Origin of the sequence: Edaphosphingomonas fennica (assembly GCF_003034225.1) — a bacterium.
Classification (GTDB): domain Bacteria; phylum Pseudomonadota; class Alphaproteobacteria; order Sphingomonadales; family Sphingomonadaceae; genus Sphingomonas_E; species Sphingomonas_E fennica.
The window spans coordinates 113103-165193 of sequence record NZ_PHHF01000054.1 but is presented as its reverse complement, the minus strand read 5'-3'; the positions used below and the strand labels follow the sequence as shown (position 1 = coordinate 165193).

The following is a 52091-nucleotide window of genomic DNA, read 5'->3' as shown; positions in this document are numbered from 1 at the left end:
TCCATCGTCAATACCGAATGCCACGTTCCCAAAACGTTCTCCGACTTGGCCAAAATCGCAGCTTGGGGCCGACTGGGCCAACCAGCTTGAAGGCGCCTTGCTGAACCTCGCCATCAACGGGCGGGATGCGATGCCCGATGGCGGCACGCTGACCATCGCCACGGCCAACCTTGCCGCCGGCACGGCCGCGCAATCGCTGCCGCCGGATCTCGCCCCAGGCGATTATGTGCGCATCGCCGTAAGCGATACCGGCACCGGCATGGCGCCGGATGTGATCGCGCGGGCGTTCGAACCCTTCTTCACCACCAAGCCGATCGGCCAGGGAACGGGGCTGGGCCTCGCCAGCATCTATGGTTTCGCGCGCCAGTCCAAAGGCGAGGTCGCGATCGAGAGCGAACTTGGCAGGGGCACGACGGTGGCCCTCTATTTGCCCCGTCACATGGGTGCGGACGACGCCGCTTCGGACACCGCATCCGGCGACATGGCGATCACCGGGCGGGGCGAGACGATCCTGGTGATCGAGGACGAGCCCGTCGTCCGGGCGCTCATCGTCGAGCTGCTCGACGATCTCGGCTATTGCACGCTCGCGGCCGACGATGCCGAGCCGGGGCTGGAACTGCTCCGTTCCGGCGCCCCGATCGACCTGATGATCACCGATATCGGCCTGCCGGGCATGGACGGCCGCGATCTCGGCCGCATCGCGCGCGAAATGCGCCCCGGCCTGCCCATCCTCTACATGACCGGTTACGCCGACACCGCAACCGATGCGGACGATATCGCGGAGGAAGGCACCGCCCTCATCACCAAGCCGTTCGGCGGGCCGCTGCTGGCCGATCGGGTGGCGGCGATGCTGCGCCGCGCCTGAAGATCATGTTCCGACGGAGGATATATCTGGCGGCGGGCCTGCTTGCCTTGGGCGCGGGAACGGCCGGCATCTTCCTGCCGCTGCTGCCCACCGTGCCCTTTTACATCCTCGCCGCCTTCTGCTTCGGCCGCAGCAATCCGGCCTGGGAGGCGCGGCTGCTCGATCATCCCCGCTTCGGCCCGCATATCCGCGCCTGGCGGGAACATGGGGCGATCAGCATCAGGGCCAAGGCGTGGGCGCTGACCATGCTCACCGTCAGCGCCGTGATCGGGCTCACCTTCCTCAAATGGCCATGGTCCTTATTCCCGGCGGCCGCCGCCTTATGCAGCGGCGCCTGGATATGGACCCGTCCATCCCGCAGCTAGAAAGCACCCCGCCGCTCATTCGGCGGCGATGCAGGCTTCTTCCGGTTCGGCGCGCCCGTAAAGCGTCGTCCGCCGTATCGGCGTCCGCCCCAGCGACGCCGCCATCGCCCGCATGTCCGCCGCCGTCATCTCCTGGCCGTGGGTGGCGCCGGCGGCGCGGGTGATGCTTTCGTTCATCAGAGTCCCGCCCAGATCGTTGGCGCCGGCCCGCAGCGCCGCGCGCATGCCTTCGCGGCCCATCTTCACCCAGGAAGCCTGGATATTGTCGAATCCCAGCACCAGCCGCGAAACCGCATGCATCAGCACCGCCTCGCGCGCGGTCGGTCCCGGCCGCGCGGCGCCCCTGCGGTAGATCGGCGCCTCGTGCGCCACGAAGGCCAGCGGCACGAATTCGGTGAAGCCCCCCGTGCGCAGCTGAAGGTCGCGGATCGCGGCGAGATGGATCGCCCAGTCGCGATAATCGTCGACATGGCCGAACATGATGGTCGCGGTCGTCCGGATGCCCTGGAGATGGGCGGTCTCGATCACTTCCAGCCATTCCCCGGTGGAAAGCTTGTCCGGGCACAGGATGGCGCGGACGGGATCGTGCAGGATTTCCGCCGCCGTTCCCGGCAGGCTGCCCAGCCCCTCGTCGCGCAGCATGGCCAGATAGTCCGGCAGCTTCATGCCCAGCGTCGATGCGCCATGGCTGATCTCCAGCGGGGAGAAGGCGTGGACGTGCATGGCCGGATCGACGCGCTTCACCGTGCGGACGATCTCCAGATAGGTCTCGCCCGTGAAGCTCGGGTGGATGCCGCCCTGCAGGCACACCTCGGTGCCGCCGCGATCGCGCGCCTCGGTCACGCGTGCAGCAATCTCCGCCATGTCCAGCAGATAGGCCGCCTCATTGCCCGCAGCCTTGCGATTGCCCTTTGAAAAGGCGCAGAAATTACAGCGATAGCTGCAGATGTTCGTATAGTTGATGTTGCGGTTGACCACATAGGTGGCGGCATCGCCCACCGCCCTCGCCCGCAGATGATCCGCAGCCTCGCAAACGCGGTGATAGTCATTTCCCCGCGCCGCGAACAAGGCGGCGATATCGTCGGCTGCGAACGACGCCCATTCGCCGCCCAGCGCCTCATCCACGATTTCCGCGATCCGGGTGCGGCCGCTTCCCGCGCGCGGGACGGACGCCATCGTTTCCGACCGGCCGGCCCGCCAGCCGCTTTCGCGGCCCAGCCCGGCGGCGTCGCTATGCTCCAGAACGGGACGCCGCATCGCGGGATCGAGCCAGCGTTCGGCATCGCGGGCATAGGCCGGATAGATGGTGAGCCGTTCGGCCAGCACCTTGCCGCCGGCGGCCGTCGCCGCGCGCAGCCGCTCGATCTCGGGCCAAGGCGCCTCGGGGTTCACATGGTCCGGGGTCAGCGGCGAAACGCCGCCCCAGTCGTTGATCCCCGCCTCGATCAGCCGGGGCAGATCGGTGGGCGCAAGATTGGGCGGCGCCTGGATGCTCATGTCCGGCCCCAGCATCAGCCGGGCGACGGCGATGGTCCAGAGCAGCTCGTCCGCCTCGGCGGCGGGCGCATTCGCCATCTTCGTGCCCGGCTTGGGCAGGAAGTTCTGGACGATCACTTCCTGAAGATGCCCGTGACGCACGTGCAGCGCACGCAACGCCGCAATCGCCTCGATCCTTTCGGCGCGCGTCTCGCCGATGCCGATCAATATGCCCGAGGTGAAGGGCACGGCCTGCCGTCCGGCCGCCTCGATCGTCGCCAGCCGCAGGGCCGGCACCTTGTCCGGCGATCCATGGTGCGGCCCGCCCGGTTCGCCCAGACGATCGGCGATCGTCTCCAGCATCAGCCCCATGGAGGCGGAGACGGGGCGCAGCGCGGCAATCTCCTCGTCGGTCATGCAGCCGGCATTGATGTGCGGCAACAGCCCGGTCTGGTCGCGCACCGCCGCCGCGACATGGGCGACATAATCTAGCGTGCTGGAAAATCCGTTGGCATCCAGCCACTCGCGCGCGGCGGCGTAGCGAAGCTCCGGCTTCTCGCCCAGCGTGAACAGCGCCTCCCGACAGCCCATGGCGGCGCCGCGCTTCGCGATCTCCACCGCTTCCGTCACCGCCATATAGGGGCTTTCCAGCCGGCGCGGCGTCTTGGCGAAGGTGCAGTAATGGCACACGTCGCGGCACAGCATCGTCAGCGGCAGGAACACCTTGGGCGAATAGGTGACGATATCGCCATGGCCCTGGTCGCGGAGCTTGCCCGCCGCCGCCGCCAGCTCGCCGGGGTCGGCCGCCAGCAACGCCGCCGCCTCATACTGGGCCAGCAGGGGCGCCAGCGGATGATCGCGCCCCGCCAGCGCACCCGCTGCGACCGCAAGGTCGATGGCGCGATCGACATCGAGCCCGATCGCATCATCGACGAACGCCGTCGCATCGGGCGCGGCATCGCGATGGCGGGCGAAGCTGTCCGGCCCGAAGGCGGGAGGAACCATCCGATCCGCGGGCATCAGCAGCAGGTTGGTCCCGTCACCCGCCGCGCACGGCGCGATCAGCGGCCCCTGCCCCGTGCGATAACGGCCGACGATGCGATCGATGGCGGCATCGTCGATCAGGGCAAGATCGGCGGGAACCAGCGCGATATGCCGCGCGCCCAGCGCAAGCGCCCGATCGATGCCGGCCGCCATCGCCGCATTCAGGCCTTCGCCCGCATCGGCCACCGCCACCGCACCGGCTGCCTGCGCCGCCTCGGCCATCCGCGCATCGCCGGTGACGGCGATCACCCCAGCGAAATGCCGGCTGCGTGCAAGCGTCGCGATCACATGGCTCGCCATGGCGAGGACGAAATCCGCCCTGTCGCCACCCAGCACCTCCGCCAGCCGGCTCTTGGCCTCCGCCAGTCGCTTGACGGGCACGACCGCCCAGATTCCGCCTTCGCCCAGCAACGCCATGTCCCGTTCCAGATCGTCCTACCGGGGTAGATGCCCGTCCGGGGAACGCCTATTTCATAAGCACCAGTTCTTCGGACATAGAAGGATGAAGGGCCACAGTTTCGTCGAACGCCTGCTTGGTCAGCCCCGCCTTCACCGCCACGGCGGCCGCCTGCAATATCTCCGGCGCATCCGGCCCGATCATGTGGAGGCCCAGCACCTTCCCGTTTTCGGGGTGCACGATCATCTTGTAGAGCGCGCGTTCGTTGCGGTTGGCCAGCACATTCTTCATCGGCCGGAAATCCGACGTGTAGATCTTGGCATTGCCGAACTTGTTGCGCGCCTGCGCCTCGGTGAGGCCGACGCCGGCCAGCGGCGGGTGGCTGAACACGGCTGATGGAATGCACCCATAGTCCACCGTGGTCGGCTTGCCGCCGAACTGGGTGTCGGCGAAGGCCTGCCCTTCGCGGATCGCCACGGGGGTGAGCTGCACCCGATCGGTGACGTCGCCGACGGCGAAGATGCTGTCGCAGGAGGAACGGCTATGCTCGTCCACCTTCACCGCGCCGCGCTCGTTCAATTCGACGCCGGCATTCTCCAGGCCGAGCCCGCTGGTATGGGGCGTCCGGCCTATGGCATAGAGCAGCACGTCGCACGGGATGGGATCGCAACCGGTGACATGCACCAGCAATGATCCATCCGCCGCCTTCTCCACCTTTTGGAACGCGGCGTTGAACCGGAACTCGATCCCCTTCGCCATCGATATCTGCAGCAGGCGATCGCGGATCTGCTCGTCATAGCCACGCAGGATCTGGTCCGAACGGTTGATCAGCGTCACCTGCGATCCGAATTCGTGGAAGATGCCGGCGAATTCGTTGGCGATATAGCCCGCGCCCGCGATCACGATGCGGCGGGGCAGCGCTTCCAGGTGGAAGACCTCGTTGGAAGTGATGCCCAGTTCCGCACCGGGACAATCGGGAATGGTAGGCCATGCGCCCGTGGCGATCAGTATCTTGTCCGCCGTCACCGTGCGGCCGGATGCCAGCAGCACCTCGTGGGGGCCGGCCACGGTCGCTCGCTCGCGGACGATCTCGACATTATTGTTGTTCAGCGTGTTTTCGTAGAGGCCGTTCAGCCGGTCGACTTCGGAAAGCACGTTATCGCGCAAGGTCGGCCAGTCGAACCGGCAATCGGGCACCTCCCAGCCGAAACGCCGGGCGTCCTGGAGGTCCTCGGCGAAATGCGCGCCGTAGACGAGCAGCTTCTTGGGCACGCATCCGCGGATCACGCAGGTGCCGCCCACCCGATATTCCTCCGCCACCGCCACCCTGGCGCCGTGCGCCGCCGCCACGCGCGAAGCCCGAACGCCGCCCGAACCGGCGCCGATGACGAAAAGGTCATAATCGTAACTGGCCATATATGCTCCGCAGGATCGCTTTCCGACAGGAGATAGGCAGCCGCCGGCCCGAAGGCCAACGGCTTGTCCCTATCGCTCTGATCGCCTTAGCCGAATGCGCGGGCGATCAGCGCCCGGGTCGAAGGATCGAAACGGTCGGTCCCTTCGGTTTCGATCGATTTGGCGATCTCCTTGCCCAACTCCACGCCGAACTGGTCGAAGGGGTTGATGCCCAGCAGGGCCGCGTTGGCGAACACGCGATGCTCGTAGAAGGCGATCAGCGCGCCAAGCCGGGCGGGATCGACGCTGTCCAGCAATATGGTGGTGGACGGCCGGTCGCCCGGATAGGCGCGGGCGGGATCCTCGCTCGCCTTGCCCGCCATCAGCGCGGCCCCTTGCGCGAAGGCGTTGGTCAGCAACGCGCGGTGATGGGCCTCGTCCAGCGCATCCCCCGGCTCGATCGAGGCGATGAATTCCACCGGCACCAGATGCGTGCCCTGATGGAGAAGCTGGAACACCGCGTGCTGGGCGTCGGTGCCCACGCCGCCCCAGGTGATCGGTGCGGTGGGATGGTCCACCGGCTTGCCGTCGGCGCGGACCCGCTTGCCGTTCGATTCCATTTCCAGCTGCTGGAGGTAGGACGGCAGCAGCCGCAGCCGCTCGTCATAAGCGAACACGGCCCGCGTCTCCGCCTGCCGGACGGCGGCGTAATAAAGGTCCACGAATGCGGCCAGCAGCGGCGCATTGCGCTCCGGCGGGGCCAGGCGGAAGTGCCGGTCCATGGCGGCGGCGCCTTCCAGCAGCGTCTCGAACGCATCCCAGCCGAGGGCCAGCGCCGCCGGAAAGCCGATCGAGGACCAGAGCGAATAGCGCCCGCCGACGCTTTCGGCGAAGGGCAGCACGCGTGTCTCGTCCACGCCCCATTCCACCGCGCGCTCGGGCGCGGCGGTCAGCGCCACAACCTGGCCATAGGGGTCCTCCACGCCCGCTTCCGCCAGCCAGGCCAGCGCGCTGGCCGCGTTCAGCATCGTCTCGGTGGTCGTGAAGGTCTTGGAGGCGATCACCACCAGCGTCGCCGCCGGATCGAAGCGGCGGAACACGGCTTCCAGCGCCGCTCCGTCGACATTGGATACGATGGCGACGTCATAGCGCCCCGAATCCCGGCCCAGCGCATCGACCAGCAGGTCCGGCCCCAGCGCCGATCCGCCGATGCCGATGTGCAGCACATGCCGGATCGGTCCCAGCGCGTCCGCCTCGATCGCATCGATCAGCGCCCGCATCCGGGCGTGGAAATGCCGGGCGCGGGCCACGCTTTCCGGGGCGCCCTGCCCCCGTTCGGCCGGATGCTCCGCCGCCCGTCCCTCGGTGACGTTGACGGCCGCGCCGCTGAACAGCGCCTCGCGGGCCTTGGCGAAGCCGGCGGCATCCGCCAGCGCGACGAAGCGATCGATCAGCCCGGCATCGAGATGCGTCTTGGAAAAATCGAAATGCAGGCCGCCTTCATCGATCGTCAGCCGCGAAAGGCGATCGGGCTCGGCCTGGAACAGCTCCGTCAGGCTGGGCCGCGCCGCTTCCTGAATTGCCTGCCACGCCTTTACCGTATCGACCATAGGGATCATCTCCTTGCGAGCGCCGGATCGATACAGGCTGCGGCACCGCGCCGCCACCGCTTTCGGCGCCCACGGCCGCCGATCGACGGCGAGATTGACCGCTTGACCGGAAGCCTGCCGCGCAGCACACCCGCGACATGCCAGACAGCGCTTCCGACTCCAGCCCCCGAGCATCCAAGCAAAAGTCGCCGGGCGGGATCATGGAGAATATCCGTTTTCTCCTCACCCTGCTGATCCTGGCTGTACTGTTGCGAAGCCTGGTGGTGGCGCCGTTCAACATTCCATCGGAATCGATGCTGCCCAGGTTGCTGGTGGGCGACTATCTGTTCGTCGCCAAATGGCCCTACGGCTATTCGCGCTACAGCTTCCCGTTCGGCCTGGCGCCGATCGACGGGCGTATCCCGTCCGGCGCGCCCGATCGCGGCGACGTGGTCGTCTTCAAGACGCCGTCGGACAACAGCACCGATTATATCAAGCGCGTGATCGGCCTGCCGGGCGACATCATCCAGATCAGGGGCGGGCAGATCATCCTGAACGGCACGCCGGTGCCGCGGGTTCGCGTCGCCGACTTCATCGATCCGGTCACGCCCAACAGCCCCTGCCGCCCCGAACCGGGCCTCAACATCGTCGAGGAAACGGCGACCGACGGCAGTCGCATCTGCCGCTACCAGCGCTATCGCGAAACGCTGCCCAACGGCCGCAGCTATGACGTGCTCGATCTCGGCAACGTGCCCTTTGCGGACGATACGCCCACCTATGTCGTGCCCCAGGGCCATTATTTCCTGATGGGCGACAATCGCGATCGTTCGGCGGACAGCCGCTATCCCGCGCAGGTGGATGGCGCGATCGGCATGGTTCCCAGCGAAAATATCGTCGGCCGGGCGCTGGTGATGTTCTTTTCCACGGATGGCAGCGCCGAATGGCTGAAGCCGTGGACATGGCCGGGCGCCGTGCGCTGGTCCCGCCTCGGCGGAGGCTTCTGAAAGGATGGCGGCCCGGCCCTTGCGGTTAAGCAGGCGCTAACCTCGCCGGGCTAGCGTAGGCGGAATCCAAAGGGAGTATTCCGTCGCCATGGCTGGCGAGGAACAAAGGGAAGTGGACGAAACCGGCGCAGCCAAGACGGGCATGATCGGCCATGCCGATGCCCTTCGGCGCGTCAGCGGCGAGTTTGCGGATACGGCGCTCGAAACGGATTTCGCGCAGGAACGGCTGCCCGAAACGCTGCGCTATGCCCGGCTGCTGATGCTGGGCTCCATGGTGCTCAACACCCTGTTCCTGGCCAGCGACTGGCGCTTCCACGGCACCGCGCATTTCTGGGTGGCGGTGCCGGCCAGGCTCGTCACCATCCTGCTCGCCATCGCCTGCTTCCTCGCGTTGCGCCGGGTTTCCAGGCCGCGCGGGGCCACACTGGTCATGGTCGCCTGGATGGTGGCGAACGCGCTGGCGGTGATGCTGCTGGTCACTTCGCACAGCCGGATCGCGCTGTTCGTCGTCATCATGCTGCCGCTCATCTACTATCTCGTCGTGCCCGGCCGCTTCTGGGCCGTCGCGGCCTGCGGCATCGCCTGCAGCCTGCTGATGTATCTGGGCTATGGTGAATATCGCGCCTCGCCCACCACGGCGGGCGGCCTCGCGCTGGCCCTGTTGATGCTCAACAGCGCGCTCATCATCGTCATATCGCGATCCAACCGGCTGGAACGGCTGCAATGGATCGCCATGCGTTCGGAACGGCGCATCGCCGCCGAGCTCGATCTCAGCCGCGAGACGCTTGCCCGCATGTTCGCGGCCAGCCCCATCCCGATGGTCATCACCGATCGGGAAACCGGCAAGGTGGTGGATGCCAACGACAGCTATCGCGAGCTTCTGGGCACCGATCCCATGGCCGGCCCCGGAACGCTCGAGCCTTTCTACGTTACGCCGGGGGATCGCCAGCGCCTGCTGGCGATGATCGACCGGGACGACAAGTTCGGCGATACCGAAATGCAGATCAGGACGGCGGATGGATCGCTGCGCACGGTGATCGTGAAGGCCAATGCGGTATCCACCCCGCACGGCCGCCGGATCATGGCGGGCATCATCGACATTTCCGATCGCAAGGCCGTGGAGCTAAGCCTGGAATGGCTGGCCTCCACCGATACGCTGACCGGCCTGCCCAACCGCCACAGCTTCCTCGCTACCGCCCGCGCGGCGATTGCCGCCGCCGAACAGACGGGCGTTCCCCTTGCGCTGCTGATGGTCGATCTCGACCATTTCAAGCGGATCAACGATGGCTGGGGGCATCAGATGGGCGACTGCGCCCTCCGGGCCTTCGCGGCATTGTGTCTGGAGCATCTGCGGGACGACGACATCATCGGCCGCCTCGGCGGCGAGGAATTCGGCATATTGCTGCCCGGCTGCGATGCGGAGGCCGCCCTCGCCGCCGCCGGGCGCCTGCGGCAGGCGATCGCCGGGATCATCGTCGATCCGCTGATCAGCGACGGGCCGCGCCTGTCCGCCAGCATCGGCGTGACGATCGTCGCCCAAGGCGAAAGCGATCTGGAAAAGGCCATCGGCCGTGCGGACAAGGCGCTCTATGAAGCGAAGCGGATGGGCCGCAACTATGTCGTCCTCGATCCGCTTTTGGAAATCCCGTCCGCAAGACCGCACTGACGCGGGCTCAAAGCCCGGGGCGCTGGCTTTCGATCGCCTCGCGGATCATCGCGCGGGTGCGTTCTATCCGGGGATTGGCGCTGCGCCGCCGGACGATCTCGATCGCGGCCTCCAGCGCGGGTTCCACGATGCGGCGCGCCTTGGCCGCCGGCAGGTAGATATTTTCGCCGCGGGCGGCATCGCTCAGGGCGGCGGCGGCTGCGTGCAGAACTTCGTCACTGATTGCCACGAAACCCTCCTTCGCCCAATCAGCCGCCCATCGCGGAAAGTGGGGCCTGCGCTACAGGATCGCAAGCCCCTTCCGTCGGTTAGCAGCCCAATGCCGCGTGCAGCGGCCCTCAGCGCCCGCCCGTCTTGCGGACGGCGCCGGCATGGCGGCCGACGCTGCCCGAACGGCGCGGCGGGAAGCGGCGCTGCCGCTCGCCGGTGGCCGGGCGCTCGCCGTCATGACGGCGCGGCTGGCGATCGCCCCGCCCGTCGGAAGGCTGCGACGCCGCCGGCTTGGGCAGCTTCGCCTTCTCGGCGATGAAGTTTTCCGGCAGCGGCTGGATTTCCATCTTCACTCGCGTCAGCTTCTCGATGGCCCGCTGATAGGGCCGCTCGTCGTCGGCGATGAAGGCGATGGCGATGCCCGCCGCGCCGGCGCGCGCGGTGCGGCCGATGCGGTGGACATATTGTTCCGGCACGTTCGGCAGCTCGAAGTTGAAGACGTGGCTCACGCCGCCGACGTCGATGCCGCGCGCGGCGATATCCGTCGCCACCAGGATCTTGATCTCGCCCTTGCGGAAGGCGCCCAGCGCACGTTCGCGCTGGGGCTGGCTCTTATTGCCGTGGATCGCCTCGCAGCCGATGCCGGCGGCCTTCAGATGCTTCACCACCCGGTCCGCGCCATGCTTGGTGCGGGTGAAGACCAGCGCGCGATCGATCGGCTCGCTGCGGATGCGCAGGGTAAGCAGCGCTTGCTTCTCCGCCTGGTTGACGAAGGTGGCGAACTGCTCGACCCGCTCGGCGGTGGTCGATTGCGGCGCCACCGAAACCTTCACCGGATCGCTCAGGAAACGATCGCCCAGCTCGGCGATCGCCTTGGGCATGGTGGCGGAGAAGAACAGGCTCTGGCGCTTCTTGGGCAGGAGCTGGTCGATGCGCTTCAGCGCGTGGATGAAGCCCAGGTCCAGCATCTGATCGGCCTCGTCGAGCACGAAGATCTCGACATTCTTCAGGCTCAGCGCGCGCTGGTCGATCAGGTCGAGCAGCCGGCCCGGCGTGGCGACGAGGATGTCGACGCCCGCCTGAAGCTGGCGGATCTGCCGGTTGATCGGCACGCCGCCGAACACGGTCGCCACCGAAAGGCGCAGGAACTTGCCATAGGCGACGAAGCTGTCGGCGATCTGGCTCGCCAGCTCTCGGGTCGGCGAAAGCACCAGCATCCGGCAGCCCTGCGGCGGGCGGTGCTTGGGGTTGCTGGCAAGGATGGCGAGCGACGGCAGGGCGAACGCGGCGGTCTTGCCGGTGCCGGTCTGGGCGATGCCGCACAGGTCGCGCCCGTCCAGCAGCGGCGGGATCGCCTTCAGCTGGATCGGCGTGGGATTGGAATAATTCTTGGCGGCGAGCGCCTTCAGGATCGGCTCGGGAAGGCCAAGATCGGTGAACTGGGTCAAGTATATAACTTTCGAATGCGGCCAGCGCCCACGACGCTTCATGGCGTGCGGACGGCAAGCGGGTTCGGATGACGACCCGCGTGAAAAGGGAAGCCTCAGGCTAGGGCGTCTCGAGGGAAGGAACCGGCCTGCCATTTGGAAGCGGCAGGAGATCACGCTGCTCCGATCCAGGCATGCGGGCTTGCCGCCTGCCGACGCTGCGTGCCACATAAGGCAGCCGGCGGCTTAAAGCAAGCGCCGGGCGCAGGCCCCCCCCTACTCCGCCGCCGCCTGCTTCGCCCCGTGACGCCTTTGTTCGGACCATTGGGTGATGCCGCGCCGGGCCTCCTGCACGAAGCGCGATCGCCGCACCCCTTCCAGGAACAGCCCGCCCACTATCTTGCCGATCAACCCCACCGGCCGGCGGAACTGCACGAGCAGGACGATGCGCGTCTCATCCGTATCGTTCTGGACCTCATGTTCGAACACGTCGTCGAACACCAAAGCCTTGCCTTCCTCCCAGCTCAGCCACTGGTCCACCACGCGCATCCGGCACTTGTCCTTCTCGCGCGGCACCTGGATGCCGAGGTGGCAGGTAAGGAAAGCCTTGGTCACCCCGGTATGGGTGGGAATGCGGGTGTTGGGCACGAGGATCGAGAAGAAGGCCGAATTCAGCCCCGGCACCTTCGACACCAGCTCGGTCGTGCGCGGGCAGGCCCGGCAATTATTCTCCTCGCGATAGCCGTAGCCGATCAGGAAGAAGGATCGCCAGCGCCCGGCGGGGGCGATGCGGCGGTGATCGGGTGAAACCGAAGCCAGCGGCGGCACCTCCTCAAGGTCCTGAAGCGCGGCTGCGGCCTCCGCCCGGATCTCCTCCCAATGCGCCTCCAGCATCTCGACCCAGGCGAACTCGCTGCGATCGAAAACCGGCCTGTCGCCGATCTTCGAGGATCGCGCGATCCAGCGGTTGGTGATCGGCTGCATGCGCTTGCCGAAGCGCATGATAAGGGGTTTCTTGGGAACCAGCGCCGAACTGGGCGCCAGGCGCGCATTGATATCGTCGGGAATGTCGGTCCGGATATCGTCGGGAATGTCGGCCCGGCCGGTTGCCGCTTGCTCTTTCCCGTTGCTGATCGAATTCACAAATGCCCTCGACGGTTGTGAAATATTGCCCCTCGCCCATCGCTTGGTTAGCCGCGATCGCCGCCCTTCGCCAGCCCGTCCTGCCTCTCCATTTGCTCGGCGCGCCTGTCGCTGTATGTCTGGACGATCCTATCCGGGGGAATCGCAGATGCCTTCCAATTCCTTGATTTACGTGTCGCTTCTGGTGTCCGCCATGCTGCCGCACGCGGCGCAGGCGCGGCTGTCGCCGGCGGAATCGAGGATGGTGGAGACGGTCCGTTCGGAACAGGACCGGTCGATCGCGCTTCTGGAACGGCTGGTGAACGTCAACTCCGGCACCATGAACCTCGCCGGCGTCGAAAAGGTCGGGCAGATGATGCGGGCCGAGCTTGAGCCGCTGGGCTTCGACGTCCGGTGGGTGCCGATGGCGGCTGTCGGTCGCGCGGGCCATATCGTCGCCACCCACAAGGGAGACGGCAAGGGCAAGCGCCTCCTCCTCATCGGCCATCTCGATACGGTTTTCGAACAGCATTCCCCATTCCAGACGTTCGTCCGCAAGGGCGACAAGGCCGAAGGCCCCGGCGCGGGGGACGACAAAGGCGGCATGGTGGTGATGCTCGCCGCGCTCCGGGCGATGCAGGCGGCCGGCACGCTCAAGGCCGCCGATATCGAGATCGTCCTTACCGGCGACGAGGAAGATGCCGGCAGCCCCGTGGAAACGGCGCGCGCCGCCCTCGTCGAAGCGGGCAAGCGCGCCGACGTGGCGCTCGATTTCGAAGGGCTGGTGCGCGACGGCGGGCGCGACATGGGCTCTATCGCGCGCCGCTCCTCCTACAGCTGGACGATCACCGCCACCGGCAGGACCGGCCATTCCAGCCTGATCTTCACGCCCCAATATGGCGATGGCGCCGCCAATGAGCTGGCCCGGATCGTCACCGCCTTCCGCCAGGAGCTGCCCGAACCCAACCTCACCTTCAATGTGGGCCTGATCGCGGCCGGGGCCAATGCCTCGATCGAAGCGGATGGCGCGCGGGCCAGCGCATCGGGCAAGACCAACATCATCCCGGCCATCGCCCTCGCCAGGGGCGATTTCCGCACCCTGACCAACGACCAGACGCTCCGTGTCCGCCAGAAGATGGAGGCGATCGTCGCGCGGCATGCCCCGGGCACGGATGCGAAGATCGAGTTCGAGGAAGGTTACCCCTCGATGGCCCCCACCGCCGGCAACCGCGCCGTGCTGGCGAGCCTCAACGGCGTCAACCGCGATCTCGGCCTGCCGGAAATGCCGGAGCTCGATCCCCTCAAGCGCGGCGCGGGGGACATCTCCTTCGTCGCCGGCGATGTCGATGGGCTGGCGGGCCTCGGCCCCTACAGCACTGGCGATCATGCGCCGGGCGAAACCGTCGATCTGCCCAGCATTTCCACCCAGGCGCAGCGCGCGGCGATATTGATGTCCCGGCTCAGCCGCGAACCGCGCAAGTAAAGCCGCCTTTCGCCCTTGATCGGCGGCGCCATCCGCCCCAAATGCGAACCATGCTGATCGAAACCGAAACGACGCCGAATCCCGCCACGCTCAAGTTCCTGCCCGGACAGGCGGTGATGACGGCGGGCACCCGCGATTTCGCCGATGCGGATGAAGCCGCGGCGTCGCCGCTGGCGTCCGCGCTGTTCAGCCTCGGCGATGTCACCGGCGTCTTCTTCGGCCGCGATTTCGTGTCCGTCACGGCGGCGCCCGGCGTCGACTGGCGCGATCTCAAGCCGCAGGTCCTTTCCGTCCTGCTCGATCACTTCTCCAGCGGATCGCCGCTGTTCGCGGCCGGCTCCGCGGCCGAAATCCTCGTGCCGGCGGACGAAAGCTTCGCCGAAAACCCGGAGGACGCTGATATCGTCGCCCAGATCAAGGATCTGATCGATACGCGCGTCCGCCCCGCCGTTGCGCGCGACGGCGGCGACATCGCCTATCGCGGCTTCGATCGCGGCGTCGTCTATCTCGCCATGCACGGCGCCTGCTCCGGCTGCCCGTCCTCGACGGCCACGCTCAAGCAGGGCATCGAAACGCTGCTGAAGCATTATGTGCCGGAAGTGACCGAAGTCCGCGCCGCCTGATTTTCCGCGTCCACGTTCAACATTCAAAGGGGTTCATATGGCTGAGAAGCTTTCGGAGGAGGGCCTCGACCTCCTCTTTCGCAAGGCGCGTTCCTACAATGGCTATCTGGATCGTCCCGTCAGCGAAGATCAGCTTCACGCCATCTGGGATCTGGTGAAATGGGGGCCGACCTCGGCCAACATGCTTCCCGCCCGCATCGTCTGGTGCGTCAGCCAGGAATCGAAGGACAAGCTTGCCGCGCTGGCCAGCGGCACCAACGGCCCGAAAATCCAGAGCGCGCCCGTCACCGCGATCATCGGCATGGACATGGAATTTTACGAACATCTCCCCCGGCTTTTCCCGCACGCCGATGCGCGTAGCTGGTTCGCCGGCAATGACGCCCTGATCGAGGCTTCCGCCTTCCGCAACTCCTCGCTCCAGGGCGGCTATTTCATCATGGCGGCGCGCGCGCTGGGGCTGGATACCGGCCCGATGTCTGGTTTCGACAATGCCGCCGTGGACGCCGCGTTCTTCGCCGGCACCAAGGTGAAGTCCAACTTCATCTCCACGCTGGGCTATGGCGATCCCGCGACGATCTTCGATCGATCGCCGCGCCCTGATTTCAAGGATTTCAACAAGATCGTCTGATTCGATGGCACGGCCCGGCAGGGAATTGGTGATCGAGACCGCGACGGCCGCCTGCTCGGTCGCGCTGGTCGAGGATGGCGTCGTCATCGCCGCGCTTCACGAAACGGTGGGGCGCGGCCATGCTGAACGGCTGATCCCGATGATCGCCGAGCTTCCCGGAGCGGGCCGTGCGGATGTGATTCGCGTCGATTGCGGTCCCGGCAGCTTCACCGGCATCCGGGTGGGCCTGGCCGCCGCTCGCGCGCTCGGCCTCGGCTGGGGCGTGCCGGTGTCGGGCTTCTCCTCGCTTTCCCTCATCGCCGCGGCCGTTGCCGATCCGCCCGCAACGCTGGCCGTCGCCATCGGCGGCGGGCATGGCGAATTGTTCGTCCAGCGTTTCCGCACCACCCCCCTGCAACCGATCGAGCCCGTCTTTTCGGCCCGGCCGGAGGCTGCGGCCCGGATCGGCGAGGCGCTGGTGGTCGGGGGTGGCGCGGATGCGCTCGTTTCAGCCCGGGGATCGGGCGAGGCGCGCGATGCCGAGGCGAATGCCGCGAACATCGCCCGCCTGCCGGACGAGCTGGTCGCCTTGCCGCCCCGCCCCATCTATGTCCGCGCCCCCGATGCGCGGCCGCCGGATTGACGGGCCTGTCCACCAGGGCCGAGGGCGTGCTGCTCCGCGAGGGCGGTGCGCAGGATATCGCCGCGGTCATGACCGTCATGGACGCGGCCTTCGACAAGCAGTTCGGCGAGGCATGGAACGCCCAGCAATGCCTGGGCATCCTCGGGCTTCCCGGCGTGTGGCTGACGATCGCTTCGATCGGCGAGGATGCTGTCGGCTTTGCGCTGTCCCGCGTCATATTGGACGAGGCGGAACTGCTGCTGCTCGGCGTCTCGCCCCGCTTCCGCCGCCGAGGTATCGGCCAGGCACTGCTTGACGCCACGATGGAAAATGCGCGCCATCGCGGAGTGAACCATCTTCACCTTGAAGTCCGCCAGGGCAATCCCGCAATTTCTCTCTACGAACGCAACGGATTTTCAGAGGTAGGAAGGCGTGCTGATTATTATCGCGGCGCAGACGGCAGCCTATTCGACGCGTTCAGCCTGACGCGATCATTACGGCGAGATTGATTACAAAGGAATTTCGTCGAAAACGAGTTGCATTTCCGTTTCAGGCAATTCAATGCGATCCCATGGCCGGCACGAACGGATCGGCCGAATAATCATTGCCAAGGGTTCGCGAAATGAACGAAGACGCCGGTCTCACCGAGACCCTCATCACGCTCACCGCCGATATCGTGTCCGCACATGTGAGCAACAACAGCGTTGCGGTGTCGGATCTTCCGGCGCTCATCCAGAACGTCCACAATGCGCTGGCCAATCTTGGCGGTGAAGCGGCCGAACCCGAAGTGAAGCAGGAACCGGCGGTTTCGGTGCGCGCATCGGTGAAGCCCGACTACATCGTCTGCCTCGAGGACGGCAAGAAGCTGAAGATGCTGAAGCGCCACCTGATGACCCACTATCAGATGACGCCGGAACAGTATCGCGCCAAGTGGAACCTCCCGGCCGACTATCCGATGGTCGCCCCCAATTATGCCGAACAGCGCCGCACCCTGGCGAAGAAGATCGGTCTGGGCACCAAGCGCCGCAAGCGCTGATCCCGGCGATCCGCATGGCAAGGGGCCGGAGCGGGCGACGAGCCTCCTCCGGCCTTTTTGTTGGTGCCGAAGGGTGTTGCCCGCCCTTCCCCCTCGCGCCAAAAATGTCTAGAGCGGATATGCTTTACGAGGGCCGATCGGTTTCGTCCCGCGCCGGACGTTCGGTGCGCGGCGATATGCCCGGCCCGCCCATCATCGCCCGCGCGGCGATATGCAGTGTCCAAGAGGAATCATGACGCGGAAGATCGATGTTGAAGCGCTCTGCGCCGAAAAAGGGCTTCGCATCACCGAGCAGCGCCGCGTGATCGCGCGCGTTCTTTCCGAGGCGGAGGATCATCCCGATGTCGAGGCGCTGCACGCGCGCGCTTCGGCGATCGATCCCGGCATTTCGATCGCCACCGTTTATCGGACGGTGCGCCTGTTCGAGGAAGCCGGCATTCTCGAGCGGCACGATTTCGGCGACGGGCGCGCGCGCTACGAGGCCGCGGCCGAAACCCATCACGATCACTTGATCGATGTCGAAACCGGCAAGGTGATCGAATTCGTCGATCCGGAGCTGGAGGAGCTTCAGCGCAAGATCGCGACCAAGCTCGGCTTCCGGCTGGTCGATCACCGGATGGAACTTTACGGCGTATCGCTGGATCGTCCGCACTGACGGCATCCGCCCGCCGCGCATGACGTTCCGGCTGCAGCGCCGCCTCGCCCTTGCGGCTGGGAGCCTTATCCTCAGCCTGCCCGGCCATGCGGTGCATCGCATCGTTGGCCATCCTTCGCCCTGGGTCCGGCGCTTCCTGTGGCTGGCGGGTCGATCCTTCGGGCTAAGGACCCGGATCGCCGGCACGCCCGTCCGCGATCATGTGCTCTACGTCGCCAATCACGTCTCCTGGCTGGATATTCTGGCGCTGGGCGGGACGACCGGCGCCGCCTTCGTTTCGAAGGATGATGTCGCCGGCTGGCCGGTCGTCGGCTGGCTGGCGCGCGAAGGCGGCACCATCTTCATCAGCCGCGCCGATCGCGCCGGGGTGAAGGGACAGGCCGATGCGCTCGGCGCCGCGCTTGCCACCGGCAGGCCGGCGGCGCTGTTTCCGGAAGGGACGACCGGGAACGGCCGCGAGCTTCTGCCTTTCCGCGCCTCCTTGCTCGCCTCGCTCGATCGCGCGCCGCCCCATGTCGTGGTGCAGCCCGTGGCGATCGATTACGGCCCGGCGGCCGCCCGGCTCGCCTGGACGGATGGAGAGGCCGCAGGCGCCAACGCCCGGCGCGTCCTCGGCACGGCGGGTTCGCTTGGCGTCACCTTGCGCTTCCTCGATCCGATCGATCCCCGGCTGGGCCGGAAGGCCGTGGCGCAGGCCGCGCAGGCCGCGATCCAGGCGGCGCTTTTGGAAAGCGGCGCCTTGGTCTATAGCGCCGCGCCATGAACAAGCCCGCCCCCAAGACCTTCCACGTCAAGTCGTTCGGATGCCAGATGAACGTCTATGACGGCGCGCGCATGGCCGAACTGCTCGAGGCCGAGGGCCTGAGCGCGGCCACCGGCGCGGACGAGGCCGATCTCGTCGTCCTCAACACCTGCCATATCCGTGAAAAGGCGGCGGAAAAGGTCTATTCCGATATCGGCCGCCTGCGTCGTGACGACGGCAGCAGCCCGATGATCGCGGTCGCCGGCTGTGTCGCCCAGGCCGAGGGCGCGGAAATTCCCCGCCGCGCGCCCACAGTCGATATCGTCGTCGGCCCCCAGGCCTATCACCGCCTGCCCGATCTCGTGCGCGAGGCGCAGAAGGGCGGCCGCGGCGCGCGCGCCGTCGATACGGACATGCCCACCGAATCCAAGTTCGATGCCCTTCCCGCGCGGCGCAGGCAGGGGCCGACGGCCTTCCTCACCGTGCAGGAGGGTTGCGACAAGTTCTGCACCTATTGCGTGGTCCCTTATACGCGTGGCGGCGAGGTATCCCGCCCGTGGCAGGCCGTGGTCGACGAGGCGAAGGCTCTGGTCGATGCCGGCGCGCGGGAGATCACCCTGCTCGGCCAGAATGTGAACGCCTGGGAAGGCGAGGATGAGGCCGGTCGTGTCCAGGGCCTCGGCGGGCTGATCCGCGCGCTGGATCGCCTGCCCGGCCTCGATCGCATCCGCTATACCACCAGCCATCCCAATGACATGCGGGACGATCTTGTGAACGCACATAAGGATGTGGCGTCGCTGATGCCTTTCCTTCACCTGCCCGTGCAGGCCGGCAGCGATCGCATCCTGAAGGCGATGAACCGCAGCCATACGGTGGAAAGCTATCTGCGCCAGATCGATCGCGTGCGCGCGGCGCGGCCCGACATCGCCATCTCGGGTGATTTCATTGTCGGCTTTCCCGGCGAGACGGAGGAGGATTTCGCGGCCACGCTCGCGCTTGTCGCGCGGGTCGAGCATGCCCAGGCCTTCTCCTTCAAATATTCCCCCCGCCCCGGCACGCCCGCCGCGACGATGGAAGATCAGGTCGCGGCAGAAGTGATGGACGAACGGCTGCAGCGGCTCCAGGCCCTGCTCAACAAGCAGCAGCATGATTTCAACCAGGCCAAACTGGGTATTCGGACCCAGGTGCTGATCGAGCGTGACGGCAAGAAATCCGGCCAGCGGATCGGCAAGTCGCCCTGGCTACAATCGGTGATCGTCGAAGATGGCCCCGCGATCGGCTCGCTCGTCGATGTCGACATAATTGCTGCGGGGCCGAACAGCCTCACGGGTGCTATTGCATCCTAATTGCAATCAAGCGGATAAAACTTCCGCTCTGCAGCATCGGTCTCGGCATGGATTGATCGATCTCGTGATTTAGAGATATCGATGAGTCCGCATTGACAAGCGATCGAACTAAGTATTTCTTCTGTTCCAGTACCTCGTGTCTATAACAGGGAGAGACACGCATGGGCCGGAAATCCAAGCGCCTTCTTTCGGTGGCCGCGCTCCTTGCCGGGGCGGGGCTGATGATTGCTGCCACCAACGAAAGCTTCTCCGATCTCGTCAACAGGCTCCAGCGCGAAAAGCCGACCTTCGCCAAGCGACAGTCGGACCTGCTGGCCGCGCGTTACGATCTTTCCAATCGCCCGGCGCCCGGCGTCGCCATGTCGAAAGGCAAGGCGATCCAGGCCGGCGTGCGCGTCCGCCTGCCTGCGGGCGTGAGCTGGGATCAGCTGGCGAGCCTTTCGCCGGAGGAGATACGCGACCGCGATCTGTGGCCGGCGGGCTTCTATCCCCTGCCCCACCCGCACCACGAAGCGGGCGGCATGATCTTCCCGCAGCCCACGATCGACGAGACCAAGCGGCAGACGCAGCGCGATCTGACCCGTTTCGATCTGGATTATGATCTGCCGCAGCACATGCTGCCGGAATTTCCGGCACCCATTTACCTCACGACGCGGCCCGATCTTGGCGACGTATCGAAGGGCCAGTTGGTAACGCTGGCCAATTATTACGGCATCTTCAAGGACGTGCTCAACCCGAAGCAATTGGAAGGCCTGCGCCTGCTGGTCACGCCCTTCCCGCAACAGCAGTTCAACCAGACGGAAGATCGCCGCGCGCTGACCGCCAATCAGGGCGTCGCCTGCTTCGATTGCCACACCAACGGCCACACCAACGCCGCCACCCACACCGTGGGCGACATCCGCCCGAACGAGCATCGCCATCGCATCGACACGCCGTCGCTGCGCGGCGTCAACGTCCAGCGCCTCTTCGGCTCGCAGCGCGCGCTCAAGACGGTCGAGGACTTCACCGAGTTCGAGCAGCGCGCCGCTTATTTCGACGGCGATCAGGTTACGGCGGCCATGAAGGGCGTGAACCCGCTGGAACGCGGCAGCCAGGTCCACTTCATGAGCGAATTCCAGTCGATCCTGGATTTCCCGCCGGCGCCCAAGCTCGACGTGTTCGGCAAGCTCATCCCCGCCAAGGCGACGGAGAGCGAGCTGCGCGGCGAGGCGGTGTTCAATGGCAAGGGCAAGTGCGCCGTTTGCCATAGCGGCCCCTATTTCACCGATAATCTGATGCACAATCTCCAGGTCGAACGCTTCTTCAAGCCGAAGATGATCAACGGCCGCCTCGCTTCGGCCGACGGGCCGATCAAGACCTTCACCCTGCGCGGCATCAAGGATTCGCCGCCCTATCTCCACGATGATCGGCTGATGACGCTCGATGATACGGTGGAATTCTTCAACATCGTGCTGGGGACCAGGCTGACGACGGAAGAAAAGAAGGATCTGGTCGCCTATCTTTACACCCTCTGAACCCCCGGAGGGTTTCGCGGGTCGCAAAGGTGATGCGCCGCTGCATCGGTCGGGATGCAGCGGCGCATCGTCTTAACAGGCCCATTGCCGATCCGCCCGGAAAGCGCCACCTTGGCATTCGCGAGTCCCGCCTGGCCGGCGCGGCTGCACAGGGAGATTTATGTCGCGTAAGCCCGTACAAGCGCAGGCCGGCGATCGCGCCCGCCTGGAAATCCTGTTCGACAAACCCCAGCTGCTGGGCCGCCTGTTCGGCGAATATGACCAGAATCTCGTAGCGATAGAAAACCGGCTCGGCGTCTATATCGCCGCCCGGGGCAATCGGCTGCAGATCGAGGGCGAGGCCCAGGCCGCCGCGCGCGCTCGCGAGGTGCTGACCGGCCTCTACAACCGCATCGTCCAGGGGCAGGACATCGATGCCGGCGCCGTCGACGCGGTGATCGCCATGTCGGCCGAACCGACGCTGGACGGCATCATCCGCACCGACGTCAGCCAGCCGCCTGCCGTGCTGATCCGCACGCGCAAGAAAACCATCGTTCCGCGCTCCACCACCCAGATCCGCTACATGGAGGCGCTGGGCACGTCGGACATCATCTTCGCCCTTGGCCCCGCCGGAACGGGCAAGACCTATCTCGCCGTCGCGCAGGCCGTGCAGCAGCTCATCGCCGGCTCGGTGGACCGGCTGATCCTTTCGCGCCCGGCGGTGGAGGCCGGCGAACGCCTCGGCTTCCTGCCCGGCGACATGAAGGAGAAGGTCGATCCCTATCTCCGCCCGCTCTATGACGCGCTCTACGACATGCTCCCCGCCGAGCAGGTGGAACGCCGCATCGCCAGCGGGGAGATCGAGATCGCGCCGCTGGCCTTCATGCGCGGCCGCACGCTTTCGGATGCCTTCATCATCCTCGACGAGGCGCAGAACACCACGCCGGCGCAGATGAAGATGTTCCTCACCCGCTTCGGCATGAACAGCCGGATGGTGATTTGCGGCGATCCCCGTCAGGTCGATCTTCCGGTGCCCGGCAATTCGGGCCTTGCCGATGCGGTGGCGCGGCTCGAAGGCGTGCAGGGCATCGCCACGGTGCGCTTCGGCGCCGGCGATGTCGTGCGCCATCCGATCGTCGGCCGCATCGTCGAAGCCTATGAGGGCAAGGATGACGAAGCGTGATCGAAACCGCCGTTCAGGTCGAGCCGGCATGGGGTGATGCCGTGGATTGGGAGGCGCTGGCCGAGCGCGCGGTGCTGGCCGCCTTCCGTCACAGTCCGCACGGCTCCCTGGTGGACGATTCCGTCGCGATCGAGGTCTCGGTCCGCTATGCCGAGGATGACGAGGTGCGCGAGCTGAACGCCACCTATCGCGGCAAGGACAAGCCCACCAACGTCCTGTCCTTCCCCATGGTCCAGCCCGATCTTCTGGAAGGGCTGTCGAACAGCGACGATGGCGAGGTGCTACTGGGCGACATCATCCTCGCCCATGGCGTCTGCGTGCGCGAAGCCGAGGAAAAGGGCGTGGCGCCGGCCACCCACGCCACCCATCTCGTCGTCCACGGCACGCTCCACCTGCTTGGCTTCGACCATATCGACGAAGGCGAGGCGGAGGCGATGGAAGCGATCGAGCGCGCCGCCCTCGCCTCGCTCGGCATCGGCGATCCCTATGCGATCGAGGATGATTGAGCGGCCCGGCCGGCGCGATCGACGGGTGGGATATAGCGTCTCGACTCAGGCGGGATAGGACGGCTATTCTGTCCTTCCTGACAAAGGGGACTGAAACACCAATATCATGCCCGACGATTCCAGTAGCGGCGACAGTAGCGGCCGATTGTGGCGGGGCCTGCGCGCCCTTCTCTTCGGTGAGGAAAACGAGCCGACCCTTCGCGACCAGATCGAGGAAGCGATAGAGGAGCATGAAGGGGAGGCCCCCACCAAGGGCGATCTCTCCCCGATCGAACGGCAGATGCTGCGCAACCTCCTCCATTTCGGAGAGCGCACCGCCGGCGATATCGGCGTGCCGCGGGCGGACATCATCGCCGTGCCGGAAACGATCAGCTTCGCCGATCTCGTCGCCACCCTCGTCGATGCCGGCCACAGCCGGCTGCCCGTCTATCGCGAAAGCCTGGATGAGGTGATCGGCATGGTCCATGTGAAGGATGTCTTCACCATCCTTGCCTCGGGCGGGCCGCATCCGGCCACGCTGGAAGGCTTGATCCGCCAGCCGCGCTATGTGCCGGAATCGATGGGCGTGCTCGATCTGCTTGCCGAGATGCGGGCCACGCGCACCCACCTCGCCATCGTGCTCGATGAATATTCCGGCACCGAGGGGCTGGTGACGATCGAGGATCTCGTCGAGGAGATCGTCGGCGAGATCGATGACGAGCATGACGAGGAGACGCAGGCGCTGCTCGTGCCGCTGGAAGACGGCATCTGGGAAGCCGATGCCCGTGCGGAGCTGGAGGACGTGGCCGAGATCATCGATCCACGCCTTGCCGAGGTGGACGAGGATATCGACACGATCGGCGGCCTGGCCTCGGTCCTGTCCGGCCATGTGCCGCAGATCGGCGAGGTCGTGACGCACAAGAGCGGCTGGCAGCTCGAGATCACCGATGGCGACGCCAAGCGCGTCTCCCGGCTCCGCCTGCATCCGCCGCGCGACCTGCCGGCCGAGGAGGAGTAGCGCGGCGACGGCGAATGCCATAGACTAGGCCCATGAAAATCCGCACGATCCTGATCCCTGTCCTCCTCGCCGGCGCCGCCTATGGCGGCTGGCGCATGCTCAACAACGAACATGCCGATCTCAGCGTCGATGCGGTGACGGGGGCGAACCCCACCATCGCCGAACCGAAGAAGCGGCTGCTGCCGACCGTGAAGGTGGCGGACGTTGTCGGATGGAAAGCGGGGGAAACGCCGGTCGCGGCACAAGGGCTGCGCGTCAACGCCTTCGCCACCGGGCTCGAACATCCGCGCTGGCTGCTGCCGCTTTCGAATGGCGACGTGCTGGTGGCGGAAAGCAACAGCCCGCCGCGCGACGGCGGCGGCGTGCGCGGCTGGGCCATGCGCTACATCATGGGCCGGGCCGGGGCGGGAGTCCCCTCCCCCAACCGCATCACCCTGCTGCGCGATGCCGATGGCGACGGCGTGGCCGAACAGCGCAGCGTGCTTCTTTCCGGGCTGAATTCGCCCTTCGGCATGGCGCTGGTCGGCGATCACCTCTACGTCGGCAACGCCGATGCCCTGGTCCGCTTCCCCTTCAAGCCGGGCCAGACGAAGATCGATGCGCCCGCCGAGAAGATCGTCGATCTTCCCGCCAATCCGCCGGGGCATTGGGCGCGCAACGTCGTCGCCAATGCCGACGGCTCGAAGCTCTATGTGGCGGTCGGATCGGCCACCAACATCGCCGATAACGGCATGGACGTGGAAAAGGACCGCGCCGCCATCTGGGAAGTCGATCCCAAGACCAAGGCGCACCGCATCTATGCCTATGGCCTGCGCAATCCCACCGGCATGGCGTGGGAGCCGACGACGGGCGCGTTGTGGACGGTCGTCAACGAACGCGACATGCTGGGCTCCGATCTCGCGCCCGACTATCTCACGCATGTCGAGTTGGGCGGCTTCTACGGCTGGCCCTATTATTACTGGCACGGCTACATCGACAATCGGGTCGAGCAGCCGGACGAGGATCAGCGCCAATATCTGGTCCGGCCGGATTACGCGCTCGGGCCGCATACGGCCTCGCTGGGCCTCAGCTTCGCCAAGGACGTGAAGCTCGGTTCGCGCTTCGCCAACGGCGCCTTCATCGGCCAGCACGGTTCATGGAACCGGCGGCCTTTCTCGGGCTATAAGGTGATCTTCGTCCCCTTCGCCAACGGCAAGCCTGCGGGCAAGCCGATCGATGTGCTCACCGGCTTCCTTGACGACAAGGATCGCGCACGCGGCCGCCCCGTCGGCGTTATCGCGGATCGCACGGGCGCGCTGCTCGTCGCCGACGATGCCGGCAATGCCGTCTGGCGGGTCAGCGCCGCTGCGCCCAGGCCCGCACCGGAACCCGCAAACTAAAAACGCTTCAACCGATAGAGCACGTGCCGGCGCAGCGGATGCGCCGCGTCCAGTGCCGGATGGTCGAAATCGGCAGCGGGATCGCGGCGGAACCCCAGCCGGTCCATCACCGCCTGCGATCGGATGTTCGGCACGGACGTGATGGCGATGATCTCCTCGCCCTGGAGGCGCTCCGCCGCATCCGCCAGCACGGCCCGCATCGGCCCGGTCACGTAGCCGCGCCCCCAATGCGCGCGACGGAGCCGCCAGGCGACCTCGATGGCGGGCGCGCAGGCGAGGTCCTCGCGCACGGGCTGCAGCCCCGCCGCGCCCACGGGCACGCCCTCATCGTCCACGATCGCCCACATGCCCCAGCCGCGCTCCCGCAGGCCGCCGAGCATGCGGGCGAAGGCGGCCTCCACCTGCTCGTCGGTCCAGGGGCCGGCCAGCCAATGCACGATATCGGGATCGGTTTGGATCAGGCGAAAGGCGGGCAGGTCCCCCTCCCGCCACGGCCGCAGGCGCGGGTGCAGCGTTTCCAACGGATCAGGCCCTGGCGAAAAGCTGGCCGAGATCGGCGAAGGCCTTGAACTCCAGCGCATTACCGGAAGGATCGCGGAAGAACATCGTCGCCTGCTCTCCCGGCTGGCCGGCAAAGCGGATATGGGGCGCGATCCCGAACGGAATGCCGGCCGCTTCCACCCGCGCCGCCAGCGCCTTCCAGTCCTCCATAGTCAGCACCACCCCGAAATGCGGCACGGGCACATCATGCCCGTCAACCGCGTTGCTTGCCCCGGCATGGCTGTTGCCCGGCCGCATATCGGGATCGAGGTGGGCGACGATCTGATGGCCGAAAAGATCGAAATCCACCCATTCCGGCGCGCTGCGTCCTTCCGGGCATCCCAGCACCCCGCCGTAAAAGGCGCGGGCGGCCTCAAGATCATGAACGGGAAAGGCGATATGAAAAGGACGAAGGCTGGTCATCGACCCAGCATAATATAAGTTCACGCCGTTGCGAAGCACAGACATGCACCAGAAACGATTCGCATATTATAAGCAACGCCCGGCTAATCATCGCGCTATTTGACGTGATTGACCAAAGAACCCGCGTTAAATTGCGAATTCAGCTTGGCGGCCCGCTTCACCGCGCAATAGCGCCCACGGGCATAATATCGGCTTGCGGGGGATGCCCTGGAATCCCCGCCGGCCATCAGGCCGCCATTCCGGCCGATCCCCCCGAACAATCGGCCGGATTGCTCCAGGCCTGCCGCCGCCGTTCCCTTAACCTGCCCAACGGCGGCGGCAGTGTGGCCCTTATTCGGCGGCCTGGGCGGCGGCCGGTTCCTTCCAGACAAGTATCGGCTTGCGCGCGGCCAGCGTCTCGTCCAGCCGCCGGCGCGGGGCCAGATGCGGCGCGGATTTCAGTGCCGGATCGCCCGCCTTGGCCCGTTCGCCGACGCTGCGCAGCGCGCCGATGAACTGGTCCAGCGCGGCCTTGCTCTCGGTCTCCGTGGGCTCGACCAGCATCGCCCCGTGGATCACCAGCGGGAAATAGACCGTCATCGGGTGGAAACCCTCGTCGATCAGCCCCTTGGCGATATCCAGCGTCGAAAAGCCCTCCGGCAGATTGTCGTCGGAGAACAACGCCTCGTGCATGCACGGGCCCGACGCCGCGAATGGCGCGTCCAGCACGCTTTCCAGCGAGCGCAGGATATAGTTGGCGTTCAGCACGGCATCTTCCGAAACCTGCTTCAGCCCGTCCGCGCCGTGGCTCAGCATATAGGCCGCCGCGCGAACGAACATGCCCATCTGGCCGTGGAAGGCGACCATGCGGCCGAACGATCCGGCATGATGCTCGCCCGCCGTCTCCTCCTCGACCAGGGCATAATGATCGCCCTGCTTCTCCACGAAAGGCAGCGGCGCATAGGGCGCCAGCGATTCGGAGAACACCACCGGCCCGGAACCGGGCCCGCCGCCACCATGGGGGGTGGAGAAGGTCTTGTGCAGGTTGATGTGCATGGCGTCCACGCCCAGGTCGCCGGGCCGCACCCGGCCGACGATGGCGTTGAAATTGGCGCCGTCGCAATAGACGAGCGCGCCCGCCGCATGCACCGCGTCGGAAATCGCCTTCATGTCCGGCTCGAACAGGCCGCACGTATTGGGGTTGGTTATCATCACCGCCGCCACGTCCGGCCCCAGCCGCGCCTTCAGCGCCTCCAGGTCCACGCGCCCCGCCGCCGTGGCCGGGATATTCTCCACGGCATAGCCGCAGAAGGCGGCCGTCGCCGGATTGGTGCCATGGGCGCTTTCCGGCACCAGGATCACCTTGCGCGCGTCGCCCCGCGCTTCCAGCGCCGAGCGGATCGCCAGCAGGCCGCAAAGCTCGCCATGGGCACCGGCCTTGGGGCTCATCGCCACGGCGGCCATGCCGGTCAGCTTCACCAGCCATTCGCCGACGAGGTGGATCAGCGCCAGCGCACCCTGCACCGAATCCACGGGCTGGAGCGGGTGGATGTCGGCAAAGCCGGGCAGCCGCGCCATCCGCTCGTTCAGGCGCGGATTATGCTTCATCGTGCAGCTTCCCAGCGGGAAGAGGCCGAGGTCGATCGCATAATTCTGGCGGCTGAGGCGGGTATAATGGCGCACCGCCTCCGGTTCCGAAAGGCCGGGCAGGCCGATCGCGGCCGCCCGCTCCAGCCCGCCGAGCCGGCTCGCGACCTTGGGGGCTTCCGGCAGGTCCACGCCCGTCCGCTCGCTGTCGCCGATCTCGAAGATCAGCGCCTCTTCCAGCATCAAGCCCTTGTTGCCGGTGAAGGTCTTGACCGGTGCCGCCTCGCCCCCGGCCATTTCCGGGCGCCATCCGCTCTGGTTGATGCTCATCGCAGCGCCTCCTCCAGCGCATCGGCCAATTCGTCGACATCGTCCTCGGTGGTGGTTTCGGTCACGGCCACCACCAGCCCCTTCTCCAGCGCTTCCACGCCCGGATAGAGCCGCCCCAGCGAAACGCCGCCGAGAATGCCGTCATCCGCCAGCGCGCGGACCACGGGCCGGGCCTCGCGCGAAAGCCGCAGGGTGAATTCGTTGAAGAAGGCACCGTTCACCAGGTCCACGCCCGGCACCTTCGCCAGCCTTTCGGCAGCCGCCACGGCCTTGGCGTGGTTCAGCACCGCCAGGTCACGCAGGCCGCGCTCGCCCAGCAGGGTCAGGTGGATCGAGAAAGCCAGCGCACACAGGCCGGAATTGGTGCAGATGTTCGACGTCGCCTTTTCGCGGCGGATATGCTGCTCGCGCGTCGAAAGGGTCAGCACGAAGCCGCGCTTGCCCTCGGCATCCACCGTCTCGCCGCACAGCCGGCCCGGCATCTGGCGCACATATTTCTCGCGCGTGGCGAACAGGCCGACATAAGGCCCGCCGAACTGCAGGCCGACGCCCAGCGCCTGCCCCTCGCCCACCACGATGTCCGCGCCCATCTCGCCCGGCGAGCGGATCGCGCCCAGCGCCACCGGCTCGGTCACGACCGCGATCAGCAGCGCGCCCATTTCCTGGCAACGCGCCGCCAGCTCGGAAAGATCGGCGACATGGCCCAGGATGTTGGGATTCTGCACGACCACGCAGCTCGTATCGCGATCCACCGCCGCGATCAGGCGGGCCAGATCGTCGCCCGGCGCGCCGTCGGTCAGTTCGGGAATGGCGGTTTCCAGCACGTCGCCGGTGAACTTCGCCATCGTCGTGCAGACGGACACATAATGCGGATGCACCCCGGCCGAGATCAGCGCCTTGGCCCGCTTGGTGATCCGCCGCGCCATCACGATCGCCTCCCAGCACGCGGTCGACCCGTCATACATGGAGGCATTGGCGACGTCGCAGCCCAGCAGGCGCGCGACCTGCGTCTGGAATTCGAACAGCACCTGCAGCGTGCCCTGCGCGATTTCCGGCTGATAGGGCGTGTAGGCGGTCAGGAACTCGCCGCGCTGGATCAGATGGTCCACGCTTGCCGGCACATGGTGCCGGTAGGCGCCGCAGCCCAGGAAGAAGGGGCTGTCGCCGGCGGCAAGGTTGCGATCGGCCAGCGCCTTGAGCTGGCGCTCCACCGCCATTTCGGGCGCATGCAGCGGCAGGCCGGCAATGGGGCCGGAAAGCCGGGCGGCCTCCGGCACATCGACGAACAGGTCGTCGATCGATTGCGCGCCGATGGTCTGGAGCATCGCGCTCCGATCGGCATCGGAAAGGGGTAGATAGCGCATGTTAAGAGGGTTTCCTCATGCTGAATCTCAAGCGGACATAATCGGCAATCCACGTGCCGTCGGGTTGCAGCAGCTGCGGTTTCAGCCTCTCCTGCGTGGCGATCGCCACCTCGGCCTGCTCGGCCTCGGGCACGCCGACGGTGGTCATGAAACCGCCGCGAAAAGTCCTGATCCATCCGGCGGCACCGGCCGGAAGCGGCGTGGGGCGCGGGATCAGATCGGCCTCGATGGCGACAAAGCCGGCCTTGGCATAGACCGCCGCGAAGGCATCCGGCGTCGGATACCATTGCGGGTCGTCAGCCGGCAGTGCGTAGCCGCGTGCCGCAAGCTCGGCATAAAGCGCCTCGCGCAGCCGGGCGACATTGCCGTCCCCGCCCATTTCCCCCACGAACCGCCCGCCGGGCTTCAGCGCCCGGAACACGCCCGCCGCAACGGCATCGCCATCCAGCATCCAGTGCAGCGCGGCATTGGAAAAGGCCGCATCGAATTCCGGCCCGAAATCCAGCGCCTGTCCGTCCGCCACGCGCGCATCGATGCCGCGTGCCCGCGCGGCCGCGACCATCGCCTCGGATGCGTCCACGCCGATCACCTCGGCGCCGGCGTCCGCGATCTTCCCGGTCAGCACGCCGTCGCCGCAGCCAAGGTCCAGGATATGCTCCCCGGGCTGCGGATCGAGCAGGGCCAGCACCGGCGCGCCAAGGGCGGGGACGAAGGCGGCATTGGCCGCATAGTCCCGCGCTTCCCAGCGGCTGGTGGGGTTTACGCTCACAGCGTGTCCACGAACGCCTTGTATCCGGCTTTGTCGAGCAGGCCGTCCAGCTCCGCGGCATTGGCCAGCTTCAGCTTGAAGAACCAGCCCTCGCCCTCGGGCGCGCTGTTCACCAGCGAAGGATCGGCCTCCAGCGCCGCATTGCCTTCGATCACCTCGCCCGAAACCGGGGCATAGACGTCGGACGCGGCCTTCACCGATTCGACGACGGCGGCTTCCCCGCCCTTCGTCACGGCGGTGCCGGCGGCCGGGACCTCCACGAACACCACGTCGCCGAGCTGCGACTGGGCATAATCGGTGATGCCGACGGTCGCCGTATCGCCGTCGACGGAAATCCACTCATGATCCTTGGTGAAATAGAGCGTCATGGCTCAGGCTCCCTTGCGCACATAATTATGGGGGACGAAGGGCATGGCCGTGACCTTCGCCTGGAAAAGCTTGCCGCGCTGCTGCAGCGTCACCGCATTGCCCGCGGCCGCCAGCGGCGCCGGCACATAGGCCATGGCGATCGGCTGCTGCAGGCTGGGCGAAAAGCCGCCGGAGGTGACGCGGCCGACTTCGCTGCCCTCGGCATCCAGCACCACCGCGCCCTCGCGCACCGGCTGGCGGCCCTCGACGATCAGGCCCACCCGCTTCGCCGCCGGCCCTTCGGCGCGCTCGATGGCGATGCGGTCGGCGCCGGGATAGCCGCCTTCCTCGCGCCGCCGCTTGGGGATGGCGAAGCCGAGGTCCGCCGAAATCGGCGTGGTATCGGGATCGAGATCGTGGCCATAGAGCGGCAGCCCGGCCTCCAGCCGCAGCGAATCACGCGCGCCGAGGCCCACCGGCTTCACTTCGGGCTGTTCGCAGATCAGCGTGGCGATCGTCTCGGCGGCGGATGCCGGCAGCGAGATTTCGAAACCGTCCTCGCCGGTATAGCCTGAGCGGCTGATCCAGCAGGAGACGCCGCCCAGGCGGAAGGCCCCGGCGGTCATGAACACCAGCTTCTCGACGCCCGGCGCCAGCCGCGACAGCGCGTCCACCGCCTTCGGCCCCTGCAGCGCCAGCAGCGCCTGCTCGTCCATGTGGTTCAGCGTCACATGCTCGGGCAGATGCTCGTGCATATGGGCGATGTCGTCATATTTGGTGGCACCGTTGACGACGATATAGAGATCGCCGCGCGTGCGGGTGACCATCAGATCGTCCAGGATGCCGCCGCTGTCGTTCAGCAGCAGCGAATAACGCATCCTGCCTTCGGTCAGGCCCTTGATGTCGCCGGGCAGCAGCGCTTCCAGCGCATCGTCCACGCCATCGCCGGAAACCAGCAGCTGGCCCATATGGCTGACGTCGAACAGTCCGGCGGACGATCGCGTCCACAGATGCTCGGCCATGATGCCTTCATACTGCACGGGCATCCAATAGCCGGCAAAGGGCACCATCCGCCCGTCCCGCGCGCGATGCCAGGCATCCAGCGGCAGGGTCTGCGGGGTTTCGTCGATGGATTCGTCGCTCATCGGGCTCTCCGTGCTCGTGGTCGGCGGAGATCGGCCGGGCATGATCGTCCCGCCGTTCCGCCGCCCCCTCTGTCACGGAACCTGAGAGCTTTCGCAGGAACGCCAGCCGGCGCCCATGCTTACCCCTTCGGTGGGGCGGTGTCCCGCCCGCTTTCCAGAGTGCCGGTCGATCGGCCGCGGTCCTTTGGCCTGAGAGATTCCGGGGCGGTTGCTCCTTCGGCGGCGCCTGCCCGGCAAATCACCCGATGGCGATTCGCGATGGGCCGGCGCGCTCTCCCGCGCGATCGTCCGGGAATCTCTCCCCGGCGGCAAAGCCAGCCTTGGCGCGGGCGGCGGCCCGAGTCAACGCCGCCCGCTTCACCCGCCCCTTCTTTTCCGCCGCGGCTCAGCGCGTGGCGTTGTAGGAAAGCTGTTCCTGCGTGAGCTGGAAGCCGATCAGCAGCTCGAAGCTCGCCTTGCGCACCGCCGCGCGCACCGCCGGATCGGTGAAGGGATCGACGGCCGCATCCGCGTCCCCCGGCTTGCGCCGGCGCGTCACCTGCGCCTCGATCTCGGGCGGCAGCGTCGCGGCCGAGGCGGCGATGTCGGCACGGCCGCCGCCGGTCGCCGTCGCGGTGGCCTGCCCGTCGGCGAAACGCAGCGCCACGCGGCTCACCTGCTTCGATACGACCTGGGTGCCGCCGCGCGTCACCGTCGCGAAATAGGGCAGAACCACCTCGCGATCGCCCTTGGTGTCGCTGCGCCGGGCCTGCACCTCGAACGTCGCATCGGTGACGATGCGTTCGCCCTGCTGCACGCAATTGTTGCGGAGCTTGGTGATGGTGGCGACCACGTCGATGGCGCGCGCATCGCGGCTGGCGGGCGGGTTGAACAGGGTCACGTCGCCGGTGTCGACCGGAATCGCCACCGCCGGGCAGGACGAGCGGACGGACTTGATGCCCCCCGTCTGGTCGAATTCGGTGCCGCTGGCGCAGCCGGCCAGGCCCAGCGCGACAAGGCTGATGGCGATCGTCTTGGGGTGGAACAAAGGGGCAATCCTCTAAAATCTGTGGGCCGGCGGCGGATGGCCGCGAGCGGGCCGGCGCGGATCATAGGAAGCGCCTTCCGCACAGGCAAGCAATCGCGTAGAGCCCCCAGCCATGCCAGACGTTTCCGTTGCCAGACCTTCGCTCCACCTGCTGATCGCGGCGCCCCGCGGCTTCTGTGCCGGCGTCGACCGCGCGATCCGCATCGTGGAGCTGGCGATCCAGCGCTACGGCGCGCCCGTCTACGTGCGGCACGAGATCGTTCACAACCGCTATGTGGTGGATGGGTTGAAGGCGCGCGGCGCGATCTTCGTCGAAGATCTGGACGAGGTGCCCGATGGCGTGCCCGTCGTCTTTTCCGCCCATGGCGTGCCCAAGGCGGTGCCGCACAAGGCGGAGGAACGCGGCCTCGAATATGTCGATGCCACCTGCCCGCTCGTCTCCAAGGTCCATCGCCAGGCCGAACGGCTGGTGGCGGATGGCCGGCATATCCTGTTCATCGGCCATCGCGGCCACCCGGAGGTGATCGGCACCTTCGGCCAGGTGCCGGAAGGGCGGATGACGCTGGTCGAAACGGTGGCCGATGCCGAGGCGGTCGAGCCCGCCGATGCCGCGAACCTCGCCTTCCTCACCCAGACGACGCTTTCGGTGGACGATACCGCCGCCACCATCGCCGTGCTCAAGCGCCGTTTCCCGGCGATCCTGGCGCCGCGCGGCGAGGATATCTGCTATGCCACCTCCAACCGGCAGGCGGCGGTGAAGGCCATCGCCGAGCAGTGCGATGCGATGCTGGTGATCGGCGCGCCCAATTCCTCCAACTCGCTGCGCCTCGTCGAGGTCGCGGAGCGGGGCGGCATCCGCGCCCGGCTGATCCAGCGCGCGGCGGACATCGATTTCGGCTGGCTGGAAGGCGTATCGGTGCTCGGCCTCACCGCCGGGGCCTCCGCGCCGGAGATATTGGTGCGCGAGGTGGTCGATCATCTCGCCGCCCGTTTCGCGATCACCGAAGAGGAGGTCGCCACCGCCAGCGAAAGCATGGTCTTCAAGCTGCCCCGCGCGCTCGAAGCGGCCTGATACCGCTTGCCATCCGTTGCCCGGGCCGGGCCGGCGCGGGATAACATCGCCAATCATGATCCGGGGGAATGGATTTGGCCGTCTATACGCATGTGCCCGCCGAGGAGATGGAAGCCCTTCTCGCGCGTTACGATGCCGGCACGCTGGTTTCGGCGAAGGGCATCGCCGAAGGCGTGGAAAACAGCAATTATCTGGTCGATACCAGCAGCCACCGCTTCATCCTGACCCTGTATGAAAAGCGGGTGGACGTGGCCGATCTGCCCTTCTTCCTGTCGCTGCTCGATCATCTCGCCGACAAGGGCCTGCCCGTGCCCCGCGCGTTGCGCGATCGGCAGGGCGTGCAGTTGCAGACCGTATCCGGCCGGCCCGCCTGCCTGATCGAATTCCTGAACGGCGTCTCCGTCACCCATCCCACGCCCGCGCAGGCGCATGCCACCGGCGTGGCGCTCGGCCGGATGCACGCCGCGCTCGCCGATTTCGGCGGACAGCGCGCCAATGCGCTGGGGCCGGACGGCTGGGTTGCGCTCGCGGCGCGCTGCGGCGACGATCTCGATGCCATCGCCCCCAGCCTGAAGGCACGGGTGTCCGAAGAGCTTGCCTACCTCGCCGATAACTGGCCGGGGGAACTGCCGCACAGCGTGGTCCATGCCGATCTCTTCCCCGATAACGTGCTGATGCTGGGGGATGAGGTTTCGGGCGTCATCGATTTCTACTTCGCCGCGCGGGAAGTCCGGGCCTGGGACGTTGCCGTCACCCATACCGCCTGGTGCTTCGAAAACGACGGCACCGGCTTCGATCACAATCGCGCCGCCGCCCTCATCGCCGGCTATGATGCGGCGTTCGGCCTCTCCTCGGCGGAGCGGGCCGCCTTTCCCGCGCTCGCGCGCGGCGCTTCGCTGCGCTTCCTCCTCACCCGCGCCTGGGATTGGCTCAACACGCCCGCCGATGCGCTGGTGACGCGGAAGGACCCCCTCGCCTTCCTCCGCCGTCTCGATTTCTATCGCGATGCCGTGCCGGGGGCGCTGGGCCTGTGAATGATCTGCCGCATGTGGAAATCGCCACCGACGGCGCCTGCAAGGGCAATCCCGGCCCCGGCGGCTGGGGCGCCGTGCTGCGCTTCGGCGATCGCGAACGCGATCTTTCCGGCGGGGAACCGCTCACCACCAACAACCGCATGGAATTGATGGCGGCGATCCAGGCCCTGGAAACCCTGAAGCGCCCCTGCCGCGTCACCCTCAGCACCGACAGCCGCTATGTGATGGATGGCCTCACCAAGTGGATCAAGGGCTGGCTTCGGAACGGCTGGAAGACATCCGACCGCAAGGACGTGAAGAATGCCGATCTCTGGCAGCGCCTGCTGGCGGCCGCGGAACCGCATCGGGTGGAATGGGTTTGGGTGAAAGGGCATGCCGGCCACCCGGACAATGAACGGGCCGACAAGCTCGCCAGCGATGCCGCCATCGCGGCGGGGAGGATGAGCGGGGGCAAATGAGGTTTCGCAAGCGCGACGTTCTCCAGTTCGGCGCATCCCTGCTCATCGGTTCCGGCGCGGCATTCGCCTTCCAATATTTCCGGCCGATCGGCGAGCGGGTGGGCGGATCGCCCACGATCGAAGGCATATTGGCCGATCCGGATGCCCCCCGCATCGGCCCGGCCGCCCCCGCGCTCACCATCGTCGTCTTTAGCGATTATGACTGCCCCGTCTGCCGCCAGTCCTACGATGCGATGCGCGAGGCGCTGGCCGGGCGGCGGGACGTCAGGATCATGTTCAAGGAATGGCCGGTGCTCGGCCCCAATTCCGAACGCGCGGCCCGCGTCGCGCTCGCCGCCGATCGCCAGGGCATCTATGCCGCCTTCCATGAACGGCTGATGCGCCGCCAGGGCCGGATCGACGACGATCTGCTCCGCATGGCGGTGGAAGGCGCGGGCGGGGACTGGGCCAGGATCGAATCCGATCTCGCCGCAAACGCACCTGCCATCGATCGCGCGCTTGCCCGCAACGCCACCGAAGCCTTCGCGCTCGGCCTGTCGGGCACCCCCGCCTACCTCATCGGCCCGCTGCTCGTGCGCGGCGGCCTGAACGAGGCCGGCTTCCGCCAAGCGTTCCGCGACGCGAAGCGCTGAACATGTTGGCGGCGCTGGCGGAATTTCCGCCCGCAGCCCCTTGTGAGGCAGCCGGAAATCGGGCCATTGTCCGCCGCCACAAGGCCCGCCCACGGGTCGATGAAAAGGGATGATCGATGCGCTTCGGATTTTTCGCCACCGCCCTCCTGCTCGCCTCCGTGGCGCTGCCCGCTCATGCGGCCGCGCCGGCAAAGGGTGATCCGGCGCAGGAAAAGGCCGCGCTCGATCTGCTGGTGAAGTCGATGGGCTTCCGCACCGTCCAGGGCCAGGGGCAGGTTCCGGCCTATGCCGAATATCTGTCCGGCGTGCTGAAGGCCGCCGGCTTCCCGGCCGAGGACGTCGTCGTCACGCCGCGCGGCGAAACCGCCACCCTCGTCGCCCGCTATCGCGGCACCGGCAAGGGCAAGCCGATCCTCCTTTCCGGCCATATGGACGTGGTGGAGGCCAAGCGCGAGGATTGGGAACGCGATCCCTTCGTCGCCGTCGTCGAGAACGGCTATGTGTATGGCCGTGGATCGGCGGACAACAAGGCCGGCGTCACCGTCATGGTGGAAACGCTGGCCCGGCTGAAGCGCGAAGGCTTCCGCCCCGGCCGCGATCTCATCCTCGCGCTTTCGGGTGACGAGGAAACCGATATGGCCACCACCGCCGCCCTCGCCCAGGAACTGAAGGGCGCGGAGCTGCTGCTCAACAGCGATGCCGGCGGTGCGCTGCTGGATGAGGAAACCGGCAAACCCACCGTCTACGGCCTCCAGGCCGGCGAGAAGAGCTATGCCGATTTCCGCATCGCCTTCACCAATCCCGGCGGCCATTCCAGCCGCCCGTCCAGCGACAATGCGATCTACGATGTCGCCCGCGCGATCGATGCCGTTGCCGGCTATCAGTTCCCCGCGCAGATCAACGAACTGACCCGCGCCACCCTGAAGGCGGCCGCCGTCGATGCCCCCGCCCGCACGGCCGATGCGATGAAGCGTTTCCTCGCCAACCAGGCCGATGCCGATGCCGTCGCCACCCTGTCCGCCGATCCCGAATGGATCGGCACCATCCGCACCACCTGCGTGCCGACCATGCTGGAAGGCGGCCACGCCCTGAACGCGCTGCCGCAATCGGCGGCGGTGATGGTCAATTGCCGGATCTTCCCCGGCGTCTCGATCGATACGGTCAAGGCGAAGCTTGCCGAGCTTGCCGGCCCCAAGGCGAAGATCACCGTGCTCGGCGACCCTGTCGCCAGCGATGCCTCGCCGCTGCGGCCGGATGTGATGGCCGCCGTCCGCAAGGCGATAGACGCCCGCTCGCCCGGCCTGCCGATTGTGCCGCAAATGTCGTCGGGCGCCACCGACAGCGTATATTTCCGCGCGCTCGGCATCCCGAGCTATGGTGTCGGCGTCACCTACATGAAGGCCAGCGATGATTTCGCCCACGGCCTCAACGAACGGGTCACGGTGGAATCGATCAACGGCGGCCTCAAGCAATGGTATGTCCTGCTCAAGGAACTGGCGAAATAAGCCGCATTCTTCCTGACAGGGCCATCGCGCGATGAGCCGCCGCCACGATGCGCTCGTCATCGGCGGCGGCCATAACGGGCTGGTCTGCGCCTTCTACCTCGCCCGCGCGGGATTGAAGGTGCGGGTGCTGGAACGGCGCGGCATCGTCGGCGGGGCCGCCGTCACCGAGGAATTTCATCCCGGCTTCCGCAATTCCACCGCCAGCTACACGGTCAGCCTGCTCCAGCCGCAGGTGATCGCGGACATGCGGCTCGCCGATCACGGCTATCGCGTGATCGAACGGCCGATCAGCAATTTCCTGCCGCATGACGGCGGCTATCTGAAGCTGGGTGGCGGCGCCGATCGCACCCGCGCGGAATTCGCCCGTTTCTCCACCCATGATGCGGATGCGCTTCCGGCCTATGAAGCCGCGCTGGAAGACGTCGCCACGCTACTGCGCAAGCTCGCCCTCCGCGCCCCGCCCAATGCCGGCGGGGGCTTGCGCGCGCTGCTTGCCGCGGCGGCACAGGGCCGCCTCGCCGCCGCCCTGCCGCTCGACCGCCAGCGCGACATGCTCGACCTGTTCGTGAAGAGCGCGCGCGACTTCCTCGATGGCTGGTTCGAGAACCCCTATGTGCAGGCCGCCTTCGGCTTCGATGCCGTGGTCGGCAACTATGCCAGCCCAGATACGCCGGGCTCCGCCTATGTCCTGCTCCACCACGTCTTCGGCGAGGTGAACGGCAGGAAGGGCGCCTGGGGTCATCCGGTCGGGGGCATGGGCGCGATCACGCAGGCGATGGCCGCCGCCTGCGCCCGGCACGGCGTGGAGATCAGCCTCGACGCCCCCGTCGCCCGCCTGCTCGTCGATGGCGGGCGCGTCGCCGGCGTCCGGCTGGAAAGCGGGGAGGAAATCACAGCCCCGATCGTCGCCGCCAATGTCGGCCCGGCTCTTCTCTACCGCCGCCTCGTCGACCGGTCCGACCTCCCGGCCGATTTCGCCCGCCGGATCGATCGCTACAAGACGGGATCGGGCACCTTCCGCATGAACGTGGCGCTGTCGGATCTGCCCGATTTCACCGTTCTGCCGGGCCGGGAGGCCGCCGATCACCACCGCTCCGGGATCATCATCGCGCCCACGCTCGATTATATGGACCGCGCCTACGCCGACGCGCGGGCGCACGGCTGGTCCCGCCAGCCGATCGTGGAGATCACCATCCCCTCTACCGTGGACGACAGCCTCGCCCCGCCCGGCTGCCATGTCGCCAGCCTGTTCTGCCAGCAATTCGCCCCCACCCTGCCCGATGGGCGCGATTGGGACGGCGAGCGGGAGGCGGCGGCCGATCGCATCATCGCCACCGTCGATGCGCATGCCCCCAATTTCAAGGCTTCAGTGATCGCCCGGCAGATCCATTCCCCGCTCGATCTCGAACGGAAGTTCGGGCTGGTCGGCGGCGATATCATGCACGGCCACATGTCGCTGGACCAGCTATGGGCCGCGCGGCCGATGCTGGGCCATGGCGACTATCGGGGGCCGATACGGGGGCTCTACATGTGCGGCGCGGGCACGCATCCGGGCGGCGGCGTCACCGGCGCCCCCGGCCACAATGCCGCCCACGCCATCCTCGCCGATCGATCGTTCCCCGCCCGCCTGCTGGGGCGGCGGTCAGGGTAGCCGCGCCTTGGGGAAGCCCTGCCAGCAATCGTCGTAATCGGGCTGCAGCTCGGCCAGCTCCAGCGCCTGCGTCGTCGGCGCGAACGGCCATCGGCTCTCGAACATGAAGGCCATCGTGCCTTCGATATGATGGGGCTGGAGCACCGCCTCGCTCGCCTTCACCCATGTCGCAAGGTCCGGCCCGTGGCTCGCCATCAGATTGTGGATGCTGAGCGCGCCGGGCGCGAAGCCGTCCGCCTTGGCGTCATAGGCGCCGTGGATCAGCCCCATGCACTCGCTCATCACATTGCGATGGAACCAGGGCGGCCGGAACGTATCCTCCGCCACCATCCAGCGCGGCGGGAAGATCACGAAATCGCAATTGGCGGTGCCCGGCGTGTCCGAAGGCGCGGTCACGACCGTGAAGATGGAAGGATCGGGATGGTCGAAGCTCACCGTGCCGATCGTGTTGAACCGCGCCAGATCATATTTCCAAGGCGCGAGGTTGCCGTGCCAGGCCACCACGTCGATCGGGCTGTGGTCCAGCGCGACCGCCCACAATGCGCCCCGGAACTTCTGGATCAGCTCGAACGGCTCGTCCCGATCCTCGAACCGGGCGACGGGCGTCAGGAAATCGCGTGGATTGGCAAGGCCGTTGGACCCGATCGGCCCCAGTTCCGGCAGGCGGAAGGCATGGCCATGATTTTCGCCGACATAGCCCCGGCCCGCGCCATCGGGCAGTTCGGCGCGGAAGCGCACGCCGCGCGGCACCAGCCCGATCTCGCCGGGCGCAAGCTCCAGCAAGCCCAGTTCGGTCAGCAACCGCAATCGCCCCTGCTGGGGCACGAACAGCATTTCGGCATCGGCATTGAAGAAGGCGCGCGCCTTCATGTCGCGATCGGCGCGATAGATGTGCACCGTCACCCCGTCCATGCCGGCGGGGTCGCGGTTCGACGCCATGGTCGTCATGCCGTCGATCAGGTCCACGCCTTCCTTGACGGAACTAAGCGGAGACCAGCGCATCCGATTGGGCGGCAGCGGCCGATCCCACCCGGTCGGCGCGAAGGCCGGCGCACCGGCATAGGGCCGGTAGGCGCCGTGCATCCCGCTCGGCCGCAGCCGATAGAGCCAGCTCCGCCGGTTCTCCCCGCGCGGCGCGGTGAAGGCGGTGCCGGAAAGCTGCTCGGCATAAAGGCCGAAGGCCGGCCGCTGCGGGGAATTCCGCCCCTCGGGCAGCGCGCCGGGCACCGCCTCCGTCGCGAAATGGTTGCCGAAGCCGCTCAGATAATCGGGCATTGCCGCCTCCCCGGCCTGAACGCTCAGGCCTCCGCCTTCACCGGGATCACGCCGCGGCGGATCTGGTCCAGCTCCAGGCTTTCGAACAGCGCCTTGAAATTGCCCTCGCCGAAGCCTTCGTTGCCCTTGCGCTGGATGATCTCGAAGAAGATCGGTCCCACCATATTCTCGGTGAAGATCTGGAGGAGGATACCGCCGCCTGTTTCCGGCGCGCCATCGATCAGGATGCGCCGCTTGCGCATCTCCTCCACGTCATGGCCATGGCCGGGCAGCCGCTTGTCGATCATGTCGAAATAGGTGTCCGGGCTGTCCTGGAAGCGCACGCCGTTGGCGCGCAGCCTGTCCACCGTGGCGAAGATGTCGTCGGTGGCCAGCGCCAGGTGCTGGATGCCCTCGCCCTTATATTCCTTCAGGAATTCCTCGATCTGGCTGTGCTCGTCCTGGCTTTCGTTCAGCGGGATGCGGATCTTGTCGTCCGGTGCCGTCATCGCCTTGGAAAACAGGCCGGTCGCCTTGCCCTCGATGTCGAAATAGCGGATCTCGCGGAAGTTGAAGATCCGTTCGTAGAATTCCGCCCAATGGGCCATCCGCCCGCGATTGACATTGTGGGTCAGGTGGTCGAGCGTGTGCAGCCCCACCGATCGCGCATCGCGCACGGCACCCGGCACCGGCTTGAAATCCACGTCGTAGATTTCCTGCGCACCGTAGCGATCGACCAGATAGAGGTTCGATCCGCCGATCCCCTCTATCGCCGGGATGTTCAATTCCATCGGCCCCACCGGCCCTTCCACCGGCTTGGCGCCCCGCTTCACCGCTTCCTCGAACGCCCTGGCGGCATCCTTGACGCGGAAGGCCATGGCGTTGGCGGATGGGCCGTGCGCCGCGCGGAAATCGGCGACCTGGCCCGAAGGCTCCATGTTGAGCAGGAAATTGATGTCGCCCTGGGCGTAGCGGCGGACATTCTTGGATCGGTGGTCGGCCAGATGGGTGAAGCCCATCGCCTCGAACAGCCCGGCCAGCGCCTGCGGGTCCGGCCCGGTGAATTCCACGAACTCGAACCCGTCGAGCCCGAGCGGATTGTCATGCGCCTCGGTCATCACTCTCACTCCTGAAACAGACCGATATCGTATCAATGGAAACTATATGTCGCAAGCCTCGGCGGCGGCCTGCACCCGCCGCAACAAGCTGTCCAACGCACCGCGTTCCCATTCGGCCAGATCGGCCAGCAAGCGGGCCTCCATCGCCAGCGCCTCGGGCGCCACGGTCTCGTAGAGCGCGCGGCCCTCCGCCGTCAGCGCCAGCCGGTGCGATCGCTGGTCGGCCGCATCGGCCGCCCGCGCCACGAAACCGCGCGTTTCCAGCGCCTTTGCCGCCCGGCTCACCGTAACCTTATCCAGCTTCGTCCGCTCGACGATACCGCGCGGGGCCAGCGGCTCGCTTTCCCCCAGGATCGCGATCACCCGCCATTCGGCGATGCTGATGGCGAAGCGCCGCTGGTAGAGCGTGGCGATCACCGCGCTTACCGCATTGGTGGCGACGGACAGTCGATAGGGAATGAAACTATCGAGATGGAGCGCGCGATCGGTCATGGGCCTTATCATGCCCGATCCGAAATCATGTTTCAAACGAAACGATATTGCTGGCAATCGGCGCGCCACGCCATATCACGGCCTTCGACAGCCACCGGCCGTTTCGGTATCGTATCGCGATTCGCCGGAACGAAAGCCGGCCGGGTGACGGGGTCGCAACCGCATCGAAAGGATTTGCCTCCATATCCGGGCCGGCGAATCCGCATCAACAAGGGGCGTCGGGGACGGGGCATGGCCAGCGCCATAGCCCGCCACGACGGGGTGGGAGACGAAGTTGCGCGATTTTTACCGGGTCCGCTCGGCCTTTGCCGTGGGTGTGGCGCTCGCCTCGCTGATATCGCCGGCCCTCCTGTCGCCCGCCATGGCCGCGCCGGCCGATCGGCCCAGCCTTCAGGACAGCTTCCGGCTCGGCAGCGGACAAGGCGTGCTCTGCCAGGTCCAGTCCGCCACGCTCGACCCGGCGGTCAAGGGGATGTTCGACCGCGCCTACGCCATCGTCTGCCGCGATGCCGCCACGCCGGTCGGCCGCCTCTACGCGCTGCGCACCCAGGGCGATGATCCCGCCGCCCGCCTGCAGGCCATCCGCCAGGATCGCGTCGCCTGCCCCGCCCCGGCCACCGTGCGCAAGGCCGACCTTGCCGATGTCGGCGCGGTCGACGTCACCGATTGCAGCCTTGCCGGCAGCGATGTCGGCTACCGCATCTATGCGGCGCCGCGCGGCCGCACGCTCTATGTCGCCGAAGGGCTGGCGGGCTATGACAGCGCGCTCGCGCTCGGCCTGCGCACCATCGTCGCCGATCGCATGATCGAGGGAACGGTCGACGTCGCCACCACGGCCGTGTCCGATCCCGCCGCCTTCGCCCGCGTCCAGGCCGGCGCGCTCGATCTCGATAGCGCGCTGGCGGAGGGGTATCGCCGCAACAACAGCGGCTCCTATGCCGAGGCGGCCGAATTCTTCGATGCCCTGTTCCAGCGCGCCGAAGGCGGCCGCATCAGCCAGGCCGCGCTGGGCGAATATGTCGTCAACCGCGCGCTCCAGAAATCGAACCTGGGCGAATTCGCGGAGGCCGACGCTCTCTTCGTCCAGGCGGGGATGATCCCCACGTCCGATCCGGTCCAGCTCCGCCTGCGCCGCAATTTCCAGGCGATGCACCTCATCAACCAGCGCAAGCTGGCCGAGGCGTCGGCCGTGCTCGATCGCCCGCTCGCCCCGGTCGGCGCGACCAACGCCGCCGCCACCGTCGCCGGCCAGATCGACGCCGAGGCCGCGGCCGAGCTGAACGGCGGCGCGCCGCTCGTGCGCCAGATCGGCGGCGGCCAGGCGGCGGCGCTCACGCCCGTGGAAAAGGCCGCGATCCTCGATGCGCAGGCCCTCCAGCTTCACGGCACGATCCTCCGGCTCGATGGCAAGCCCGATCCCGCGCGCGGCGCCTTCACCGAAACCCTGGCGCGGCTGACGGCCATTCGCGGCGGCCGCGTCAGCTCGATCACCCGCCTGCGCACGCAGACGATGGCGGAGCTTTCCGCCGTCGCCGAGGCCGAGGGCAATCAGGGGGAGGCGGAAACCCTGCTGCGCGACGGCCTCGGCCTGCTCCGCGCCGAATATCCGGGCTCGATCGCCGTATCAGCGGCGGAAGCGCGGCTTGCCGCTTATTATGTCCGGCGCGGGCGCGACGACGCCGCGCTCGATCTCTATCGCGGCGTCGTCCGCTCGGTCACGTCGAGCGGGGCGAGCGCCACCGGCTTCGAAAATCTCCTCGCCCCCTATTTCGGCCTGCTGGCCCGGCTGATCCCGGAACGGCCGGCGCTGGTGGAGGATTTCTTCCTCGCCAGCGAAACCCTCGTCCGGCCCGGCGTCGCCGACACCCAGGCCGTGCTCGCCCGCGAACTCAGCGGCGGCAGCGACGAAGCCGCCCGCCTTTTCCGCCAGGCTGTCACGCTCACCCGCGATATCGAGCGCGCGCGTATCGAATATGCACGCCTGGCCGCGATCCCCGAGCCGACGGAGGATGATCGCGCCCGCATGGCCGCCTTGACCGCCCAGTTGCGCGGGCTGGAGGCCGATCAGGTGGCCACCCAGGCCAGGCTGGGCGAATATCCCCGCTATCGCGCGGTCTCGACCCAGGCGATGCCTCTGGCCGATCTGCAGAAAGCCCTCCGTCCCGGCGAGGCCTATCTGAAGCTGGCGGTCGTCGGCAACGCCGTCTACGGCATCTGGGCCACGCCGGATGGCGCCACCGCCTACCGCGCCGGCATCACCGCCGCCGATCTCGATCGCAAGGTCGATGCGCTGCGGGATACCATCTCGATCGAGGAGAATGGCGAGCGGCTGACCTACCCGTTCGATCTCAGGCTCGCCCGCCAGCTCTATCTCGATCTCCTCGGCCCGGTCGATGCCCGGCTGGCCGGTGCGCAGCACCTGATCTTCGAGCCCGCCGGCGCCATGCTCCGCCTGCCGCCCGCCCTGCTCGTCACCGATCAGGCCGGCGTCGATGCCTATTATGCGCGGATCAAGGCGCCCAGGGCGGACGATTTCGATTTCCGCGGCGTCGCATGGCTGGCGCGCAAGGTGGATATCAGCACCGCCGTTTCCGCCCGCGCCTTCCGCGATGTGCGGGGCGCCGCGCCATCGGCCGCGAAGCATGAATTTCTCGGCCTCGGCCAGAATGCGCCGATCACGCCCTTCCTGAAGCTCACCACCGTGCGGGGCGTCTCCACCGATGGCGCGGTGGATTGTGATTGGCCGCTGGCCGCATGGGACAGCCCGATCCAGGCGACCGAGCTTCGCACCGCCCAGACGATCATCGGCGACAGCGGATCGGCGGTCATCACCGGCGAGGCGTTCACCGATACCGCCGTCATGGGCCGGCAGGATCTGAACCAGTATCGCATCCTCCATTTCGCCACCCACGGCCTCGTCACCGCGCCCCGGCCCGAATGTCCGGCTCGCCCCGCGCTCCTCACCTCCTTCGGCGGGGCGAAATCGGATGGCCTGCTGACCTTCAAGGAGATTTACGATCTCCGCCTCGATGCCGATCTCGTCATCCTTTCCGCCTGCGACACGGCGGGCAAGGCGACGGTGGCGGCCACGCGCGAGGCCGGCGTCACCAGCGGCGGCGGCAATGCGCTGGACGGGCTGGTCCGCGCCTTCATCGGCGCCGGCGGCCGCTCGGTCCTCGCCAGCCACTGGCCGGCGCCCGACGATTATCGCGCCACCGAACGGCTGATCGCGGGCCTCTACCAGGCTCCGCCCGGCACCTCGGTCGCCTCGGCGCTCCGGTCCGGCCAGCTCGATCTGATGGCGGATGCCACCACCTCGCACCCTTATTATTGGGCCGATTTCGTCATCATCGGCGACGGCGCCCAGCCGGTCCTGAAATCGCGCTGATCGCCATGGCGGCGCCCGATCAGCCCGCCCCCGCGGCGACGGGCGGGATCGCCCGCAGGCTGCGGCGCGTTTTCCGCCGCATCGGCCCGTGGCGGATGGCGATCACGCTCGCCTTCCTCGCGCTCGCCATCTTCATCGCCCGCTATAGCTGGGAAAAGGTGCCGATCGCCGCCGATATCGAGCGCATGCTCTACGATATCCGCGCGACCTCCACGGCCCCGCTTGCCGAGCAGGACGATCGCATCGTCATGGTCGTGTTCAACGATCAGACCCTGATCGAGACCGGCCGCCGCTCGCCGCTGGATCGCGTCACGCTGGCCAAGGCGCTGGCGAAGCTGGACCGGATGGGCGCCAGGGCGATCGGCATCGATATCCTGATCGATCAGGCGACGCCGGAGGATGCCGGCCTCGTCGCCGCGTTCAAGGCGATGCGCACGCCCACCCGGCTCGCCTTCGTCTCGGCCGCCACCAATCCCGATTATGTCGAATATGGGCAGGAGGAATTCCTCCGCGCCTTCCAGAAATCCATCGCCGGCGGCGCGGTGGAGCCGGCGAGCGTCCTCCTCGAATCCGATCTTACCGACAATGTGATCCGCAGCTGGCCCAACCAGCCGGCCAGCCTGCCGCCGCTCCTCGCCAACGCGCTCACGCCCGTCCACCCCGAGTTTCGCAACTATACCGGCGCCGTCCGCTTCCGCGCGCCGCTCGATCCCGAACGGCCGGTCTTCGCCAAGCTGCCGATCCAGCTCTTCAGCGGCGATTTCCCGGAAGACGTGCTGCGTCAGCAGATCGCCGGCCGCTACGTGCTGATCGGCGGCGACATCTTCGATGTCGATCAGTTCGAAACGCCGGCCACCCGCATCCGGGGCGGCACCACCATCGGGCTGGAAATCCACGCGAACATGCTCGCCCAGTTGCTGGACGGCGCGCTCTATCGCGGCGTGCCGGGCTGGATATTGTGGGCGGCGGCGATCCTGGTCGTGGTGATGGGCGGGCTCACCAGCATGCTCGACGTGCGGCCCTGGCTGCTCGGCCTGATCCTCCTCGCCCAGATCGCGTTGATCCTGCTCATCCCCTATTGGGCGCAGGCGAGCGGCATCGATACCCAGCACCTGCCGGTCTTCGGCTGGATCGCCGGCTGGTTCCTCGCCTTCGCCGCCGTCGGCACCGCGGCGCGCGCGGTGGGATCGGAGCAGCGCCGCTTCGCCCAGTCGGCGCTCGGCCGCTATCTGCCGCGCGATGTCGCCAGCCTCATCCTGCGCGATCCCGACCAGCTCGCGCTCCACGGCGAGAAGCGGGAGATCTACGCCCTCTTCACCGATCTCGAAGGCTTCACCAAGCTCAGCCACGCCATCGCGCCGGAAATGGTGGCCACCCTCCTCAACCGTTATCTCGACATGCTGAGCGATATCGTGCTGCGCCACGGCGGCACGATCGACAAGTTCGTCGGCGATGCGGTGGTGGCCTTCTGGGGCGCGCCGATCGCCCGCCCCGACGATGCCGATCGCGCCGTCATGGCGGCAATCGCGATGTATGAGGCGGGGGAGGAATTCCGCCGATCGGTGCCGGAAGGCGTGCCGCCGATGGGGCGCACCCGCGTCGGCCTGCATTTCGGCGAGGCGATCGTGGGCAATTTCGGCGGCGAGGGCCGCATCCAATATACCGCGCTCGGCGACAGCATGAACGCCGCCGCGCGGCTGGAAAGCGCGAACAAGCAGCTCGGCACCGCCGCGCTGGTGAGCGAGGCCGTCGTCCGCCGCACGTCGGCCGTTCCCTTCCGCCCGATGGGCCGGGTCACGGTGCGCGGCCGATCGACGCCGTTCGCGATCTTCGAGCCCGTGCCGCATCTCGACGGCGCGGTTGTGACATCCCTCACAGCGTCGGTCGCGCGCTTCGACCAGGGAGAGACGGCGGCGCTCGCCGAACTCGAGCGCTATGCTGCGGACCATCCCGAGGATGTGGCCGTCGCCAATCTGATATATCGTCTGCGCAAGGTGGGACCGGGAGGAAATTTTGTTCTGGATTGATACAGTTAAGCCGCCCACGGCAATGGCCGTGCTGATCGCGGCCATGCTCGCCGTCCCGGCTTCGGCCGCCACGCTCGTCGTCCGGTCCAGCGGCCCATCGGCCAAGGCCTATCCGGCCGGCCGCCAGCTCGCGGACAACAGCCGGATCTCGCTCCAGGCGGGCGACCAGGTCGTCATCCTCGACAGCCGCGGCACCCGCACGCTGAAAGGCCCCGGCACCTTCAGCCCCAACCTCGCCACCAACCGGCCCAGCGATTCCCGCGAAACCTTTGCCGAGGTTTCCAGCCGCCGCGCCCGGCCGGGGGCGACCCGCGCCGTGCCCAAGCCCACGGAGGCAGCGGCGGAGCCCGATCGCAGCCCCAACATCTGGTTCGTCGATGTCGAACGGTCGGGCACGGTGTGCATCGCCGATACCGATGCCGTCACGCTCTGGCGCCCGGCCGGCACCGCCGCCGCCGCCACGCTCACCAACGTCGCCGATGGCAGCAGCGAGAAGATCGAGTGGGCCGCCGGCCAGTCGCGCAAGGCCTGGCCCGCCTCGCTCCCGGTCAGGGATGGCGCCAGCTACAGGATCGCCTGGGACGGGATGAACCTGCAGGGCGAGCTGCGCTTCGCGCTGCTCGATCCGGTTCCCGCCGGGCTGGAGGACATGGCCTCCCGCCTCATCACCAAGGGCTGCGAGGCCCAGCTCGATCTGCTGATCGAAACGGTGGCGATGCCGGAGGCCGCGGCCAGGCCGAAGGGATGATGGTTATCGCCCGCTTGTCGCTTGAAAAGCGGGGGGTGGGCTGATAGCCGCAGCGCCGTCGATCCGGGCCAACCGGTTCCGAAGGGGGCGATCTTCGTCATCGCAGGCATTTCCGGGCGGCCTCGTCGCCGTCGCCCGGCACGCGGCCGGACACGCCGGAAAGGCGGGCGCCGCACGACAAAGCGCAAGGGGAGCGCGCATGAAGTCCTTGGGTAGGTCCAACGCATCCTGTTTCGTCCTCGCGGGCCTGCTGGTTTCCGGGGCACCGGCGGCCGCCCAGGTCGCGCCGCCGCTTCCGCCGGGCGCCATCCCCGGCGCGCCGACGCGGGAGGAGATCGAACGCGCGCCCACCGCCCCCGTGGCCCGCCCCCCCGCCCGCCTCACCGTGGAAGGCGGGATCGAGCGCGCACCCTGCCCGCTGGCCGGCGATCGCTTCAAGGATATCAGCGTCACCCTGTCGGCGGTCCAGTTCGATAATCTCCGCGTCGTGCCGGCGGAAATGCTGCGGCCCGCCTATGAAGCCTATATCGGCCGCACCGTGCCGATCGCCGCCGTGTGCGAGATACGCGATGCCGCCGCCACCATCCTGCGCCGCGCCGGCTATCTCGCCGCCGTGCAGGTGCCGCCGCAGCGGATCGAGAACGGCGTCGTCCATTTCGACGTGCTGATGGCGAAGCTGGTGGCCGTCCAGGTGCGCGGCGATGCCGGGCGGTCGGAAAAGCTGGTCGCTTCCTACCTCGAACGGATCAAGGGGCAGGAAGCGTTCAACGAGAAGGAGGCCGAACGCTATCTCCTCCTCGCCCGCGATCTTCCCGGCTTCGATGTCCGCCTCACGCTGCGCCCGGCCGGCACGGTTCCGGGCGAGGTGATCGGCGAGGTCAGCGTCCAGAAGACGCCCTTCGTGATCGATGCCAGCGTCCAGAATTTCGGCTCGCACGAGGTCGGCCGCTGGGGCGGCCAGCTTCGCGGCGAATTCTATGATCTGCTGGGCCTGGGCGATCGCGCGATCATCGGCTTCTACGCCGCGCCCGAATGGGACGAGCAGCGCGTCCTCCAGCTCGGCTACGACATGCGGATCGGCAGCGAAGGGCTCACGCTGGGCGGGCGCTTTACCTATGCCTGGTCGGAACCCGATCTCGGCGCCTCGGTGAACGGGCGGATCAAATCCGAAACGCTCGTCGCCGGCCTGGAAATGGCCTATCCGGTGCTGCGCCGGCAGAATGTGAACCTGCGGGCGGCAGGCGGCTTCGAATATATCGATCAGGATGTGCGCTTCGGCGGCGGCAGCGGCGGGCTGCTCCCCCTCACCCGCGATCGGCTGCGCGTGGCTTATGGCCGCGTCGATTTCGACATGATCGATCGCACCAGCCTCGCCAGCGTCGCCGGCTATAGCGTCGCGGAGCCGCGCTGGCGCTTCGGCGGATCGCTGGAATATCGCATCGGCCTCGACATCTTCGGCGCCAGCGACGGCTGCGGGGCGAAGCCCTACCTCGCCTGCTATCTGAACGGCGCCGTGCCGCCGAGCCGGGTGGAAGCCGATCCCACCGCCTCGCTCGTCCGCTTCAGCGGCTTCGGGGAATTCCGCCCCATGCCCGCCCTCGCCTTCACGCTTTCGCCGCGCCTGCAATATTCGGGCAGCGCGCTCCTGAGCTACGAGGAATATTCGGCCGGCAACTATACGATCGGGCGCGGCTACGATCCGGGCGCCCTGATCGGGGACAGCGGCGCCGGCTTCCAGGCGGAGGTGCGGATCGGCCACATGGCCCCTCGCTCGCGGGACGATCTCGCCTTCCAGCCCTTCGCCTTCTTCGACAAGGCGTGGATCTGGAACCGGCACCAGCCGGTGGCCCCGCTCCATGCCGATCCCCAGCAATTGTCCTCGGCCGGCGGCGGCGTGCGCTTCGTCTATGGCGATCGCGCGCGGCTGGATGTCACGCTCGCCAAGGCTTTGGAGAAGATACCCAGCGGGCTTTCCGAACGGCGGCCCGACGCCCGCCTGCTGATATCGCTGACGACGCGCCTCTTTCCCTGGTCGCGATGATGGGAGCCATGGGGATGAAGCGCCATTCAGAAGGAAAGAGGTTGAACATGTCCGCCATGGTCCTTCAGCCGAAAGCATCGCGGCCGCGCCGCCCGCTCCTCTCCTCCAGCGCGATCGCGGCGATCGCGGCGGCGGTGGCGCACGGGCCGGCGGCGGCGCAATCCTTCCAGGGCGGCGTGATCTCCTCCACCCCGGGCGTGACCGTCAACAACGGCATACCCGGCCAGACGACGGTCACGGTCAACGCCCCCAGCGCGATCATCAACTGGCGGCCGGACGACAATGCGGCCGGCGGCGCGCCCATCGAATTCCAGCCGGCCGGCACCTCGGCCACCTTCCAGGGCGCGAGCGACTTCACCGTCCTCAACCGCATCCTTCCCGATGGTGCCGCCGCCGGCCGTTCCGTGCTGCTCAACGGCAATATCGGCAGCAGCGTGGATGGCGCGCGGGGTGGCGCGGTCTGGTTCTACAGCCCCAACGGCCTCATCATCGGCTCCCAGGCCACGATCGACGTCGGCAGCCTGCTCCTCACCACGCGCGATCTGGCCGATGCCGATTTCCTGGACGGGAACGGCATCTACAATTTCGGCGCGGCCGATAACAGCCGCTCCACCGTCACCATCCAGCCGGGCGCGCAGATCGACGCGCGCTACGATTCCGGCCTCGGCGGCGCCTATGTCGCCGTCGTCGCGCCGCGCATCGCCCAGGGCGGCAGCGTGCGGGTCGACGGATCGGCCGCCTATGTCGCCGGCGAACAGGCGCGCATCACCATCAATAACGGCCTCTTCAATATCGAGGTGCAGAGCGGCAGCGCGGTCAACGCCGGCACGGCAGGCGACGATGTGACGCTCTCCCACACGGGCTCCACCACCGGACCGGCCTCCAGCGGGGCCGGCGATCCCCAGTCGATCTACATGGTGGCCATTCCCAAGAATGTCGCCGTCACCATGCTGGTGGGCGGCACCGTCGGCTATGATGCGGCCTTTGCCGACGTCCAGAACGGCACCGTCGTGCTTTCCGCCGGATCGAACCTCGATAGCAGCGGCAATCCCTCCACCGGCCCCGCCAGCGGCGTCGGCGCCGGCATCCGCGTCGAAGGCGGAACCTTCACGTCGCAAACCGCGCTATATGCCCGCACCGATGCGCTGGTCTCCACCGCCGGCGGCCCGCTTGCCTTCGATCAGGGCTTGTCCGTCACCGCCGGCCGCAATGCCGTGCTGCAGGCGGGCGCCGGCGATTCCCTTACCGTCGGCGGCAACCTCTTCGTCTCCTCGCTCAATCGCGACGATGCCGGCGGCGCCCTGCGCGGCACGGCCGCCGTCGATGTCGGGGCAGGCGCCTCGCTTTCGGTCACCGGCGTCACCACCATCGATGCCTCCATTTTCGATTTCGGCAACGTCCAGGGCGGCACCGCGCGCCTGACGGGGGCAAACGGCGCATCGATCGATACCCAGTCGCTGTTCATCCGCGCCGGCGCCGACAGCTTCGATGGCAGCGCGCGCGGCGGCGATGCCCTCCTCTCGCTCACCGGCGCCACGCTCGATGCCGGCGATATCTTCATATCGGCCGGTGCCAGCGGCGGCACCGAAGATATCGCCGCGGATGCGTTCGGCGGCAACGCGACCGTCACGCTCGCCAACGCCTCGCTTTACGTTTCCGGTCAACTCTATGTCGATGCCAGCGGCTTCGGTGGCAATGCGCAGCAGAGCGGCGGCACGGGCGGTTCCGGCACGGGCGGCAATGTCCGCCTCTCCGTCACCGGCGCGGCCAGTGATATCCAGGTCGACGGCCAGATCAGCCTCGCCGCGCGCGGCGAAGGCGGCGGCAATGGCAGCGATAGCTTCGGCAACGGGATTACCGGCGGCAACGGCACCGGCGGCACCGCGATCTTCGATCAGTCGGCGGGCGCGCTCAGCGCCGGCGGCCT

Annotated in this window: 46 protein-coding genes and 2 riboswitches (1 of these 48 only partly in view); of the genes, 29 read left to right on the top strand and 17 right to left on the bottom strand. The window is 67.4% G+C overall.

The features are described from left to right. The first annotated feature begins 10 nt into the window (after positions 1-10). Entirely contained in the window at positions 11-865 is an 855-nt protein-coding gene (locus CV103_RS13800) for a response regulator (protein ID WP_342749167.1), read from the top strand. A 5-nt stretch (positions 866-870) separates the two neighbouring features. Beyond that, positions 871-1230 (top strand): YbaN family protein, encoded by a 360-nt coding sequence (locus CV103_RS13795; RefSeq protein ID WP_015456989.1) that lies wholly within the window; start codon positions 871-873, stop codon positions 1228-1230. Positions 1231-1245: 15 nt separating this feature from the next. Here CV103_RS13795 and cofH read toward each other — a convergent pair whose 3' ends face one another. The 3 genes from cofH to pgi all read right to left on the bottom strand — a co-directional run bounded on the left by cofH (position 1246) and on the right by pgi (position 7152). Next, positions 1246-4167 carry a 5-amino-6-(D-ribitylamino)uracil--L-tyrosine 4-hydroxyphenyl transferase CofH gene (gene cofH / locus CV103_RS13790; protein WP_107395245.1) on the bottom strand — a complete coding sequence of 974 codons (2922 nt, stop codon included), beginning with the start codon at positions 4165-4167 and terminating at the stop codon, positions 1246-1248. 49 nt (positions 4168-4216) lie between these two features. Further along, positions 4217-5563 carry a glutathione-disulfide reductase gene (gene gor / locus CV103_RS13785; protein ID WP_015456991.1) on the bottom strand — a complete coding sequence of 449 codons (1347 nt, stop codon included), beginning with the start codon at positions 5561-5563 and terminating at the stop codon, positions 4217-4219. An 86-nt stretch (positions 5564-5649) separates the two neighbouring features. Then, complete coding sequence (gene pgi, locus CV103_RS13780; protein ID WP_015456992.1) at positions 5650-7152, bottom strand: glucose-6-phosphate isomerase; 1503 nt, start codon at positions 7150-7152, stop codon at positions 5650-5652. A 200-nt stretch (positions 7153-7352) separates the two neighbouring features. Here pgi and lepB point away from each other — a divergent pair, with 200 nt between their 5' ends. Both lepB and CV103_RS13770 read left to right on the top strand, forming a co-directional pair. After that, complete coding sequence (gene lepB, locus CV103_RS13775) at positions 7353-8135, top strand: signal peptidase I (protein WP_070933962.1); 783 nt, start codon at positions 7353-7355, stop codon at positions 8133-8135. 88 nt (positions 8136-8223) lie between these two features. After that, the gene (locus tag CV103_RS13770) at positions 8224-9801 is read left to right on the top strand and encodes a sensor domain-containing diguanylate cyclase (RefSeq protein WP_107395243.1); all 1578 of its coding nucleotides are present in this window, start codon (positions 8224-8226) and stop codon (positions 9799-9801) included. 7 nt (positions 9802-9808) lie between these two features. Here the strand turns inward: CV103_RS13770 and CV103_RS13765 are convergent, their stop codons facing one another. The 3 genes from CV103_RS13765 to CV103_RS13755 form a co-directional block, all read right to left on the bottom strand. Then, positions 9809-10030, bottom strand: coding sequence for a hypothetical protein (locus CV103_RS13765; protein ID WP_015456995.1), 222 nt, complete (start codon positions 10028-10030; stop codon positions 9809-9811). Between the two features lie 109 nt (positions 10031-10139). After that, positions 10140-11501, bottom strand: a complete 1362-nt coding sequence (locus CV103_RS13760) for a DEAD/DEAH box helicase (protein WP_051128687.1) — start codon at positions 11499-11501, stop codon at positions 10140-10142. A gap of 213 nt (positions 11502-11714) precedes the next feature. Continuing rightward, positions 11715-12581 (bottom strand): aspartyl/asparaginyl beta-hydroxylase domain-containing protein, encoded by an 867-nt coding sequence (locus CV103_RS13755; RefSeq protein ID WP_107395242.1) that lies wholly within the window; start codon positions 12579-12581, stop codon positions 11715-11717. Positions 12582-12729: 148 nt separating this feature from the next. Between CV103_RS13755 and CV103_RS13750 the strand changes: the two genes are divergently transcribed. The 14 genes from CV103_RS13750 to CV103_RS13685 all read left to right on the top strand — a co-directional run bounded on the left by CV103_RS13750 (position 12730) and on the right by CV103_RS13685 (position 25232). Then, entirely contained in the window at positions 12730-14043 is a 1314-nt protein-coding gene (locus CV103_RS13750) for a M20/M25/M40 family metallo-hydrolase (protein WP_211314399.1), read from the top strand. A 50-nt stretch (positions 14044-14093) separates the two neighbouring features. Further along, positions 14094-14666 (top strand): NifU family protein, encoded by a 573-nt coding sequence (locus CV103_RS13745; protein ID WP_107395241.1) that lies wholly within the window; start codon positions 14094-14096, stop codon positions 14664-14666. A gap of 37 nt (positions 14667-14703) precedes the next feature. Next, positions 14704-15294 carry a malonic semialdehyde reductase gene (locus CV103_RS13740; RefSeq protein ID WP_015457000.1) on the top strand — a complete coding sequence of 197 codons (591 nt, stop codon included), beginning with the start codon at positions 14704-14706 and terminating at the stop codon, positions 15292-15294. Positions 15295-15298: 4 nt separating this feature from the next. Continuing rightward, positions 15299-15916, top strand: a complete 618-nt coding sequence (gene tsaB / locus CV103_RS13735; RefSeq protein WP_107395240.1) for a tRNA (adenosine(37)-N6)-threonylcarbamoyltransferase complex dimerization subunit type 1 TsaB — start codon at positions 15299-15301, stop codon at positions 15914-15916. Beyond that, complete coding sequence (gene rimI, locus CV103_RS13730; protein WP_211314398.1) at positions 15913-16404, top strand: ribosomal protein S18-alanine N-acetyltransferase; 492 nt, start codon at positions 15913-15915, stop codon at positions 16402-16404. The genes tsaB and rimI overlap by 4 nt, the downstream gene beginning before the upstream one ends. A gap of 113 nt (positions 16405-16517) precedes the next feature. Then, positions 16518-16931: a Ros/MucR family transcriptional regulator gene (locus tag CV103_RS13725; protein ID WP_015457003.1), complete on the top strand. Its 414-nt coding sequence runs from the start codon at positions 16518-16520 to the stop codon at positions 16929-16931. A 232-nt stretch (positions 16932-17163) separates the two neighbouring features. Next, on the top strand, positions 17164-17586 hold the full coding sequence (locus CV103_RS13720) for a Fur family transcriptional regulator (RefSeq protein WP_015457004.1): 423 nt from the start codon (positions 17164-17166) through the stop codon (positions 17584-17586). Between the two features lie 19 nt (positions 17587-17605). Further along, positions 17606-18349, top strand: a complete 744-nt coding sequence (locus CV103_RS13715; protein WP_107395239.1) for a lysophospholipid acyltransferase family protein — start codon at positions 17606-17608, stop codon at positions 18347-18349. Further along, positions 18346-19674, top strand: a complete 1329-nt coding sequence (gene miaB / locus CV103_RS13710) for a tRNA (N6-isopentenyl adenosine(37)-C2)-methylthiotransferase MiaB (protein ID WP_107395238.1) — start codon at positions 18346-18348, stop codon at positions 19672-19674. Before CV103_RS13715 ends, miaB begins: the two co-directional genes overlap by 4 nt. A gap of 161 nt (positions 19675-19835) precedes the next feature. Continuing rightward, a complete protein-coding gene (locus CV103_RS13705; protein WP_107395237.1) occupies positions 19836-21188 on the top strand; it encodes a cytochrome B6 in 1353 nt (450 codons plus the stop codon). Between the two features lie 160 nt (positions 21189-21348). Further along, on the top strand, positions 21349-22350 hold the full coding sequence (locus CV103_RS13700) for a PhoH family protein (RefSeq protein ID WP_015457008.1): 1002 nt from the start codon (positions 21349-21351) through the stop codon (positions 22348-22350). Then, complete coding sequence (ybeY, locus tag CV103_RS13695) at positions 22347-22856, top strand: rRNA maturation RNase YbeY (protein WP_015457009.1); 510 nt, start codon at positions 22347-22349, stop codon at positions 22854-22856. Before CV103_RS13700 ends, ybeY begins: the two co-directional genes overlap by 4 nt. A gap of 106 nt (positions 22857-22962) precedes the next feature. Then, on the top strand, positions 22963-23853 hold the full coding sequence (locus CV103_RS13690; RefSeq protein WP_041864750.1) for a hemolysin family protein: 891 nt from the start codon (positions 22963-22965) through the stop codon (positions 23851-23853). Positions 23854-23885: 32 nt separating this feature from the next. Next, positions 23886-25232: a PQQ-dependent sugar dehydrogenase gene (locus CV103_RS13685; RefSeq protein ID WP_107395236.1), complete on the top strand. Its 1347-nt coding sequence runs from the start codon at positions 23886-23888 to the stop codon at positions 25230-25232. Here the strand turns inward: CV103_RS13685 and CV103_RS13680 are convergent. The 8 genes from CV103_RS13680 to CV103_RS13645 form a co-directional block, all read right to left on the bottom strand. After that, the gene (locus CV103_RS13680; protein ID WP_107395235.1) at positions 25229-25753 is read right to left on the bottom strand and encodes a GNAT family N-acetyltransferase; all 525 of its coding nucleotides are present in this window, start codon (positions 25751-25753) and stop codon (positions 25229-25231) included. The genes CV103_RS13685 and CV103_RS13680 overlap by 4 nt on opposite strands. Before the next feature lie 4 nt (positions 25754-25757). Then, a complete protein-coding gene (locus tag CV103_RS13675; RefSeq protein WP_015457013.1) occupies positions 25758-26195 on the bottom strand; it encodes a VOC family protein in 438 nt (145 codons plus the stop codon). Positions 26196-26525: 330 nt separating this feature from the next. Continuing rightward, positions 26526-28091, bottom strand: coding sequence for an aminomethyl-transferring glycine dehydrogenase subunit GcvPB (gene gcvPB / locus CV103_RS13670; protein ID WP_107395234.1), 1566 nt, complete (start codon positions 28089-28091; stop codon positions 26526-26528). Then, positions 28088-29455, bottom strand: a complete 1368-nt coding sequence (gcvPA, locus tag CV103_RS13665) for an aminomethyl-transferring glycine dehydrogenase subunit GcvPA (RefSeq protein WP_107395233.1) — start codon at positions 29453-29455, stop codon at positions 28088-28090. The genes gcvPB and gcvPA overlap by 4 nt, the downstream gene beginning before the upstream one ends. Before the next feature lies 1 nt (position 29456). Then, on the bottom strand, positions 29457-30224 hold the full coding sequence (locus CV103_RS13660; protein WP_107395232.1) for a class I SAM-dependent methyltransferase: 768 nt from the start codon (positions 30222-30224) through the stop codon (positions 29457-29459). Further along, positions 30221-30592, bottom strand: a complete 372-nt coding sequence (gcvH, locus tag CV103_RS13655; RefSeq protein ID WP_107395231.1) for a glycine cleavage system protein GcvH — start codon at positions 30590-30592, stop codon at positions 30221-30223. Before gcvH ends, CV103_RS13660 begins: the two co-directional genes overlap by 4 nt. A 3-nt stretch (positions 30593-30595) precedes the next feature. Next, on the bottom strand, positions 30596-31717 hold the full coding sequence (gene gcvT, locus CV103_RS13650; RefSeq protein ID WP_015457018.1) for a glycine cleavage system aminomethyltransferase GcvT: 1122 nt from the start codon (positions 31715-31717) through the stop codon (positions 30596-30598). A gap of 59 nt (positions 31718-31776) precedes the next feature. Continuing rightward, a riboswitch (glycine riboswitch) is annotated at positions 31777-31882 on the bottom strand. 2 nt (positions 31883-31884) lie between these two features. After that, a riboswitch (glycine riboswitch) is annotated at positions 31885-32006 on the bottom strand. Between the two features lie 96 nt (positions 32007-32102). Beyond that, positions 32103-32744, bottom strand: coding sequence for a hypothetical protein (locus tag CV103_RS13645; protein WP_015457019.1), 642 nt, complete (start codon positions 32742-32744; stop codon positions 32103-32105). A 112-nt stretch (positions 32745-32856) separates the two neighbouring features. Between CV103_RS13645 and ispH the strand changes: the two genes are divergently transcribed. From ispH to CV103_RS13615, 6 genes are all read left to right on the top strand, one after another. Then, a complete protein-coding gene (ispH, locus tag CV103_RS13640) occupies positions 32857-33816 on the top strand; it encodes a 4-hydroxy-3-methylbut-2-enyl diphosphate reductase (RefSeq protein WP_015457020.1) in 960 nt (319 codons plus the stop codon). 74 nt (positions 33817-33890) lie between these two features. Continuing rightward, complete coding sequence (gene thrB / locus CV103_RS13635; RefSeq protein ID WP_107395257.1) at positions 33891-34850, top strand: homoserine kinase; 960 nt, start codon at positions 33891-33893, stop codon at positions 34848-34850. Then, the gene (gene rnhA / locus CV103_RS13630; RefSeq protein ID WP_015457022.1) at positions 34847-35308 is read left to right on the top strand and encodes a ribonuclease HI; all 462 of its coding nucleotides are present in this window, start codon (positions 34847-34849) and stop codon (positions 35306-35308) included. Before thrB ends, rnhA begins: the two co-directional genes overlap by 4 nt. Next, entirely contained in the window at positions 35305-35940 is a 636-nt protein-coding gene (locus tag CV103_RS13625) for a DsbA family protein (RefSeq protein WP_107395230.1), read from the top strand. The genes rnhA and CV103_RS13625 overlap by 4 nt, the downstream gene beginning before the upstream one ends. Before the next feature lie 116 nt (positions 35941-36056). Beyond that, complete coding sequence (locus CV103_RS13620) at positions 36057-37445, top strand: M20/M25/M40 family metallo-hydrolase (protein WP_107395229.1); 1389 nt, start codon at positions 36057-36059, stop codon at positions 37443-37445. A 31-nt stretch (positions 37446-37476) separates the two neighbouring features. Further along, on the top strand, positions 37477-39096 hold the full coding sequence (locus CV103_RS13615) for a phytoene desaturase family protein (protein WP_070933979.1): 1620 nt from the start codon (positions 37477-37479) through the stop codon (positions 39094-39096). Here CV103_RS13615 and hmgA read toward each other — a convergent pair. Genes hmgA through CV103_RS13600 form a run of 3 tightly spaced genes read right to left on the bottom strand, consistent with a single transcriptional unit; the run spans position 39088 to position 41960 of the window. Further along, positions 39088-40371: a homogentisate 1,2-dioxygenase gene (gene hmgA / locus CV103_RS13610; protein WP_107395228.1), complete on the bottom strand. Its 1284-nt coding sequence runs from the start codon at positions 40369-40371 to the stop codon at positions 39088-39090. The genes CV103_RS13615 and hmgA overlap by 9 nt on opposite strands. A 23-nt stretch (positions 40372-40394) precedes the next feature. Beyond that, complete coding sequence (hppD, locus tag CV103_RS13605; RefSeq protein ID WP_015457027.1) at positions 40395-41468, bottom strand: 4-hydroxyphenylpyruvate dioxygenase; 1074 nt, start codon at positions 41466-41468, stop codon at positions 40395-40397. Between the two features lie 42 nt (positions 41469-41510). Next, complete coding sequence (locus CV103_RS13600) at positions 41511-41960, bottom strand: MarR family winged helix-turn-helix transcriptional regulator (protein WP_015457028.1); 450 nt, start codon at positions 41958-41960, stop codon at positions 41511-41513. A gap of 274 nt (positions 41961-42234) precedes the next feature. Between CV103_RS13600 and CV103_RS13595 the strand changes: the two genes are divergently transcribed. The 5 genes from CV103_RS13595 to CV103_RS22485 form a co-directional block, all read left to right on the top strand. Next, entirely contained in the window at positions 42235-45348 is a 3114-nt protein-coding gene (locus CV103_RS13595; RefSeq protein ID WP_107395227.1) for a CHAT domain-containing protein, read from the top strand. A gap of 5 nt (positions 45349-45353) precedes the next feature. Next, complete coding sequence (locus tag CV103_RS13590) at positions 45354-47375, top strand: adenylate/guanylate cyclase domain-containing protein (protein ID WP_107395226.1); 2022 nt, start codon at positions 45354-45356, stop codon at positions 47373-47375. Beyond that, the gene (locus CV103_RS13585; RefSeq protein ID WP_070933982.1) at positions 47362-48123 is read left to right on the top strand and encodes a flagellar basal body-associated FliL family protein; all 762 of its coding nucleotides are present in this window, start codon (positions 47362-47364) and stop codon (positions 48121-48123) included. Before CV103_RS13590 ends, CV103_RS13585 begins: the two co-directional genes overlap by 14 nt. Positions 48124-48322: 199 nt before the next feature. After that, positions 48323-50164: a ShlB/FhaC/HecB family hemolysin secretion/activation protein gene (locus CV103_RS13580; RefSeq protein ID WP_107395225.1), complete on the top strand. Its 1842-nt coding sequence runs from the start codon at positions 48323-48325 to the stop codon at positions 50162-50164. A gap of 47 nt (positions 50165-50211) precedes the next feature. Then, a protein-coding gene (locus CV103_RS22485) for a hypothetical protein (RefSeq protein ID WP_107395224.1) crosses the window boundary here: on the top strand, positions 50212-52091 show its 5' end (the start). The gene runs 4984 nt beyond the window's last position; only the first 1880 of its 6864 coding nucleotides appear in the window; it begins with the start codon at positions 50212-50214; its stop codon lies beyond the right edge, outside the window.

Excerpts from the sequence above, each read along its gene's own strand:
- CV103_RS13795 (WP_015456989.1), top strand. The coding sequence starts at position 871 with ATGTTCCGACGGAGGATATATCTGGCGGCGGGCCTGCTTGCCTTGGGC.
- cofH (WP_107395245.1), bottom strand. The coding sequence starts at position 4,167 with ATGGCGTTGCTGGGCGAAGGCGGAATCTGGGCGGTCGTGCCCGTCAAG.
- gor (WP_015456991.1), bottom strand. The coding sequence starts at position 5,563 with ATGGCCAGTTACGATTATGACCTTTTCGTCATCGGCGCCGGTTCGGGC.
- pgi (WP_015456992.1), bottom strand. The coding sequence starts at position 7,152 with ATGGTCGATACGGTAAAGGCGTGGCAGGCAATTCAGGAAGCGGCGCGG.
- lepB (WP_070933962.1), top strand. The coding sequence starts at position 7,353 with ATGGAGAATATCCGTTTTCTCCTCACCCTGCTGATCCTGGCTGTACTG.
- CV103_RS13770 (WP_107395243.1), top strand. The coding sequence starts at position 8,224 with ATGGCTGGCGAGGAACAAAGGGAAGTGGACGAAACCGGCGCAGCCAAG.
- CV103_RS13760 (WP_051128687.1), bottom strand. The coding sequence starts at position 11,501 with ATGAAGCGTCGTGGGCGCTGGCCGCATTCGAAAGTTATATACTTGACC.
- CV103_RS13750 (WP_211314399.1), top strand. The coding sequence starts at position 12,730 with ATGCCTTCCAATTCCTTGATTTACGTGTCGCTTCTGGTGTCCGCCATG.
- CV103_RS13745 (WP_107395241.1), top strand. The coding sequence starts at position 14,094 with ATGCTGATCGAAACCGAAACGACGCCGAATCCCGCCACGCTCAAGTTC.
- CV103_RS13740 (WP_015457000.1), top strand. The coding sequence starts at position 14,704 with ATGGCTGAGAAGCTTTCGGAGGAGGGCCTCGACCTCCTCTTTCGCAAG.
- tsaB (WP_107395240.1), top strand. The coding sequence starts at position 15,299 with ATGGCACGGCCCGGCAGGGAATTGGTGATCGAGACCGCGACGGCCGCC.
- CV103_RS13725 (WP_015457003.1), top strand. The coding sequence starts at position 16,518 with ATGAACGAAGACGCCGGTCTCACCGAGACCCTCATCACGCTCACCGCC.
- CV103_RS13720 (WP_015457004.1), top strand. The coding sequence starts at position 17,164 with ATGACGCGGAAGATCGATGTTGAAGCGCTCTGCGCCGAAAAAGGGCTT.
- CV103_RS13715 (WP_107395239.1), top strand. The coding sequence starts at position 17,606 with ATGACGTTCCGGCTGCAGCGCCGCCTCGCCCTTGCGGCTGGGAGCCTT.
- miaB (WP_107395238.1), top strand. The coding sequence starts at position 18,346 with ATGAACAAGCCCGCCCCCAAGACCTTCCACGTCAAGTCGTTCGGATGC.
- CV103_RS13705 (WP_107395237.1), top strand. The coding sequence starts at position 19,836 with ATGGGCCGGAAATCCAAGCGCCTTCTTTCGGTGGCCGCGCTCCTTGCC.
- CV103_RS13700 (WP_015457008.1), top strand. The coding sequence starts at position 21,349 with ATGTCGCGTAAGCCCGTACAAGCGCAGGCCGGCGATCGCGCCCGCCTG.
- CV103_RS13690 (WP_041864750.1), top strand. The coding sequence starts at position 22,963 with ATGCCCGACGATTCCAGTAGCGGCGACAGTAGCGGCCGATTGTGGCGG.
- CV103_RS13685 (WP_107395236.1), top strand. The coding sequence starts at position 23,886 with ATGAAAATCCGCACGATCCTGATCCCTGTCCTCCTCGCCGGCGCCGCC.
- CV103_RS13675 (WP_015457013.1), bottom strand. The coding sequence starts at position 26,195 with ATGACCAGCCTTCGTCCTTTTCATATCGCCTTTCCCGTTCATGATCTT.
- gcvPB (WP_107395234.1), bottom strand. The coding sequence starts at position 28,091 with ATGAGCATCAACCAGAGCGGATGGCGCCCGGAAATGGCCGGGGGCGAG.
- gcvPA (WP_107395233.1), bottom strand. The coding sequence starts at position 29,455 with ATGCGCTATCTACCCCTTTCCGATGCCGATCGGAGCGCGATGCTCCAG.
- gcvH (WP_107395231.1), bottom strand. The coding sequence starts at position 30,592 with ATGACGCTCTATTTCACCAAGGATCATGAGTGGATTTCCGTCGACGGC.
- gcvT (WP_015457018.1), bottom strand. The coding sequence starts at position 31,717 with ATGAGCGACGAATCCATCGACGAAACCCCGCAGACCCTGCCGCTGGAT.
- ispH (WP_015457020.1), top strand. The coding sequence starts at position 32,857 with ATGCCAGACGTTTCCGTTGCCAGACCTTCGCTCCACCTGCTGATCGCG.
- CV103_RS13625 (WP_107395230.1), top strand. The coding sequence starts at position 35,305 with ATGAGGTTTCGCAAGCGCGACGTTCTCCAGTTCGGCGCATCCCTGCTC.
- CV103_RS13620 (WP_107395229.1), top strand. The coding sequence starts at position 36,057 with ATGCGCTTCGGATTTTTCGCCACCGCCCTCCTGCTCGCCTCCGTGGCG.
- CV103_RS13615 (WP_070933979.1), top strand. The coding sequence starts at position 37,477 with ATGAGCCGCCGCCACGATGCGCTCGTCATCGGCGGCGGCCATAACGGG.
- hmgA (WP_107395228.1), bottom strand. The coding sequence starts at position 40,371 with ATGCCCGATTATCTGAGCGGCTTCGGCAACCATTTCGCGACGGAGGCG.
- hppD (WP_015457027.1), bottom strand. The coding sequence starts at position 41,468 with ATGACCGAGGCGCATGACAATCCGCTCGGGCTCGACGGGTTCGAGTTC.
- CV103_RS13600 (WP_015457028.1), bottom strand. The coding sequence starts at position 41,960 with ATGACCGATCGCGCGCTCCATCTCGATAGTTTCATTCCCTATCGACTG.
- CV103_RS13590 (WP_107395226.1), top strand. The coding sequence starts at position 45,354 with ATGGCGGCGCCCGATCAGCCCGCCCCCGCGGCGACGGGCGGGATCGCC.
- CV103_RS13580 (WP_107395225.1), top strand. The coding sequence starts at position 48,323 with ATGAAGTCCTTGGGTAGGTCCAACGCATCCTGTTTCGTCCTCGCGGGC.